Genomic DNA, 50,680 nt, shown 5'->3' on the forward strand with positions numbered 1-50,680 from the left:
CGACAGGGGGCAACAGTCATGCCGGGCCCGGAGGCCAGCGGCCCTCTTGCAGGACCGCGAAGAACATAACGGGGGGGGGGGGGGGCGGAGGTCCGGGAGACCGCTGCCCACACCGTCTTGCCGCCCGGGGGGAACGGGACGACGCCCCACCGGTCGGCGATCCCGTTCACCAGCAGAAGCCCCCGGCCGCCCTCACCGTCCGGCGCTCCCTCCGGCAGCGCCGGCAGGCGGTCGCCCCGCGCGTCGGTGACCTCGATGTGAAGGGCGCGGGGTGTGCCGCCGAGCGGGAGCCGCGGTCGGAACCCGCGCCCCGGCACCCGCCCGTGCAGTACGGCGTTCGCGGCGAGCTCGGCGACGATCTGCTCGGCACGCTTGGTGACGTCCGCCGGAACGTTCCAGGTACGGAGCTCCGCCCCCGCGAACAGCCGGGCGAGCCGGGCGCCCCTGCGGGTGCCGGAGAGCAGCTGGCTGAACATGCGCTCAGTGGCCGGAGCTTGAGTCGTTGTGCGGTTCATGGTGACCACGGTGGTGGTCGCGAGGGGGCGTACGCGAGAGAGGAGCCTCGTACGCGCGGTCAGCGTACGGGCACACTGGGTGGACAGTGCGAAACGTCGGCCGTCACTCTGGGTGAATCCATCGCGGGGGAGGGCTCGCGGGGTGCGCACGTGGAGGCGGCTGTACATGGCGGTGCACGGCGGCGACGGTGAGCGGGAGCCGGACCCCTCCGACAGTCTGCGGACGTTCGGAGCGGTCGTCCAGGCCCTGAGGGAACACGCGGGCCTATGCCGGACCGAGTTCGGCACGCTGATCCGGTTCTCCAAACACACCGTCGAGTCGGTGGAGCTGGGCCGTCGCATGCCGGACGAGGTGTTCGTGGAGCGGGGGGAGGTCGCTACCGGCAACATGGGTGCGCTGAGGAAGGCGGCGCAGCACCTGTCGCGCGGCGAGCCGGGGTTGGCGGCGTGGTTCAGGCGGTGGGCGCGGCTGGAGCGGGTGGCGGTGAGCCTGTGTACGTATGAGTGCAGGGCTGGTGCCGGGGTTGTTGCAGTCGGAGCCGTACGCGCGGGCGGTCTTCGAGGGCACCATTCCGCTGGTGCCGGACGAGCAGGTGGAGGTGCTCGTCGCCGCCCGGCTTGAGCGCCAGAAGATGCTGCGTGAGCGGCCGACCGTCCCGTTCAGCTTCATCGTGGAGGAGCACGTCTTCCGGCGCCGGTTCTGCGACGTGGGGAGGGTGCGGGAGCTGCTCGACTACGTGCTTGAGCAGACCGCTCTGCGTAACGTGACGCTCCAGATTGTGCCGCAGGAAGCCGGGTTGCACGCCTGTCTGGACGGGCCAGTTCAGCTCATGGAAACACCGGAGCGGAGGCGCCTCGCGTACTTCGAGGGGCAGCAGAACGGGCGGTTGATAGGCGACCCGAAAGAGGTGGGCCTGCTCCAGCAGCGCTATGACACACTGCGCTCGCAGGCCCTGAACCCCAAGGAATCGAGGGGTCTGCTGGAGCGACTGCGAGGAGAGCTATGACTACGACGGATCTCGTCTGGGTCAAGTCCAGCTACAGCGGCACCCAGGGTGACAGCTGCGTGGAGGTGGCCGTCACTGAAGCGGCCATCCACGTACGTGACTCCAAGGACCTGGCGCGCCCCGATTTCTCCGTCGGCCGCGACGGTTGGACGCAGTTCGTCCGGTACGCCGGGCGCGGCTGAGCCCCCGTCTGGTGGGCTCAGCCGCGCTGCGGCGACGGCTCAGCCGGCCTCGGGCCGGGCCTCGTGCCGAGGCCCCTGGCCCGGGGGTGGGGTGAGGGTAGACGTGTAGTTTTTTCCGTCGATCAGAGGTGTCTCCATGGTGAGACCGGCCTCGGTCATGCGGTCGTACTCGGCGAGGACGAGGCGCTTGGTGCGGTACTCGCTGTACTTACCGATCTCGTTGTTCTTGAGCCCGCCGTTCTCGGTCTGGAAGGACTCCAGGATGTAGTCGGCGTCCTCGCGGGAGACCCCGTAGAGGTGGAGGAAGTACGCGTCGAGCTCGGCGCGGAGCTGGGTGCGGCGGTCTTCGTTCCAAATGAATGGCGCGCCGGTGTCGCTGAGGTCAACGGCAAGAGGCTCCATCTCCCACGAGCTAAAGACGAGTTCGAGTACGCGCGGGGTGATGAAGGCGGTGTGAGGGATCAGTTCGTCCGGGCGTGGGACGGGAAGCTGCTTCCAGATGAACAGCATCACGCTCACAGCACCGACCTTTTGGCGGCACACGTAGTCGAACACGAGTGAGCTCTGGCCAGCGATCAGTGCAGCCACGAGATTGGTTGCGACGCGCGGGAGCATCAGAGGGAACTTCTCCACGGCTGCGGACTTCGGTACGAACGCAGGGATGGCCGTTCGTTCATCGGTTGACCTAGCTACGTTGCGCCAGCCCAGCAGCCATTCGTGTTCCCATTCGAGCTCCGCCAGTCGCATAGCGACGCCCGGGACGCTTACCTGCTCGTTCCTACGGCGTGTGGGAACGCGCCCCTCATCCTGGACCCAGTAGCGGGGTTCGGTCACGCCATACGGGTCCTTCTTTGTCTCCGTCGGGACACGCTCGAAATCGTTGTTGCCAGTGCCGCGATATCGATTCCAGCGGTGATCGAAGTGGTGGATCATCTTGCCGTCGTACTGCGGCAGCATCCGCTCCGCATCGCGCACGAAGACGTTCCCGTCAAGGGCCCAGCCGCTCGATTCCAGCTGATGACGGGTGCGGAACAGGTCTGAGTCATCGGTCGTGTTGAAGTGGTTCTTGAATGCGATATTCCAGGGATTGCCCTCCTTGTGTCCCTCCCTCACCAGAATCGGAACCCGCCGCTGAATCGCCGCCGTGAGATCCGCGTCCCTCCGCGTCCGAAACACCGGCAGCGTCCCCGTGTTCGGGTTGATGAGCGCGATTTCCTCAGGCGAAAGGGCGAACACAGCCCCGCCGTCGGCCAGCTCGTCCGGGTGCCCCAGGAAGAACGCGAACTGTGCCGCCTCCTCCCGCGTACCGCGACCCGTCAACGAGATCAGGGCGAACTGGTAGCTGGCGTGAACCGCCGGGAACAGCCTCTCCCGCTTGCCGTTCTCGAAGTCGTACAGGTGCTTCACCGCACCCCGTCGCGTCAGGTCCTGGAACAGGAACTGCGCACCCGCGCCCGTGGCGATCTGCGTCGGTACGACCGTCCCGCACCGCCCTTCCGGTGCCGTCACCGACACGAACCGCTCCGTGAACAGCTGATCCGTCTGCAGCGAGTTGACGCCCTTGACCGACAACCCCTTCCGCAACTGCGGATACGCCCCCGACGACCCCAGGAACAGGAACGACGACTTCACCCGCCGCCGCGCCGCCGCGTACCGTTCCCCCTCCTCCGGGTTCTCCGCCGCCCACTCGGCGATCGCCGTGCGCCGCGCCGTGCCCGAGATATCCGCCAGAGTCGGCTCGACCACGCTGAAGTACTTTTTATCCTCGAAGTCGACCTTGTCCCACGGCGGGTTCCCCAGCACACAACTGAAGCCCCCCGCCCACCCCGTCACCGGATCGACCCCCTCCGGCGCCGGGTCCTCCGGCACGTTGAAGATCTCTGGGAACTCCAGGTGCCAGTGGAAGAAGCGGTACTCCTGGCTCAGCCGGACGATCTCGTGATGTGTCTCCTCCGGTGCGCCCGCTTCCTTGTCCTCATGAGACTGAAGCGCCTTGAAGATGCCCTGCGTCACCGGCACCGGAGCGGTGTCGGTCTTCTCCCACATGAACGCGGCGCACCACGCGTTCGCGATGTGAAGCGCATCGCGGTACGCGGGGGACTGCTCCCACGCGTGGTAGCGCTCAGCCAGCGCCCGGACCTGTCCCAGCTTGTCCGTGGGGGAGCTGTCTACGAGCGTCCGCAGCTCCGAGGCGAACTTTGCGTTCGTCACGCTCACCATGGCGGCTTCCGTGGCGTCCAGTGTGAAGACGCCCTTGTGCTGCTCCTTGTTCTCCCGCTGCCACCTGCGAGCGACGGCGGCGTCGTCACCTTCCACCGCCTTGAATGCCTCCTCGGGGATCCCGCCCCGCAGCAGCGCCGGCGTCGCCCCGATGAGCCCGTTTCCCAGCTTGACGTGCGCGTCGAGGAAGCCCAGCGCCTTGCCCGGTTCCAGGGCCTCCATCCACAACGACACCTTGGCCAGTTCCACGGCCATCGGGTTGAGGTCGACGCCGTACACGCACTTCGCCACGACCTCGTGGAGGGCGTGCCGCACGCTCTCCGGCGTGGGCTCCGGCGTGTTGTGGCGTACCGCCGCCACCCGCTTGGCGATACGCCGTGCCGCGGCGACGAGGAAGTGGCCCGAGCCGCAGGCCGGGTCGCAGACGGTCAGGGTCAGCAGCTCGGCGATGATCGTCTCGGCCGCTTCGGTTCCCGTCTGACCGGCCTCGGCCGCCCGCAGCTCGCCGCGCTCCTGGGCCTTGTCGATCACCGGGTCGAGCGTCGAGTCGAGGAGGACGTCGACGAGGGAGCTCGGCGTGTAGTAAGAGCCGGTCTTCTTGCGCTCGTTGCCCGCCCGTACGACCAGTTCGAAGGAGCGGTTCTGGGCGCTGTACTTGGGTACGAGAGCGAGCAGCGATTCGTAGATCGCGCCCAGTTCCTCGGCGTCGAGGGTGCGGTAGTCGACCTTCCGCCAGCGGCCGGCCTCCGTGTCCCGTACGACGGAGAGATGCCGTACCGCGGCGAGCAGATGCTCGTTGGAGAGGCTCATGCCACGCAGCGGGGCGTCCGCGTCCGTCACGTCGAAGAGGCCGCCGAGGCCCGGCAGGCCGAGCTCCGGACGTCCCGCCTCGTCGCCGAGGGCGTCCAGGACCAGAGTCAGCGCCTGGTACCGGTCCGTGTGGGAGGTGCCACGGCGACGGCGGGAGTGGTCACGCAGCCGGGAGGTGGAGAAGTACGCCGCGTAGCGCTGTCGAGCGTCCGGGGCCGTCTCCTCCGGGTGCAGGGCGTCGCGGTCCTCGGCGACGAATACGAAGAGGAGGCGATAGACGAGCCGCAGCAGGGCCGCGTGGTAGGCGTCGGCCTTGAGCCCTTCCCGCAGGGCGGTGTTGGCCGGGTGCTTCAGGAACCCCGTACCGAGCTCCTTGAGTGCCTGCCGTACGCCTTCGCTTATGTCGTCCAGGAAGCGTGCGCCGAGGCGGATCGCCGCGTCCCGCCAGACTTCCAGCCAGCAGTTCCACTGCGTCGCGGCGCCGTCCGGGGAGCCGAACCGGGAGGCGTGCAGCAGCCGGTACAACAGGACGAACTCGCTGAACAGTTCGCCGTCGAAGATCGCCTCCAGGTCGAACTCGACGTACGACGTGGTGGCGAGCGCGTTGGAGTCGCGCAGCAGCCGGAGCTTGCGGCCGTTCGTCAGCAGGGCCCAGATGTGCGGGTCCGTGCGGTTCAGGGCCTCCTGGAGGAGCGACTGCGGAGCCGCCACTCCGGCACCCTGGCGCTTGTCGAACTTGGTGTCCCAGGCGGTGATGTGCACGAGCGTGTTGTCCCGGCGGTGGCTGACCGCCCACGTCCTGCTGCCGTCGGAGGCGACGATGCCGTCCGGCCCGACCGGGCTGAGGCGACCGAACCCGAGGGCCTCGAAAAGGGGCTCCACCCAGTTGGCGCGGGCGTAGCCGGTGCTGTCGGGGCGTACCGACGCCTCCGGTTCGGCGGGGAGCTTCTCGCGCAGCTCGCGCCACAGCGACTTGAGGTTGTCCCAGTGGCGCTCGGCCTCGTCACGGACGGACCGGGAGCCGGCGATGCGGTAGTCGGCGGGGGCGAGACCCCGCAGGTCCTTGGAGGACTTGGCCTCGGAGATGCGGACCAGCATGTCGGCCGGCAGCAGTGCGCCGACCGTGTGGACGGCGGTGAACACCTGGTTGCGGTTCGTGGAGGACATCAGGCGGACACTCCGGCGGAAGCGGCCGCGGCGGCGGCGGGAGCAGCGGGCAGGTAGACGTACGTGCCGAGGATGTCGGCGGGCTTCTGGGCCGTGACCGTCAGGCCACGGACGATCTCGCCCGACGCGGCGCGGACCCGGCGGTGCGAGGCGTCGAGTTCGGCGGCCAGCTCGTCGCCGTACGCCGCCACATGGTCGGCCACGTCCGGGAGCTGGCCGAGGATGCGGGTCATGGTGCGCTCACCGAAGTGCGGGTCGGTGTTCTCCGTCGCCGAGGCGTCGAGGAGCTCGACGGCTTCCTCCTGCCCCAGCCACACCGCGTTCTTCGGGGCACCCTGGAAGGCCAGGAGGCGGGTGTCCTCTGCGATGAGCTGCTTCTCGCCGTTGCGGGAGGGCAGCGTGAGGTGGAAGCGGTAGCGGACGAGGAGGAGCGTCGTCCGCGTGGCCACCGCGTCCGTGGTGATGACGCCGCAGCGGCGGGCCGGGCGGGCGCCGTCCGCCTCCGGGTCGAGGGCGGTGTTCAGGACGTGCGCGGCGAGCGCGCCGACCACCGGGTCGGTGCGGACCAGAGCCGCCTCGCCGCGTCCTACGGCCGGGTCGGCGCGGAAGGGGATGGGCCGGTCGTTGTCGACCGTGTCCACGCCTACGAGCGGCGCGAGCGCGTCCCGCAGACCGGCGGGTGTGCCGCCGACCTGCGCGGTGAAGTCCTCGCCGCTGTCGCGCAGGACCGCGTTGAGGGCCTGGAGGGAGTGACGTACGAAGGTGCGGATCTCGCCCGCGCCGCCCAGGGCCTCACGGATCGCGACGACCTCCCGGGCCACCTCCTCGGGGTGGATGGAGCGCTGGGCGAACCGCGAGCGGGACTCCTTCTCCCGTTCGGCGGCCGAGTTCCAGTCGCTCTCGAGCCGCTCCGTGCTCACCTTGAACGCGTCCGCGCCGAACAGCGCGTCCTGGTCCTCCCGTCCGCGCATGAGCAGCCACTCGACGATCGCGTCCGTCACGCCCGTGGACATCTCGTCGGGGACGGACACGGAGATGCCCAGGTCCTTCTTGATCTGCCGGTGCTTCTTGATCAGCACCTCCAGGACCTTGCCGTCGATCCCGTTGTCCGCGCCGTACAGGGTGATGACGCGGACCTCGTCCCGCCGCTGGCCGTAACGGTCGACGCGACCCTCGCGCTGGTCGTGGCGGGTCGGGTTCCAGGCGAGGTCGTAGTGGACGACGGCGTCGAAGTAGTGCTGGAGGTTGACGCCCTCGGAGAGGCAGTCGGTGGCGACCAGGACACGGCGGGCGGCGGGGTCGTCGCCCGCCTGCTCGGCCAGCTTCTCGATCCGCTCGATGCGCTGCTGGGGCGAGAGCGTGCCGGTGACGGCCTCGACGGTGGCCTTGACGCCGCCCTTGTCCCTGAGCTTCTCGGCCACGTACTCGGCCGTGGGAATGTAGCGACAGAAGACGATCGGGTGGTAACCGTCGGCGAGCAGTGCCTTGAGGTGCTTGATCAGCGCCTTGAGCTTGAGGTCCTGTTCCGTTCCCTCCAGCTCGGCAGCCCGGTCGGCGAGCTCCTGCAGGCGGGCGCCGGCCTCGTCGGTCTCCGCGCCGGGGGCCACGTCCATGCCCTCCAGGCTGTCGCTGTCGGAGGCGTCACTGTTGAGGGGGGAGCCGAGCCGGTCGGCCTCCTCGGCGGACGCGGCCACCGCCGCGGCCGAGCGCGTGCGCAGGGTCTGGGATGCCGCCCGGGGCGATGACACGAGGGAACGCAGCAGGGCGATCGCCGACCACCAGGCGATCCGGGCCTCCCGCTTGCCCCGGGCGCCCGCCGCTTCGACCCGGTCGCTCGCGTAGGCGATGGCGTCGTCGAGCAGGGCCCGGTAGGCGGGGGACAGCTTGTACGTCTCGTCCTTGAAGTAGCGGTCCGAGGGGAACGCGGTCCGCTCGGCCAGGCTGTCGTCGCCGAGCCCGTCCTCCTTGGTGAGGTACTGGCGTACGTCGGCCCGTTTGCGGGCCACGAAGTGCGGTGCGAGGAGCTTCCGTCCTGCTTCCGACTCCAGGTTCACCTGGGCGAGCTCCGGCTTGACCAGGCCGAGGAGGTTGCGGAACGCGGACTCCTTGCCGCTGTGCGGCGTGGCCGTCACCAGGACCAGGTGGCGGTTCTCGTCCTCCGCGACGCGGCGCAGCAGCTCGTAACGGAGCTGGTTCTGCGCCCCGGCCGACACGTCGTCGGCGGCCACACAGGTGTGGGCCTCGTCCACGATCACCAGGTCGGGGCAGTGTCGGACGAAGTCGTCACGGTGACGCGGGGACTTGATGAAGTCGGTCGACACGATCACGTTCGGATGCCGGTCGAAGAGCGACTGACCCAGGTCCAGATCGCGTTCGAGGCGGGAGACCGTGGAGGCCAGGACGAGCTCCGCGTCGATCCCGAACTTGGACCGCAGCTCCTGCTGCCACTGCTCGGCGAGCGCGGGCGAGCAGAGCACGGCCAGGCCCGTGGCCTCACCCTGGGCGAGGAGTTCACTCGCGATCAGACCCGCCTCGACGGTCTTGCCGATGCCGACGTCGTCCGAGATCAGCATCCGGACCGTCTTGTGCCGAAGCGCCATGAGGAGGGGCACGAGCTGGTACGCGCGAGGCTCCACCGCGATGCCGGCGAGCGAGCGGAACGGGCCCGCCCCGGACCGGAAGCCGATCCGCAGGGCGGTACGAAGAAGCCCGGCCGCGCGCTGGTCGCCGAGGTCGTCGGCCTCGGGCGCCGCGAACTCGGCCCCCTTGACCTCCTCCAACGCCGGGAACACCGCGGCGATGTCGTCGTCGGAGCCGCCCAGTGGGCGCAGCACCAGCAGATCGGGCGCGCTCTCGGGGAGCACCACCCACTCGCGGCCGCGGGCCGTCACCAGGGATCCGGCCGTGTACGTGAATGTCATGTGGATCGTCGAGTCCTCGTGGTGAACGGTCAGTTGGCGGACGGGGTGCCGAAGTAGCGGGCGTGCGGGGCCACGATCTCGTCCCAGTCCGCGTCGTGCGGGAAGCGGACGAAGTCCCAGCAGGCGTCCAGGAGCCGCTCCTGCGCGTCCTCGTCGCGCAGCGCGGTCGTCTCCGTGTCGGGGCCGTCGACGAAGACGGCGAGGTTCACCCCGGGAAGCCGGTACACGTAGTCGGCGAGGACGTTGGCCTCCGTGATCAGGGTCTCCTTCTCATCAGGGAGTCGGAGCCCGCGCGCGCTCAGCCAGGTCACCAGGTTCTCCTGCGCGATGGCCTCGGCCACCGCGGTCTCGGCCACGGTCGGCTCCTCCGGTGTCCGGTCGAGCAGTCGCCGGAACTGCTCGGAGCGTGACTCGCCCCGCGCGTCCTTCGTGGTCTTCGCCGACGCCAGACGGACCAGGGCGTCCCGCACCGTGTGTCGGTTGATCAGAGAATGGTTGAGCTGGTTGCCGTACGTCAGCAGGCATTCGTAGCAGCCGAGCGCGCACGGCCGGTCCGGGTGCGGACCACCCTGGTCCGTACCGTCCTCGCCGAAGTGGCAGATGGCCAGCGCGTGCCGGGCCGCCTTGGCCAGCGCGTCCTTCTCGGCCTGGAGGCGGCGCAGCACGCCCGCACCGCCCTCCGCGGCCTCGGTGAACAGGATGCGGCGCCGCGGACCGTCGTCGGGGGGCAGCAGCTCGCTGTTGAGCTCCGCGTCCTCCAGCTCGAACGCCGCCTCGATGCCCCGCTCCAGCGCGTACATGAGGGACAGGGCGATCGGTTCGGGCAGGGCCTCGTCGAGGGTGAGGACGAGGATGTTGCGGCGGTCCTCGACGTACGGGATGACACGCTTCTTGCGGCGCCGCTCGTTGCCGTCCGCGTCGATCACCGGCAGCTCGCTGGAGTCGCCGGACGCGTCCGCCGCGTCGCGGTCGTTCATCCAGCGGCCGTCGGCCAGGTCCAGCCAGTAGCCCGGCGGCTCGTCGTTCTTGGCGCGGACCCGGCCGGTGTTGGTGATCCGCACCGTCGCCGAATCCCCGTACGTGAGTTCGGCGACCGGAGCACCCGAGGCGTCGGCGACCGAGGCGTTGAGCCGGCCCTTGCGGGTACCGCGGTCGTGGAAGCGGTACGACGTCTCCAGCCGGAAGCCGGCGCGGCGGCGCTCCTCCTCGTCGGAGGAGATCCGCTCCCGGCGGGTCGTGTACACGGTGTGCAGCTGGAGCAGGCCGTACGTCGCCGAGCCCAGCGGCTCCTCGCACATCTCACAGCGGTCGGCCCGGAGTTCCGGGTCGTGGTGGTAGCCGCAGTATGAGCACCGGCGGGCCTCGCTGGTGGCCAGGTCGCCCGAGGAGTCCGGCGGGAGCTGGATCCGCGTCACCTGGTAGCGGGCGCCCTCGTGGTAGATCAGGGCGCCAGGCCCGAACTCGCGGATGGCGAGGAAACGGGGCCGCTGGAGGTAGTCACCGTCGCCGCGCCTGCGGCCGACCGTCGGGATGTACGCGGCGAGGGGGAGCCGCGGGAAGCTGTACCCGGGCAGGAAGCCCTCGGACGCCAAATACCGGTACGGGTTGAAGTCCGAGAGGACCGACTTGCTGTCGGCGCTCTCGTTCATCAGCAGATTGAGCTGGGTCTCCGCCTCGCGGCGCCGGGCGTTGGCCCGGATCCGGTCGCCCTCGGTCAGGCTGTAGTCGAGACGGCGCCTGTTCTGGATGTACTGGTCGTCGAGCGCGGCCCGGAAGAGCTTGCGCCAGCGGTCGAAGGCCTCGTCGAAGCGCCCCGCCACCGTCCGTACCCGGTCCTGGATCCACTCGTCGTACCACCAGGTCGTCTCCGAGAAGTCCCGCAGCAGCGGGCCGAGGACGCGCTGCGCGGAATCGACCGTACGGTCCTGGGCCGCCCGGTCGAGAGAGGCGGCGAGGATCTCGGGGTGGAGTCCCAGGGCGGGCGAAGGACGCTCGCCGGTGTCCGGGTAGGACACGTCGAGCACCTCCGGGATGGCACGACCCAGCTTCAGGCCGGCCTCCGCGATCCAGATCCCCTGGAGGTGTGACAGGACCAGGTCCTCGTTGGCGAGATCCAGGCGGGGCGGTGCGACCGTGCCCGCCACCATCCGCTCCGAACGACGGAAGTAGTACTGGTCGTGGCTGTTGCCGGTAGCGCAGTACGTGGTGACGAGAGCGGGCTGTCCACTGCGGCCCGCACGACCGGAGCGCTGGGCGTAGTTCGCGGGAGTGGGCGGCACGTTGCGCATCATCACCGCGTTCAGCGACGAGATGTCGACGCCCAGCTCCATCGTCGGCGAGCAGTACAACAGCTTCAGCTCCGCCTTGCGGAACGCCTCCTCGCGCTCCTCCCGCTCCTGCGGCGACACCTGGGCCGTGTGCTCGCGCGCGAACAGGCCGGACAGCGCACCGGCCGCGTCCTTGTACAGATCGCGGAAGAAGGTGTTGACGCGCGGGCCGTCCCCGCTCTGGTACGTCCGCGTCAACGGGTCGTGCGTACCCGTCTCGCCCTTGCCGGCGCGCCAGATCAGGGACTGCGCCGCCACCCGGTAGCCGGTCGGGACGGGCGCGGTGGTGCGGCGGAAGCGGCCCGCTCGCTCGGGGGCGTCCGCGACCTCCTTCACGAGGCCCGCCGCGGTGAGGACCTTGAGGAGGTTCTCGATGACCAGCTGGAGGTCGTCGGTGTCGAGCCTCCTGAACGAGGTGTCCGCCCGGCCGAGGTACTTGCCGAACTTGCCGCGTGCGGAGAGGAAGCGCGCCGAGCGGTCCAGGCCGGGGCGGGAAGGGTGGGGATAGGCGGTGCCGACCTTCGGGCGGTCCGAGGCGGACAGCACCCACGGATCGATGAGACGCTCTTCGCTGGCCCGCTGCAGGGCGTCGAAGTCCTCCCGGAAGTAGGACACGTCGATGGCGAGAGAGCGGCGCATCTCGTTGAGGAGTGCCTTCATGATCTCGGCACGCAGCGCGGGATCGGCTTCGCGCAGCGCCTCGTGCGAGCCGGCCCAGCGGTCTTCCTTGGCGGCCACCCAGTCCAGGTCCTCGTAGTCGATCTCCAGGAGACCGGTCTGCTCCAGGTTGGGCATGGTGATGCGCCAGCCACGTTCCAGATCCAGATAGAGCCGGAAAGCGATCACGTCACGAAGAGTCTTGGCGGCATTACGGGCGAGGGACGGGGCCAGATCGGTCTCACCCGTGTAGTCGACCGGGTCGAGACCGAGCGCGCTGCCCACCAGGGAGGCGAGGTCCTCGTGGTGGATGCCGTCCTCGCCCGCGTCGAGCGCCGCCCGGTACAACGCCCCGCGCAGCTGCGTGATCTGGACGAAGTCGTTGAAGTGACCGGCCTGGAGCGAGGCGTCCTGCCGATTGTCGACGAATGTGAGGAGCTTGCGCGCCTCCTTGTCGAGGGATTCCTCGGGAACCGACTTCAGCGACCGGACCACCGAGGCGGAAATCAGCGACGTCGCCGAGGAACGGCCCTCCTGGTCCAGGGTCGCCAGCTTCGCGAAGTCCTTGCCGCGGGTCTGTTCGTAGGCCACTCCGCAGTGCAGGCAGAACAGGAACGGCGACGGGATGAACGCGGCCCGCAGCTCGCCCTGACCCTCGTGCCCTCGCGGGTCCACGGTGACGGCACGCGGCACCCGGTCGCGGTACGACCTCTTGACCACCTCCTGCCCCCGGTCGTCCAGCTCCAGCCAGGATTCGGGCAGACGGCGGTCGTCCACCGCGTACTGGACGCCCGTGGGCCAGGGGCGGTCGTGGTCGACGTACAGGTAGCCATCGCCCTGCCGACCGCCGGTCGCGGAGGTGTCCCGCCGCGCCTCGTAGCGGACTTCCCCGTCCTTCTCGGTGCGCCAGACCGTCAGGTACTCCTGGCCGCACTCGCGGCAGAACGCCAACGGCATCAGCAACTTGCCGCCGCTGTTGGGCTGTTCGAGCTGGTAGGAGCGGGTGAGGTGGCGGGTGAGCTTCTCCTCCAAGGTGACGTACACGGTGTCGCCCTTGGAGAGGAACTGGTGGAGCCGGAACGCGAACAGCGGCCGCTCGGTCACCGGATGCCGGGCCTCGGACCCGGCCTCCAGGGTGGCGCGGATCGCCGCCACGCACTCCTTGGCGTCGACCTCGGAAGCCTCCGCGAGTTCCTGGGCCGCGACCTCGATCTTCGCGGGCTGTTGGCGTACCAGCCGGCCGGCGTCCACGGCCAGGCCGAAACGGGTCTCGATCCAGCGGGCCAGCGGGTCCCGTACCAGATCCGCATAGGCACGGGGGGCCGCAGGTGCGCGCAGTCGCTCCGCCGCGACGGTGTCCGGCGCCTCGTGGGTGGCCCGGACCAGCGTTTCGACGATGACGTTGCGAGGGTGGACCGGCGTACCGAAGAGCGTGGTGGCGGTGTCGGCGACGACCTTGCGCTGGTCGTCGACGGTGCCCTCGGTGGACATGGTGGCGGAGGTGCCGACGCACTGGAGGCGCTGGGCCTGGCAGGCCTCGCGGACCCGGCGGATCAGCAGAGCGACGTCGGCGCCCTGCCGTCCGCGGTAGGTGTGCAGTTCGTCGAAGACGAGGAAGTCCAGGCCGCGGGCCATGCTGATGAGGCTGGCGCGGTCGGCCGGCCGGGTCAGCATCAGCTCCAGCATCACGTAGTTGGTGAGCAGGATGTCCGGCGGGTTGTCACGGATCTCCTTGCGACGTGCGTCGTCCTCCTGCCCGGTGTAGCGGGCGAAGGTGACCGGTTCGTGGCCACTGCCGTAGCCGTCCCGGAGGTACTTCTCCAGTTCCTTCAGCTGGCTGTTGGCGAGCGCGTTCATGGGGTACACGACGATCGCCCGTACCCGCTTGGCCGCCCGGGGCCCTGCGGCCTCCCGTTCTCGCAGCACCCGGTCGACGATCGGGACGATGTAGGAGAGGGACTTGCCGGAACCGGTGCCGGTGGTCAGGACGTACGAGTCACCGGAGGCGGCGGCGTCGATCGCCTCGCGCTGGTGCTGGTGCAGGGTCAGCGGGCGTCCGTCGCACACCGTGCCGCCGGGGGTCTTGCGGGACTGGAAGATCTGGGCGCACTCGCGGTGCAGCACGCCCTGGCCCGCCAGCTCGACGACCGTGCCGCCGCTCGCGAAGAACGGGTTGAGGGACAGCCAGGGGTCCGGCCACTGGGACTTGGCGTTGAGGTCGTCCTCGACGAAGGCCGCGATCCTGTCGTCCCGGATGACGGTGCCGCCCTCGGTGAAGGAGCGGTAGTCCTCGATGAGCTTGTGGTGTACACCGAAGACGTCCATGCCGGCCCCCGCGGCGGCGATGGCGCGCGGGCGTTCCTCCACGACCGACGTCGCTGTCGTGGTGGTCACGGCTGTGGTCGCCGGGCGGAACGTGCGGACAGGGTCGAGCGCACTCCAGTGGGGGAGCGCCGCAGTCTTGTCAGCAGGGTCCGTACCGTCCGCGGCGCGGGCCTCGTCGAGCAGGGGCAGCAGGGCGTCGCGTACGGCGACCGCGTCGGCGGGCCGCTCGGCCGGGTCCTTCGCAAGAAGTCGGTCCACGAGTCGTACGAGGCCGGAGGGCGTGGCGGGCCGCGCGATCCGGACGGACGGGGGCACCTCTTCCACGTGCTTGCGCCCCAGCTCGTACGCGGAGCCGCTGGTGAAGGGCGGGACGCCGGCCAGCATCTCGTACAGCACGCACCCGAGCGCGTACAGGTCGGCGGCCTGTGTCACCTGGCGGGCTTCGAACTGCTCCGGGGCCATGTACCGGGCGGTGCCGACGCTGACGCCGGTGCTGGTGAGACGCGTTTCCTCCGGGTCGTCGGCGATCCTGCCCATGCCGAAGTCGAGGACCTTCACTGTGCCGCCCGTGACCAGCATGGTGTTCGCGGGCTTCAGATCGCGGTGGACGACGCCCGCCGTGTGTGCGGCGGCGAGGCCGGAAGCGATCTGCGCGCCGATCGCGACGGCCCAGGAGACGGGGAGCTGTCGCTCCTCCTCGATGAGGTCGCGCAGGGTCTCGCCGTCCAGGTACTCCATGACGAGGTAGGGGCGACCGCTGTCGGCCTCGTCTACGCCGCCGTCGATGAGCCGGGTGAGGTTGGGGTGGTCCAGACGACGCATGATCCGGACCTCGCGGGCGAACCGCTGGATGGCCTTGCTCTCAGGGCCGGTGTCGACCAGAGCGCCGGAGCGGCGGCGGAGCACGGTCTTCACGGCGACGGTGCGCCCGGGGTCGCCTTCGGTTCGGTGCAGGTCCTCGGCGCGGTGGACCTCCCCCATGTTCCCCGCCCCGATGACTCCCGTCACACGGAACCGGCCCCCGATCAACCGCTCGCTCACTGCCGCCCCTCTCTTTCGCACGATGCCCCACTGTCATGGTCGCAGAGGCAAGGCATGCCCACGTACGGCTCTCCACCTTTCGGAAAGGTACACACCTAACCCTCTTCTGTTCAACCGTTAACGCGTTGACATTGTCAACGCGTTGCCCCTAGAGTTGTTTCGCAACGAGGGTGAGGGAGGGGTGGCCGTGAGGGAAGGATCTCGGCGCGAGCAGGACGCGGCCGGACTCCGGAACGCGCTTCGCGCGCTCTACGCCGAACTCGCAGCCGTGGCCGTGGGCGGCGTCCTCTCCGGGAGCGTGTTCCACGACCACGTCGGACACCTTGGTCTGACTCAGGTCGAGCGGGAGCGGTTGGAGGACGAGCTGGCCCACCTGGGATTGCACGTCCGACGGGAAGCGGAGCATGCAGACCACGACGAGCGCGACGCGGAAAAGGTTGTAGGCGCGGTGCCGACAGCTCGGATCAGCACCGCCCATGCCCTGCTCGGCAGATACGCGGACGAGTGGGGCCGGGTGCGCGAGGAGACCGTGGAAGGCGTGGCCCGCCTTGCCGGACTGACGCCGGTCGAGACACGCGAGCTCCTGAGCGTGGCCCGACCGACCCGGCCCGCGACGCCGGACTCGGCCGTGGCCCCCTCCCCGGAGCTGGAGCCCGAGTACGAAGCCGACGCCGAGTACGAGGCCGAACCTGAACTCGTCGACTGGGAGGAAGCCGACTCGGCCCCCGACGGAGCTACGTCGCCTCCGGTCGACGTCGCACGTGCGGTGCACGCGGCCCATGGGGTGCTGAACGAGGACCGCTTCAACCGGCGCCCTGAGAAGCGCAGACTAACGGCGGAAGAGGAAGTGGGCCTCGCCGTTCTGGTACGGGGTGGGGCAGACCGGATCGGGGAACGGCCCACCGACGAGGAGATCGCCGCGTTGCCGACCAGCGGCATCCGCGTCAGGGCGCGAGACTGCCTCGTCGTCCACAACCAGGGTCTCGCGCACAGCATGGCTCAGCGCTACGGCGGACAGGGCCTCGACCACGAGGACCTGTTCCAGCAAGGAGCCATCGGGGTCATGAAGGCGGCGGTCAGGTTCGACCCCGCCAGGGGCTACAAGTTCTCCACGTACGCCACCTGGTGGATTCGACAGTCGATCAGCCGGGCCATCGCGGACAAGGGGGCGGCCATCCGCATCCCGGTACACCTCCATGAGCAGATCAGAAAGGTCGCCGCGGCAGAGCGGAAGCTGGAAGCGGAGGGGCGTCCGAGGCGGGCCGCGGACGTCGCCGTGGCCTGCGATCTGACGGTAAACCGTGTGGAGGAGATCCGGCGGGTAAGCCGGCGGACCACGTCGCTGGACCGGGTGATCGGAGACGGCGTGCACCTGGGCGACCTCGTCGCGCTCGATCGCCCGTTGCCCTCTGCGGAACACCTGGCGATGGAGGCAGCGAACCGCGCGTACCTGATGTCGTTGCTGGCCCGTTTCGAACAGCGGGAGGCACGGATCTTGCTGCGCCGTACCGGGCTCGACGGCGGCGAGACGTCGACGCTGGACGAGCTCGGCAAGGAGTTCGGTGTCACCCGCGAACGCATCCGTCAGCTGGAGAAGAAGGCGTTCGGAGTGCTGCGCGAGATGCTGCAGGAGAGCGGGTTCGGCCCAGGGCACGCTGAGCCGCCGGACCCGAAGCCCCACAGGCGCAAGGCCCCGGACCGCCGGACCGTCCGGCGTCGGACGAGCGCCGTCGTACCTGCTCCGCGCACACCCCATGTGCCTGGGGCTGTGACGGTGCCGTCACCGCTCTTCGAGGAGACCGCCCTCGGTCCGGCAGCGGCGGAATCACCCTCGGGCGAGGACGTGATCGGCGCGCCGCCGCATGTATCCGAGGCGCCATGCCAACCAGGCGGACGGGAGCGCGTCCCAGCAGCGGACGAGGAACACGAGCGGCAGCTCGATGAGCTGGAGTCGATCCTGCTCAAGCGTGTCGACAGGGCCCTGTGCCGTCAGGAGCGCTCGCTGCGGCAGGAGGCCGGTGATCGCCTCGCCGCCCATATGGCCCGGATCAGTGCTTTGGAGGAGCGGTTACGCGAGGCGGAGTACGCCCTCGCTCGGCGGGAGGCCGCGCTCCAGGCAACGGAAGCCGAGGCGGCCGCCCAGGTCGAGGCCGTCGAACGATGGGCAGCCCAGCGGATCGCCGAGACCGAAGCCATCGAGCGTGACACCCACCTGCGGCTCGCGGAGCTGGAGAAGCGGCTCGAAGCCCTCGCAGGAGACCCCGGACGCCGGCCGCCGAGCGGCTGGTGACGCCACAGCTCATCCGCGCCTCCTTCAACAGGCCCGTCTGCCGCACTTTTCGAGGAACCACATGGACCCGAGGCAAGAACTCGTCGACTACCTGAACCGCCAGCTCGTCGGCCCCGTCCACGGCGAGGACGAGATCCTCGACTCGCCGCCCGACCGCCGGTACCTCATGGGCACGCTCTATCCCCAGGACGCCGACCTGCAACGCCAACTGACGCTGGCCGCCGAGGACACGGACGGCCCCGGAACCGAAGGAGCCGCCGCCGACACCGACCCCGCGGACGACCCGGTGCCGGAGTCCAACGCCTGGCTGCCCTCCTCCCTCGGCCTCAGCTTCTACACGGACACCAAGACTGTCGAGATCGACTGCGGCGGTGCCCACTACCGCACCCTGCGAGCCAAAGGAGACGAGGGGCGCCGTTGGCAGCGTGTCCCGATGCCGCCGGAGACGCACCACGTCGGCCCCGACCGGGACGTGGTGTCCGTTCTCGGCGGGCGGGCCGAGCTACGGCTACGCCGCCGACCCCTTGGCGCGGGGCAGCTGGTCACGATCGCCCTGGTGAACAGCGCCCGCATCGAACCAGCGCTCGGACGCGCCGCGCAGTGGGACCGCATGCTGTTCCAGGTCGAGCTCGGCGTACGGCCCCGCGAAGGGCGGGTGCTGCGGTATCCGAGCGTCCGGCTCGCCAGCCGGGACCCCGAGGAACAGGAACTGCGGCTCCAGTACCGCCACGTCCGCACCTACGCGGTCGGTCACGGCTGCGCCGTCGAGGAGCAGCGCGACGACGAGGCGGTGGCAGGACTGCGCGCCGTCGTGCTGCCGACGGCCGAGGTACCCGCGACCCGGCCCGCCGGACCCATCGGCACCCCCGTCCTCAACGTGCTGCACCTCGCCGACCCCGACCTGCCCGTTGCGCAGTTGCAGCGGGAACTTGCGGACTTCACGGCCGACTACCGCCGCTGGTACGAGGACCAGTGCGGCATCGAGGTGCCCGTCTGGGGACGGCCGGCCGCCGACCGCGTACTTGAACGCATCGACACCGTCGTCACTCGTATGGAATCCGGAGTACGCACGCTCTGCGACCCGGAGCGTCCCGAACTGCTGGAGGCGTTCCGCGCGGCGAACCTCGCCATGGCCCTCCAGATGAGGCACTCGGCGCCGGACCAGGCGGGCGAGCGGCGCTCCCGCCATGACCCCGTACACCTTGAGCCCGCGCCCGGCCCGTCCGCCACCTGGCGTCCGTTCCAGCTGGCGTTCCTCCTACTGACCCTGGACGGCGTCGCGGACCCGCGCCACCCCGACCGGTCCATGACCGATCTCATCTGGTTCCCCACCGGCGGTGGCAAGACGGAGGCGTACCTCCTGCTCGCCGCCTTCGTGATGGTGCTGCGGCGACGCGGCCCGAAGGGGGGCGGCACTGCCGTACTCAGCCGCTACACCCTCAGTCTGCTGACCACCCAGCAGTTCCAGCGCGCCGCCACGACCGTGTGCGCCCTGGAGACACTGCGCCGTGCCGATCCCGGCCGTTACGGCGACGAACCGTTCTCGATCGGACTGTGGGTCGGTGAGGCGACTTCGCCCAACTCGTACGAAGCCGCGGTGGCAGCCGAACGCGACGTCCGCTCAGCGGCGCGCCCCGAAGACGTCTTCATCCTCGACCGCTGCCCCTGGTGCGGGACCCGCATCCTCCCGGCACACCGCTCCGCCGATCACGCCGACTACGGCATTCGGGCCGCCGCCGACGCCTTCGCGTTCTTCTGCCCCCGCGACGCGTGCACCTTCCACGACGAGCTGCCCGTCGCCGTTGTCGACCAGCAGCTCTACGACAGGCCTCCGACCTTCGTGCTGGGCACCGTCGACAAATTCGCCCGGCTTGCCTGGGAACCTCGCGCCGGACGTCTGTTCGGGACGGGTGCCGGCAGTCTGCCGCCGTCGCTCGTCATCCAGGACGAGCTGCACCTGCTGACCGGGCCGCTCGGCACCACCGTGGGCCTGTACGAGTCGGCCATTCTCGGCCTGTGCGCCACGGCCGATGGCACCGGCCCCAAAGTGGTCGCGTCCACGGCCACGATCCGCCGGTCCGGGGAACAGGTACGCGCCTTGTACGGCTCCGAGGTGCAGCTGTTCCCGCCGGCCGGCCTTGACGCCCGCCACTCCTACTTCGCCGAACCCGACACCTCGCGCCCCGGCCGCCTCTACATCGGCGTCATGGCCCAAGGCCACACCGCCGGCCGGGCCGCTGTCGCCACCGCAGCCGCGATGCTCCAGGGCGCCTGGGAACTGCCCGATGAACATCGCGACGCCTACTGGACGCTCGTTGCCTATCACCACAGCCTGCGAGAGCTCGGCCGTACCGTCACGGCGGCCGCAGACGACATCCCAGCCCAACTGGCCGGACTGCGTGCCGGATCGGGCAGCCGTGGTCTCGCCGACCACCAGGTGCAGGAGCTCACCAGCAACCTGGGCCGGGCCGAACAACCAGTGCTGCTGGACCGGCTCGAGAAGCCCTGGACCCACCCCGAGGCCGTTTCCCTGCTGCCCTGCACCAACATGCTGTCGGTCGGAGTGGACGTCAAACGGCTCGCGCTGATGCTGATGCAGGGGCAGCCCAAGACCACCGCCGAGTACATCCAGGCCACCAGCCGAGTCGGCCGGCACAGCGTGCCCGGGCTCGTCGTCGCGTTCTTCAACGCGACCCGTCCCAGGGACCGCTCGCACTACGAGGCATTCGACCCCTACCACCGTGCTCTCTACCGGCACGTGGAACCCACCAGCGTCACTCCCTGGTCCCTTCCTTCGCGCCGCCGCGCGCTGCACGCCGCGCTCGTGATTCTCGTACGGCACCGACTCGGCTTGAGTGCCGAGAATCAGGCGGGTGAATTGCCGGAACGCATCTGTGAGGCCAGGGAGCTGGCCGAGCTGCTGGCACGGAAGGCCGGCGCGAGCGACCGGCGCGCCGCGCACGCCGTCCGTACCGAACTGGCCGAGCTGCTCGCCGCGTGGGAGGAAGCCGCTCGGAACGCCAGGCGGGAGGGCAAGGAGCTGTACTACCGCAGTCAGGGCAAGGGGCAGCACAACCTGCTGAAGCACTTCGAACAGCACGGAGGGCTCTGGGAGACCCTCCACTCCATGCGCAGCGTCGACCGCGAGTGCCAGGTGACGGTCAAGGGAGCCGACCAGTGAACCGCAAGCTTCGAGTCCGCCAGGCTCAGACCGTACTGCCGTTCGGCGTGGGCGCGGTCTTCGACATCCAGGGCGAGTCCTTCGTCGCGACCGGTATCGGCGACTGGCCGCGTCTCCGCCAGCCCGTCGCATCACCCCGCCTGGCCGCACGACTCGGCGTGAGCGGGTTCTTCGCGGCGCCCGCCACGCTCAACGATCGATTCGACCGGACGGACGCGCCCGGCGCACCCTACATTCGTTTTCCGGCCTGGCTGTTCTGCGGCTCCTGCCGGCGCATGGTGCGCTGGCGCATCGCCGGCGAGAAGCCGGGGGAGCCGCCGAGCTGCCCCTCGTGCTCGCCGAAGCGCAGGTTGTCCCCCATGCGTTTCGTCCAGATCTGTGCCGCGGGACACCTGGGTGACGTCGACTGGTGGTTCTGGGCACATGCCCGGCTCGACGCGGCCCGACGTCAGTCCTGCGGCTCACGTGAACAACTGCGGTTCCGGGTGTCGGAGCGGGCCACGGGCCTGGAGGCACTGTCCGTCTCGTGCGCGGCACCCGGCTGCGGGGCGCACCGGGACCTGCTGGACATTCTCGGCACCCATGGCATGCGGTGCTCCGGCAGGAACCCGTGGCAGAGGGTGTCCGAAGCCGTCGACTGCGCGAAGCCGGTCCAAGTCGTGCAGCGTACCGCGGGTAATCTGTACTACCCGGTTGTCCATTCGGCGCTCTCCCTCCCCGAGGCGGACCTATCGGCCGCGGGCGGAGACGAACTCGCCGGCCGGGTCCGCGACAGCGACTACTGGGTGCCCCTGTGCAAGGCCACTGGAACGCCCCGCGCGGAGATCCTTCGAGAGATGATCAAAGAGGACACGGGAGCTGACGATGCCTTGCTGGATGCCCTCATCTCCGAGGAGACGGGCACCGGAACCCCGGCCCACCCCGCATCCGGTGTCTCCACTGCGTCAGCCGCCGGAACCGATCTGCGCCGCGAGGAATGGGCGGCGCTTACGGCCGCCGAACCACCGGTGACACGCGACTTCTCGGTACGTGGCTCCGGACTCGGCCTCGACAATGAGCCCGCGGAACCCTGGGCCGGTCTGCACCGACGGATCGGCCGCGTCGTCCTTGCCGACCGGCTCAGGGAGGTGCGTGCCCTGTCCGGCTTCAGCCGTGTGTCACCGGACGCCGCCATCGTTCCGGCCGACACATCCCGCAGATTGCGCTGGCTGCCCGCCGTCGAAGTCTTCGGCGAAGGCATCCTGCTCACCCTGGATCCCGCCACACTGACGGCCTGGGAGCGGCAGGACGCCGTCCGGTCCCGGGTGGCCGGTCTCCGTGCCGATCTTGATCGGTCCTTCCAGAGCGACCGCCTGCAGATGCTGACCGGACCGGCTCTTGCACCGCGCTTCGTGCTGCTGCACACCCTTGGCCACCTCCTCGTACGCCAACTGTCGTTCGAATCCGGATACACCACGGCCAGCCTGCGTGAGCGCGTCTACGCCCGGCCCGAGGACGATCAGTACGGCATCCTCGTCTACACCGCGGCGGGCGACGCCGAGGGCACCCTCGGAGGCCTCGTCCAGCAGGGTGAACCGCCCCGGCTCGCCGAGACACTGCTACGGATGGCCGAGGCCGCCGCATGGTGCTCGGCGGACCCCCTGTGTTCGGAACACACCGGGCAGGGTTTCGGCAACCTCAACCGGGCCGCCTGCCATGCTTGCGCACTGCTTCCGGAGACCAGCTGCGAGACCGGCAACACCCTGTTGGACCGGGCCTTGATCGTCGGAGGAAGTGGCGTACCCGGCTTCTTCGAGCCGATGGTGGCCGCGGCCCGTGCCGCCGCCGCCCAGGAATGACGCCTACGATGACACTCACCTACCTCGACCTCACCCCTGCCCAGCGCGAACTGCTCGACGCGCTGCCGTTCGACGGCAATCACCTGGTCGACGGGCCCCCGGGCAGCGGGAAGAGCGTGCTGGCCGCGCAGCGTGTCGTGATGCTCGCTCTCACCGGCACGCCGGCCGTGCTGCTGACCCGCTCCAATCTTCTGCGCCAATCGGTGGCACGGCTGGTGTCGGAGCTGTGCTCCGACGGCGTGGACATCACTGTGGCGACCGCCCACTCCTGGCTCGCAGGATGGTACGGCGGGGATGCCCTCCGCGCCGACGACGGATGGTACGACTGGCCGGCATTCTACGAACGGGCCGCGCTTGCCGACCCCGTCGACCTCGCAAGGCCCCTGACACTGGTCGTGGACGAAGGGCAGGACCTGCCGCCTGCCTTCTACCGGCTGTGCCGGATTCTCGGCGCTCGTACGACGGTCTTCGCCGACGAGTGCCAGCGGCTCACGACCTCCCACTCCACCCTCGCGGAGATCGCCGGAGGCCTGGGCCGATGTCCCGTCCACGTGCTCCACGGCAATCACCGCAACACCCGGCAGACGGCCGAACTCGCGGCCCGATTCCACACCGGCCCACGGCCGCCCGAACTACCAGGTCGCGAAGGCCCCCTGCCCCGGCTGCACGCACTGTCGAACCTGGCCGCGGTCAGCGATCTGCTGCTTGGTCTTGTTGCGAGCCGGCCCGATCGGAGCATCGGAGCAGTGGTGCACTCCACGCAGGCACAGTTCGAACTGCTCACGCGGCTGGAACAGAAGGCCCCGCGACTCCGGGCACAGATGTATGCGTCGCAAGCGACCGGAGGCCGGTACCGGACGCTTGACCTCTCGCGTCCGGGCATTGTCATCGTTCACCGGTCCAGTGCGAAGGGGCTTCAGTTCGACACGGTCGTGGTGCCGGACTCGGAGGCAGACGCAGCGGTGGACCCCACCTCCGCATCCCTCCGCATGGCGTACTACGTGATGGCCACGCGAGCTCGGCACGAACTTCACTTCGCCTATGCGGGCGACAGTGAGCCGGAGCTGCTGAGGGGCATCCCGCCCCGCATTCTGGCCCGAGGATGAGGTTGGGTTCCGGAGTTCCGGGACCCGACCTCAAGACCCGTAGCGGCCCCCACCGTGGGGACCGAAGTGCCGCAGGGGTGGCGGCGGAGGAGGGGACGTACCAGCATGCGCAGGGTTCCGCCGGAGATGTTCCGGTTCACCACGGGGGAGACGGCCGACTTGAACGGCGCCGTGCTCGAGGCTTTCGGGGTGGCCGGCGAGCATCTGGAGACCGCGCTCGGGCTCGACGGCGTACGGGAGCGGCTTCGTGCGGTGGGCTGGGTCTCGGACCTCGAGGACGAGGAACTGCACGAGACGCTGAAACGGCTGGTGAAGTGGGAACTCCTCGACGTGGTTCACAACCACGCTCAGAACTACCGCACGGCCGAGGAGTACGAGCGGCGCAACCTGCACTACTCGCTGACCCGCCGGGGGGAGGCCGCGCTCGCCGGGGTGCGACACGCCCTGGAGGTGCTGGCCTCCACGGGGGCGCTGCAGACCGCGGTGCTGGAGGCGATCGCCGACCGGCTCGACGAGCTGACCGTGCTGTCCGGCGAACCTTCCGCGGCCGACCGACGGATCTTCAGCACCCTGCGGGAGCTGGAGGGCCATCTGGAGGGCTTGGTGGAGAACACCAAGGCCTTCAACGGCCAGTTGCAGAGGCTCCTTCGCGCCGAAGGAGTGGACCTGGACGTGTTCCGTGAGGTGAAGGCCGCCACCGTCGCGTATCTCCAGGAGTTCCTGGTCAACCTCGACCAGCGCGGCGAGACGGTGGCCGCCGCCGTGGCCCGCGTGGAGGAGCGGGGCATCGCGGTGCTGCGTGAGCGGGCCCTGCGTGGTGCCGAGCTGCCTCCGGCCCCGGGAGAGGACCCGGCGGCCGGCTGGCTGGAGAGCCGGCGAGCGCGCTGGGCGGGGCTGAGGGCCTGGTTCCTGCCGGACGACGGGGCGCGCCCCCGGATCGAGCAGCTGCACGACATCGCCCGGCGCGCCATCGTCTCCCTCCTGCAGGTGCTGGAGCGGATCAACGAGTCCCGGCGCCGCCCCTCCAGTGCCGTACAGGACTTCCGGGAGCTCGCGCGCTGGTTCGCTGCGGCTCCCGACGAGGAGGATCTGCACCGGCTGTGGTCGGCCGCCTTCGGCCTCGGCCCGGCCCGCCATGCCCACCTCGCCCACCCGGACCCGGAGCTGATCCCCTCGTCCCACTCCTGGTCCGAGGCGCCGCCGGTAAAGGTGTCGGCCCTGCTGAGGACCAGCGGACGGACCGAACGCTTCACTCGTACGGCCACGGTGCGGGACGTTGCGGCGGTCAGGGCGGAACGCGCCGAGCGGGCCCGGGCGGAGCGAGCGGAGCTGGCACGCGCCTGGCAGGCGCTGGAGACGGACGGCCCGGTACGGCTCTCCTCTTTCAGCACCCTCGACCCCGCGGCCTTCGACCGTCTCCTCGATCTGCTGGGCCGGGCGCTGGCCGCCCGGCCGGACGCGGGTGGCCGGCGACGGGCCACGACCGGCGACGGCCGGGTGGAGGTGGCGCTGTCGCCGCCCCCCGACGGGCGCACCGCCGTACTGCGTACCGTGCAGGGGACGATGGCAGGACCGGACTACGTCATCCACGTCACGGCCGTGGGTGGGGCGATCTCCTTCCCGGCAGTCCGCGCCGCCACGGGGCAGGAGGCCGCAGGATGAGCACCCTCGCCAACCAACTGGCCTCCGCCGAACGGGAGGAGGTCGCCCGTGCCATCCGCCTCCTTCTGGCCCGCCCGCTGCTCACCGAGGCAGCCGACCCGACCGGTTTCGATCTGGTGCGCCGCCGCCGTGACCCGCTGACTCGTTGGTTCGACTACACCTGCGGCTGGAATCTGGTCGTGGAGCCCCGCCGGGGCTACGCCCGCCTCACCAAGGTCCGCGTCAACCCCGACGGCTCCCGCCCCGCTCGCCGGGCGCGTTCCGGCCGGGCCCCGTTCGACCGCCGACGGTACGTCCTGCTGTGCGTGACCGCCGCGGAGCTGCTGTCGATGCCGATGACGACCATCGGCATGCTCGCCGACCGCGTCGTCCAGGCCATGGCGGCCGACCGCGCGCTGGCGGGATTCGACCCGGTCCGCCGGCCGGAGCGCATGGCGTTCGTCGACGTCCTGAAGCTGCTGGAGTCGTACGACGTGCTGCGTGTGGTGGACGGCACGACCGAGACGTACGTCGACTCCGCAGAGGCGAAGGTCCTCTATCGCGTGGACAACACGCTGCTCATGCGGCTGCCCGCCGCACCGGTCGGCGCCTCCCGGCTCGCCGTGCCCCCGGAGGAGGTGCCCGCGCGGTTCGAGGAACTCCTCGCCGACCTTGTCATGGAGCGCCGCTACGGAGGCGCTTCTGCCGACGATACGCACGCCGAGACCGCCGCGACCACGGACGCCCAGCGCAACCTGAGGCTGCGCCATTCGGTGCTGCGCCGCCTCTTCGACGACCCCGTGCTCTACCGGGCCGACCTCGCCGAGGACGAGCTCGCTTACGTCACCTCTTTGACCGGACGGCAGATCCTGCGCCGCTCTGTCGAACAGGCCGGTTTCCTCCTGGAGGAACGGGCGGAGGGCTTTCTACTCGTCGACCCGGACGCCATCGCCACCGACGTCCGCTTCCCCGACGACACCTCCACCGCCCGAGTCGCCGCGCTGCTCCTCCTCGCACCGCTCTGCGCCACGCCCGCGGGCCTGCTGCCCGAGCAGCTGGCCGAGACCGGAGCGGAGCTGCTGCGCCGCTTCCCGGGCTGGGCCAGGGCGTACCAGTCGGAGGAAGGCCCGGCCCGCCTCGCCGATGACGCCGTACGGATCCTGCTCGACGTCGGCCTGGCAGGCAGGGCCCGAGACCGCGTCGTCGCGCGACCGGCCGCGTACCGCTACCGCCTGACGGAGACCACCGGCCCAGCCCCGAAGAACGATCCGCCAGCCGTGACCACCGCCGGCAGCGCCGGAGAAGGAGACAAGCAGTGAGCGTGACGGAACTCCCCCTCCAGCGACGGCCCGAGGAGACCATCGAACCGTCACCCGTTCACGAGGCGGATACCGGCCGCGGACGCTGGCAGCCCCATCGCGCGGGCATCCTCAACGTCTGGCGCTACTACGACGAGACCTTCACCTTCCACCAGGGTCGCCTGCTGCTGCGCGGTCAGAACGGCACCGGCAAGTCCAAGGCCCTGGAACTGCTGCTCCCCTTCCTCTTCGACGCCAGCCTCCGCCCCAACCGCCTCTCCACGTTCGGCGGTTCGGAGCGCACAATGCACTGGAACCTGCTCGGCCAGGGAGCGTCCGGAAAGACCCGTGTTGGGTATGTGTGGATGGAGTTCCGCCGCGTCGGAGACGACGGCACCGAGCACTGGTTCGGCTGCGGAGCCCGCCTGCACGCGAGCGTGCACACCACCACGGCGCACGCCGACTACTTCACCACCACCGCCCGGATTGCCCACCCCAACGGGGTTCACCTCGTCAACGACACCGGACAGCCCCTGACCAAGGCGGCCCTCACCGAAGCCCTGCGCGACCGCGGCGAGGTACATCCGGCAGCCACCGACTACCGCGCCACTGTGCGGCGCGAACTCTTCGCGGGCATGGGCGAGCAGCGGTACGAGTCCCTGCTCTCCGCCTTGCTCCAGCTCCGCCAGCCCAAGCTGTCCGAACGGCTCGACCCCTCCCTCCTGTCCACCCTGCTGTCCCGCGCCCTGCCCCCGCTCGGCGAAGGAGAGATCACCGAGCTCGCCGAGGGCTTCGAGCGCCTGGACCGACAGCGGGACCACCTCGACCGGCTCGACGCCGAGGTGACGGCCGCCGAGAACGTCGCCTCCCGGCAGCGCGCCTACGCCCGTCGGGTCCTGCGGGCCGGCGCGGCAGCGCTGATCTCTGCGACCACCGAGATGGACGACCTCACCCGGAACGCCCGCGTCAGCGCCGAGGAGTACGAGAAGGCGTGCGAGGAGCGCGCCTCCACCCTGGCCCTGCGCGAGGAGCTGGAACTGCGGGCGCACGCCTTGGACGAGATCATCGAAGGGCTTCGGGAGAGCGACGCCTACCAGAAGGGGGAGGAGCTCGACCGGCTCCGCCGCGGCACCGAGGAACAGGTCGCGGCCGCCGCGGAGCTGCGTACCGCCGCCCGGTCCGCCGAGGCCGAGGCGGAGGAGGACCGGAAGCACGCCGACGAGCTCGCGGGCCACGCCCGCTCGCGCGACGAACACGCCCGCGCGACTGCGGACGAGGCACACCGCTCGGCCCGGGCCGCAGGCATGGAGTCCATTCACCACGAGGTGAAGACGATGCTGGACGCGGAAGGGGAGGTGAAGCCCCTCGGCAACGAGTCGGCGAACACCCCGGTCAGGACGGGGAGCAGGCGGTCCGATGCTCCTGGCACCGCCGCCCGCCGACTGCTCCGGGGCGCGGTCACCGCCCGACGGCAGCAGGTCGCCGACATCACCGACGCGATCGACGCCCACGACCGGGCGGTACGCGACCGGGGTACCGCCGAGGGCCTGCTGGACGAGGCCCGAACCCGGCTCGCGGACGCGATCACCCACCGCGACACGACCGCCGCCGCCTGGGACGAAGCCCTGGCAGCCCAGGCGGAGCGGCTGCTCGCCTGGGCCCGGGACTGCACGGAGCTGCGCATCCCCGACCTCGATGAACTGGCCGCCAGGGCGGCCGTCGAGGCAGACGTGCGCGAGCTGGTCGAAACGGTCGCACGACCGCTGGACCAGGAGATCACCACGGAGCGGGCCGGAGTCCGCACGGCGCAACAGGGGTTGGAGCAGGAACGTGACCTGCTCGACGCGCGGAGGCGCAAGCTCAGCGGCGAGACCGATCTCCAGCCCGTCGCTCCACCCACCCGCACCACCGTCCGCACGGTTGCGGCGGGCGCGCCGCTGTGGCGGCTGATCGCCTTCCACGAGGACGTCCCGCTCCCCGTACAGGCCGGGGTGGAAGCGGCACTGGAGGCGTCGGGCCTCCTGGACGCATGGGTGAGCGCATCCGAAGGGCTCACCCTTCCTGGGCACGACACCCGTGTCGAGGTCGGCCTCGCCACGACCGCCCCCGGCTCCAGCCTGCTGGACGTGCTGAGGCCCGAGGAGGACATTCCCGTACCGGCCGGCACGGTGACCCGCATCCTCGCCGGCATCGCGTACGGCACCACCCTGCCCGGCGGTCACCCTGCGGCAGTCTCCTCCGACGGCGCCTGGCGCCTCGCGCCGGCCACGGGTTCCTGGAGCAAGCCGGAGCCCGCCCACATCGGAGCCCTCGCCCGGCAGCGGGCCCAGCAGCGTGAGATCGCCGAACTGACCGAGCTGATCGCCGAGAAGGACGCCTCCCTGGCCACCCTCGCCGACCGGCTGCGGGAACTCGGCGCCCGCGCCGCCCGGCTGGCGGAGGACCGCACCGCCCGGCCCGACCACCGGGAACTCGACGCCTGCCGACGGGACTGGGACCGGGCCGAGGAGAAGGTGGCCGCCCGGGACGACGCCGTGCGTGACGCGACCGAGCATCTGGCCGCACGCGAGGGTGACGTGGCCGGCGCGCTGCGCACGCTGAGCCGCAGGGCCGCCGAACACGGACTGCCCACGGACCGCGACCGGCTGCGCGAACTCGGCCGTGACGTGGAGAGCTTCCGCGACCTCGCCGATGCCTGGACGGACGCTCGCATCGACGCGATCGCGGCCGCTGAAAGGGCTGGTGAGACGGCCGCACGGGCGGACCGGTCACGCCTTCGCGCGGAGAAGCAGACCGCCGACGCGGCCGCTGCGGAAGCGAAGGCGGCTGGTATGACGGCACGCCTGAAGGCGGTGGAGGAGACGGTCGGCGCGGACTACCGGCAGATCGTCGCGCGCGTTGCGGAGACCCGTGCCGAACGGGTCCGCTGCGGCAAGGAAGCGCGCCAGGCAGCCGAGCTCCTCCTGGGCCTGGAAGGCCGCATCGGAGAGCTGCGGGCCACCAGTGGCCAGGACGCCGACCGGCAGGAGAAGGCAGCCGAGGCCCGCGACGGCGCGGCGCGGCGGTTCCGGCACCTGTGCCTGGTGGGTCTGGCCGAGGACGCGGGCGTCGTACCCGAACTCGACGCTGGGGACGGCACCAAGGCCACTCTGGAGGCCGCGCGTGCCATGGCGGCACGGTGGCCCCAGGTCCCGCACGCCCCGCGCCACCTCGGCGACGCCGCCACCCGCCTCTCCGAAGCCGTCCACGAGGCCCGCCGCCACCTCGGCGTCCGCGCCGACCTGGAGCTGGAGCCCGACGACGACATCCAGCTCTTCACTGCCACCCTGGAGGGCGTCCGCGTGGGGGCGACCGGTCTGCTCGCCGCGCTCACCCAGGAGCGAGACCGCAGCCGCGAGGACATCAGCACCGCCGAACGGCGCCTCTTCGACCAGATCCTCACCGGTGACATCCGCCGCCACCTCGCCGCCCGCATCCGCCGGGCCGGCGAACTCGTCGCGCACATGAACGGGCACCTGGAGCGGGTCCGTACCGCCTCCAACGTCGCCGTCCAGCTTGTCTGGGACGTCCGCCCGGACCTCCCCGACAGCACCCGCACCGCCCGCCAGCTGCTCCTGAAGGACCCCGGTCGGGTCACCGAGTCCGACCGGGAGGCCCTGCACGCCTTCTTCCGCGCCCGCATCGAGGAGGCCCAGGGCAGCGATACGGCCGCGAGCTGGGAAGAGCACCTCGGCGAAGTGCTCGACTACACCGCCTGGCACACCTTCACCGTCCGCCTCGACCGGGCGGACGGGAGCGGCTGGCAGCCCCTGACCAAGCGGCTGCACGGCGCGCTCTCCGGCGGGGAGAAAGCCATCGCACTGCACCTGCCCCTGTTCGCCGCCGTCGCCGCCCACTACGAGGACGTGCCCCTGGCCCCCCGCCCGATCCTCCTCGACGAGGTCTTCGTCGGCGTCGACACCGTCAACCGCGGACAGGTCTTCGCCCTGCTCACCGCACTCGACCTGGACCTCATGATCACCTCCGACCACGAGTGGGGAAACTACAGGGAACTGCCCGGCATCGCCGTCCACCAACTCCTGACCGACGGAGACGACGCCGTCACCAGCGCGCGCTTCGTCTGGAACGGCACCGGAATGGAGGAAGGATGACCTTGCGAGATCACCCCGTGTCCGGCGGGACGACCTCTCGGGAGCATCTCGCGTCGGGTGACGCGACCCTTCGCCGCCCCGAACTCCATCTCGTCTGGCAGACGGTCCACGACCGTCTCTCCTCCGGCCGCCCCGTCACACGCGTACGCCTCGGACTGCTGGACGAGACCCAGCGCGAAGCCCTCGCGGACCTCCTCGGCCTGGACCGCCTGCCGGACCCCCGGCCCTCCGTCGCCCTGGCCCGCCTGGAGGAGGCCGTCACCGAGCTCTCCGGCCGCACCGTACGAGAAGTCGTCGCCGAACTCATCGGCCCACTCGGAGACAGAGCCGGTGAACGCCGCCGCCAGGAGGACGAACGCGCCGGTCTGTGGGCCTGGCTGGCTGGTCACGACACGGTACGGGCGCAGCCGGTGCTCGCCGACTGGGCTGCGTCCTGTCGAGCCGCAGGATTGGTCGGCGGCTCGGCGGAACGTACCCGTACGCTCCTCACCGACACGCTCAAGGTGCTCGCCGAACTACCGGGCCAGGCCGAACCCCTGCCCGTCTTCGCCGCCCGAGTCCTGAACGGCCACGCCCACGCTCTCGACGACGGCACACCCGTCTCCACCCTCGTCCTGCGTGCCCTGGCGACTCTGTACGACATTGCTCCGCCGCAGTCCGCAGCGGAACGGCGCGCCCTGTGGTCCCGCGCCGGCGTCGCCGACGACGAGCTGTCCGCCACCGTCATCGCCGGCGGACTGCGCCCTGGCGGCGACGGCCTTCTCGCCCGTGTGGCCCGCCTGTGCACGGAGGCCGGCCAGGCCGCCAGCCTGACCCTCGCCCACGTCAGGAACCCGGGCGAGGTGACCCTGCCCGCCGCCCTTACCCCACCCATCGTCCACGTCGTGGAGAACCCCAGCGTCTTGGCTCTAGCCCTCCGTCGCTTCGGTTCCAACTGCCCACCGCTTGTCTGCACGTCCGGCTGGCCCAACAGCGCAGCTATCCAGCTCCTGCGCCTACTCGCGGACCAAGGCGCTGCTCTCCGCTACCACGGTGACTTCGATGGCGAAGGCATCCGCATTGCCGCATACGTCATGGAGAAAACAGGGGCGCACCCCTGGCGCATGACGGCGGCAGACTACAGATCCGCGATCGTCCGCAACGCGCACGGTCCTCGACCGGGGCGCATCACCGGAGCGCCGTGGGATCCCGAGTTGGCCGAAGCCATGGCGGGACACAACATCGCCGTGGTCGAGGAGTTGGTAGCCGATGCGCTGTTGGAAGATCTCGCTGCTGCGGCTTGCCAGGAGCACCCCGCTGGCTGTCCGTGACGCTCCAAGCGACCGAAGGGGCGCTCAGAGGAGCCGTATACCGGTGCTGACCTGCGGCTATGTCGACTGCCGTTTCGCGTGACATCTTTCCGATAACGCATCATTTGGAGTGCGTGGCGAATTCTGGAGCCTACCGCAAAGGGTGCCTGACCTGAGGCTATGTGGCTCGGGAGGTCGCTCGACCTGGTTTCCTCCTTGCGATGGGCCGAGCAGACGGACTCCGGCAGTCGCCTGACCTGCGAATCACCAGGGAGGCGCTTGTGCGGGCGACGCCTTCAGGGTCCTGCCGGAGACCCTGCGCTCGGATAACGCTCCGAGCGGAGGTCTCACCCTCGGACATCTTCGGCTGCGGCCGTGCGGACGGCCATCGGTACGGGGGAGGGCTCCGGCACGGGCTTCCTCCTGCCCCTCTCTGTATCAGGGGTGGGGCCGAGGGCTGCACAGCTGCCCGCTGCCCCCGCTCGACCCCCGAGCACGTGCAATTCGCCGCCGAGTTGATGAAAGACCGTCAGGGACGGCGCCTTGATCGGTGGATCGAGACGCCATCCCTACCCCCGTACGGTCGCGTCCTGGACGGCACGGTGGCCCGTCAACTGCGCGTGTCCAGGACGCGGCGCGGTGCCGGTGCTGGGTGCCCGAGATCAGCGCTCGTACGGCCGGTTCACGGGGCCTCGGGGGCGAAGGACAGCATGCGGGCTGCGGGCCGCGCGTCGTCGCCGTTCACGAACGACGGCGTGATGACGATCCGGCCGTTCGCGTAGGCCAGGTTCCCGGCGAGCATGCCGTACTCCGAGGCCCGGGCCGATTCGGGATGCCGGAGCACCTGTTTGTCCGTGTCCACGCCACCTGGGCCGAACCGGATGATCCCGCCCGGCCGGCGCGGCGAGGCCGCCTCGTACACGAGCGCGTGCGTGCCGTCCTCCGCGTACAGGGGGTGAAGGGTGCTGTCATCGGACTTCACGCCCCAGACGAACTTTCCGGTGGTGAGGTCGTACGCGCCGACCTGGCCGGTGCCCCCCAGATGCACGGTGTCCTTGCCGACGGCGGTGCCGTCGCAGTTCTGGATGCCCTCGCCCGCGTCCCCATGTCGGCGCAGTACTTGAAGCCCTTCTGCCTCGCGTCGATGGTGGTGCGGACCCTTCCGCCGGGCCCCAGGGAGACGATCCGCCAGTTGTCGGTGCGTTCCTCGGCGTGGAGCGTCGTGAAGACGACAGGGGCGACGGAGAGCACCTTGCCGGCCTTCCAGCCCGGCTGGGTCCTGAAGCGCCAGAGAACCTTGCCGGTGCGCGGGTCGATTTCGCGGAGTTGGCTGTAGGCCTTGCTGCGGTCGAAACTGATCGCGCAGTCGGAGCTCACCAGGAGCCGGGAGCCGCCCGCCACGTCGTCGGGGTAGCACTTCCCAGGGTTTTCCATCGGGATGTCGTAGAGCTTGGCGCCGTCGCCGACCCCGTACGCGGCGGCAGTCATGTCCTGTACGACCGCGAGGGTGCCCCCGCTGATGGCGGTGTGCACGACGATCGTGTCGTCCCCGGAGCCGGTCTCGGTGAGCTCCTTGTGCCACCCGGCCTTCCCGGTCCGCAGGTCGATCATCTGGAGCTGGTTGCACCGGTTCCCGTTCCGGGCCTGGCTGTTCTTGTACACCAGGACGACCTTGCCGTCGGGGGTCGGGTTGACCGGTGTCTCGCAGACGGGAGCGGGCAACGGCACGCTCCACAGCTCGGCACCGTCCGAGAGCCGGTGGGCGGTGACCTTCCTGTACACGGCCTGGACGACGGTGTCGCCGACGATCCACAGATCGTTGAGATGAATGTTCCGACCGGGCAGATCGGTCCGGTCGTCGACTATCCACGCTGTGGCATCCCCCGGCTCGCGCGCGGCGTTGATCTCCTCCGACGTCGGGATCCGCTTCGGTTCGGGTGTACGGACCGCAGGGGTACGGGGAGCGGTCGGCGTCCCGGAGGGACGGGCTGCCTTCTCCGGGGCGGGCGCGGTGGAGCCGCCCCACCCGCCGCCGGAGACGGCGTACACCGCTCCACCCGCCACCAGGAGCAGAAGAACGACGGCCGCGGCGATCGCCGGCATCGTGCCGAAGCGCCTGCGGCGGCCCGGCGGGGCCGGAGGGCCGTAGCCATCCGTGGCGTACGGGTTGCCCGGCACCGGTCGCTGCTCCGGGGGTGGCATGTCCCAGGGCTGTGGCGAGTGAGGCATCAGTCTTCGCCCCGTCGCACTCGGAACGTCACGATCTTCTCTCCTCTTGGCGTACTGGCATGTTGATGGTGGGCGGGCAGGGGCGGCGGCCCCCCAGGGCTGTCCCGCAGTTCCCGGCGGGCGCGCGACGACAGCTACGGCGCACCCCCGGACTTCGTCCGGGGGTGCCCCCGCGCCGCGTTGTCGGAACGTCCGCATACCCCCAGGCTTCGCCCGGGAGGTGCCCTCTTATGTATGCGGACGCCTCTCCGCCTTGCGATGCACCGCATCTGACGCCGCGCGCTGATCCGCCGGGAATCGCGGGACAGCCCTTCAGCCTGCCGCGCGTTCACCGGACGGATCGGCGACCACGATCTCGACGTGCGGCGGGGCGTACTTACGTGCCTTCCGTGCCATCTTCGCCAGATCGAACTTGGTACGCGGAACGGCGACATGGATCGGTGCGGGCATGGCCGGGTTCTGCGACGGGCCGACGGCACCCGCCGGCAAGGTCGCGCCGGGACGCAGGCGTGCGCCGATCAGCGCGTACTGGTCGTCGGGCGGAGTGGCCACGACGAACTGGGTGACGTCCGTCCACGGCAGCAGCACGTGCTCGAACCGGGCGCCGGCTGCGTCGAACTGGAACGCGGTGCGTCGCTTTTCGAACCAGGTGATGATGAAGGGGACCGCCGCGACGATGACCACACCGCCCTTCATGTCGAGTGCCCAGCCGAGCAGGACGGCCAGTGCTACGACGCCCAGGATCAAGCCCCACAGGCCTGCCTGGTCCTGGGCGGAGAACGGGTGGGCGACCCGGTAGCGTTCCCATCGCCCACCGCGGCGGGTGGGCTGTGTGCCGGGGGTGCGATTGATATGCGACATGGTGTTCTTTCTCTCCTGATGTTGTGCCGGCCGGGCGTTGCCGTCCGCAACCCCGCACACGGGAGGGCCTGCTGGCTGCCCCTTCCGTCGATGCCCGACCGCTCGGCCGCTCGTGGGGCAGCTCACCCCCCGTCCGGGCGCCGGCTCCGGGGCAACCTGGCAAACTCTTTCGCGACGCGCTGAAATGCCGGTGAAATCCTGCTGATGCAGGGACTTGAGAGCTGCCCCGGCACGGGGACGTGGGGAATTCGAAGTGGGCGTGGACGCAGTGGATTCGGGCGCGAGTCCGGTCGATTCGAGGGGGCACCTGCGGATCGACCTGCTCGGGCCGGTCAGGGCCCGACGCGGCGATTCACCACTCGCACTCGGACCGGTACGACGGCAGGCGGTTCTCGCCGCGTTGATTCTGCGCGCACCGGCCTTCGTGACATACCGACAACTCCTGGACGACGTATGGGGAACCGAGCCCCCGGCGACGGGCCACCGGGTCCTGTCGAGCTACGTCTATGCGCTTCGCAAGACGCTGAACGGGGCGAGTGCCGGGCCGGTCAACTCGGTGATCCACAGTGGGCGCGGCGGCTACCGCTTCGTGCCCGGCGGAGCCCGGACCGACCTCGAAGACCTCGTCGAACTGGTCGCCCGTACCCGAGGCGCCAAAGCTGACGGTGACTTCGACGCGGCGCTCGACCACGGCGGCCGTGCCCTTGACCTGCTCCGCAGCGAGCCGCTGCCGGGCTTGCCCGGGCCGCTCGCCGACACGGAGCGGCAGCGGCTGGCACGGCAGCTACGCACGTTGCACCAGGACCGGGCGGAGTGTCTGGTGCTGCTCGGGCGCTACCCGGAAGCCCTGGACGCGCTCATGGCAGCGCCCCTGGCCCGTCCGCACGACGAGCCGCTCGCCGCCCTGCGGATGCGCGCGCTGTACGGCATCGGCCGGCAGGCTGAGGCACTGGCCGTCTACCAGGAGACGCGCCGCCGGCTCCTCGGCGAGCTGGGCATGGAACCCGGAGATGAACTGCGCCGAGTGCACCAGGCAGTCCTGCGCCGGGACCACCAGCTGCTGCCCACCCGATCGGCGGGGTCGCCCGCGTCCGGCACCCCGACTCCCCGCGACACGCAACCCGAGGAACCCCCGCCCGAGCAACGCCTCCCCGACGCGTCCGATCACCCGAGCGGTCCCCGCCCCCGCCGAAACGACCTTCCCGGTGACACAGCCTGTCTGGTCGGCCGCGAAAGGGAACTCGCCCTGCTCACCGCACCGGTGTCCGCAGATGGTGTGTCCGTCGTGACGGTCGATGGCACGGCGGGCGTCGGCAAGACCGCCCTGGTTGTCCGCGCCGCCTGGGCCCTCGACGACGCCTACCCCGACGGCTGCCTGTTCGTGGACCTGCACACGCACGGCGCCGCCCACGAGAGCGTCGGCCCGCAGCGGGCCCTTCGGCGGCTGCTGCGCGCGGTCCGCGCCGGCGGCGACGAGATCCCGGACGACCTGGATGACGTGGTGGACCTGGTGGACCTTGTCACGGCCTGGCGTGCGGCCACCAGCGCACTACGGCTGCTGCTGGTCGTCGACGATGCCCACAGCGCCGAGCAGGTGCGTCCGCTCCTCCCCGCCGGGCCGGGGAGCCGGGTTCTGGTGGCAGGCCGGCAACACCTGCCCGGCCTCGACGCCGATCTGCGGCTCACCGTCGAGCCACTCGGCACGGACGAGGCCGTCGGCCTGCTCCGAGAGCTCATCGGGGAGTCCCGCGCGGACCACGAGCCCCAGGCAGCACTCGAGCTTGCCCGGCGTTGCGGCGGCCTCCCCCTGGCGCTGCGCATCGCGAGCGCTCGCCTGCAGAACCGCCCGTCCTGGACTCTGGCCTTCCTGACCGGCCGGATGTCCGACGACGCACGCAGCCTCGGCGAGCTGCGTGCCGAGGACCGCAGCGTGGAAGCCGCCTTCAGGATGTCGTACGACCAGCTCACGCCCGAACAGCGGCGCGGATTCCGCGCACTGGGCCTGGCGCCGACCGCACGCTTCGACGTGCTCACCCTCGCCGCCATGCTGAGCAACTCCCTTGAGGACGCCGAGAACATCCTGGAAGACCTGGTCGACGCGAGCTTGCTGCAGCAGCCGCATCCCGGCCGCTACAGGCTGCACGATCTCGTACGGGCACTGGCGCGGCGACTCGCCACCGAAGCGCCCGAGGAGGCGGCCGCAGACCGCGCCGCTGTGCTGCACCTCTATACGGCCGCAGGCCGCATCGCCAGCGACTGGGGCCCCGAAGGCTTCTCAACCGGCTCCGACGGCACGGGTGGGTCCCCGTTCCCGACTTGGCGGGAAGCCTCGGCATGGCTGAAGGCGGCGGGCGGAGAACTGGTCGACGTGGTGGCCTACGCGGCCGCCGCCGGGCAGTTCGACCACTCCTGCCGGATCGCCGAAGCCCTGGTCGACCACCTGGTCCGCGAGGGCCGGTTCCACGAGTGCCGCGCAGCGCTGGAGCTTGCGCTGCCGTGCGCGGAGATGGCCGCCGACCGGCGGATGTCTTCCTCGCTGCGTAACTGCATGGGAATGGTCGACATCTACCAGGGGCGGTTCCGGCAGGCGCACACCTGGTTCACCGAGGCGCGGCACCACGGCTGCGGCCACGACGATCTGCGGAACCAGGCTCGGACCGTCGCCGGTATGGGGGCCGCGGAGTGGATGCTGGGCCGCATCGAGGACGCGGTTGCTCACCTGAGTGAGGCGGTGGAGCTGGCGGCGCGGCTCGGCGACGGCTGGCTGACCGGGATCGCGCTCTGCAATCTGGGCGCGATCCGATCCCAGCAAGGGCGGCACGAACAGGCGCTCGAGCACTACACCGTCGCCGTCGCCATCGCCCAAAGGAACGGCCGACCCAGAACGATCAGCAACGCCCTGTGCTTCGCCGCCGATGCCAACCTGGCTCTAGGCCGGCACACGGAGGCCACCGACCTGTTGCGGCGGGCGGTCGAACTGGCCCGCGAGGCCGAAGACCTGCCACTGCACGCGGCGAGCCTGTCCCGTCTCGCCACCGCGGAACATGTCCGGGGCAGTCTGCACTCTGCCGTCGACATCCACCATGAAGCCCTGTCCACCCTCACACGGAGCGCGAGCACATGGCTGGAGATGGAGGTCCGCATCCGTCTCGGTAACACGTACGCGGCGGCAGGACGTCGCGCGGAGGCGCGGCATGAATTCCGGACCGCCCTCTCTCTCCCCGGAGCCGGTGACCACCCCCGGCAGAACCGCATGGCACGCGACGGGCTGAGAGGCGACGACGTGCAACTGCCCGCCTGAAGGGAACATCTCATTCGCGGCCGCCGACCTCGAATTCCACAAGGTCCTGCTGGACGCCGCGGACAACCCGCTGGTCCTGGGCATCTACGAGCTGATGAACGGGGCTCTGCGGCGGGTCCGCGAGCAGACCACCCGCCGCACGATCGGCGATGCCTCGGCGGTCGGCGTGCGCCGCGACGTCTACGCCGCGGCCGCGTCCGGGGATGCCTCCGCTGCGGTGGAGGCGATGAACCGCCACTTCGACAACACCGACCGGTACGTCTCAGAGGTCATCGGCCTGATGACCTCCGCGCCCCGTGCGGGCGAGTCGACCGCAGGCGCCTGAACGGCGCAGGGCCGGTCAGCCGGGCAAGGCAGCCACGCAAGAACCACCCGCCGGAGTCCAAGAGGGCAGCCGCTGGCTCCTTGCGGGACAGCTCGTGAGGTCCGCCGAGCGGTGCGCTCCGTTTCGGCTCGTGAGTTCGCCCTGCCCTTCGTATGGTGGGGACAGGCAGGTGAGTGCTGGAGGCGGGCGGTCGTGCTGTTGCGTTCGTTGAGGACATTCGTGGCCGCACCTGCCGTGCTACCGCTGGCGGTCATGGGGATCGTCCTGATCGTGGACATCGCCACGGGTGCGCAGTTCAACCTGCTGCCGGTCTACGCGGCCGGCCCTGCTCTCGCCGCCGCGCGTGGACCCGTGCGTCTCGTCCCGGCTATGGGTGGTGTCGGGATGGCCCTCTGCGTCGCAGTCGCGGCGAGTTCGGGTCGTCTTGGCTTCGCACGGATGTATGTCGCGCTGATCGCGATCCTGTACGTCACTCTGGCCGCTTCCTACGCGGCGTGGGTGAGGATCCGGGCCGAGCGGCGCCTCGTGGACGTGCAGGAAGTGGCCAGCACTCTGGAGGACGTGCTCTTCGCCCCCGTCGCACCGACGATCGGCCCTGTCCGCCTCACTGCCTCGTATGTCTCGGCGAGTCGGGCCACCCGGGTCGGAGGGGACCTGTACGAGGCGGTGGCCTCTCCTCGGGGCGTCCGCGTGGTCATCGCCGACGTCCAGGGCAAGGGGCTGGGAACCGTACGCTGTGCGGCGGTGGTGCTGGCCTCGTTCCGGGAAGCCGCTCCCGACGCGGTGGAGCTGGCGGAGATCGCCCGCCGCATCGAGACCGCCCTGGACCGCAGCACCGACGGCGAACGGTTCGTGACCGGCCTCCTTGCTCAGGTCAGCGATGCCGGACACCTCGTCGTGCTCAATCAAGGGCATCCCGCTCCGCTGCTGGTGACGACCGACGGGAGGGCCGAGTTGCTCGAACCGCTGGTGCCGGATGCCCCCTTCGGACTCACCGTCCTGACGGGACCGGGCTCCCGGCAGGAAGGCGTCGCGCGGTCGGCCCTCCAGGCGGGGGACCGGGTGCTCCTGTACACCGACGGGCTCAGCGAGGCCAGGGACGGCATCGGCCGCTTCTACCCTGTGGTCGAGCGGGCGGGGCCACTGCTCCGCGAAGGCCGCCTCGAAGCAGCCCTGAGCCGGCTGCGCGCGGACGTGACCGCGTTCACCGGGACCGCCCCTGACGACGACTCCGCGCTGCTCCTCATGGAATTCGCCCCGGGAACCTCCTCTGGTGGGAACCCGGAGCGGGACGATTGAACGGCCCTGCGGTCCCGCCCGGCGGAATGCCGGACGGGACCGCTGCGGCCGATGTGCCGGGCTGACCTGACTCAGCTCGTCAGGTCCGGCCGCTGGGTGACCCGGATCGAGTTCACCAGTGACTTGCCGTGTATGGCCGACAGCCGGACGTTGAGCTGACCGTCGGTGACCTCCACCGTGATCGTCCTGTCCAGGGCTGTGTACGTGCCCTTCTCCAGAGCGACGTCGAGGTTGGGGACGAACTCCTTGCCCTCGGCGAGCACGTCGAAGACCCTGGCCCCGGGCTTGGTGCCGCTGATCTCGGCGAATCCCAGTTCGACGCGGTAGACGCCGTCGGGGACGTTGTCGAAGCGGTACTCCAGCGCGCCCTTGCGGGCGGTGCGGTACAGATCCTGCTCGCTGGTGCCGGCGACGGTCTTCGTCGTGCTGATCGTGCCCGATTTCCCGATGAAGCCGTACGCACCGGCCTCGTACGCCCGGTCGGGGCTCCAGGTGTCACCGAGCAGGTCCGTCACCGAACCGGTGGCGCCGGTGTCGAGCGCCGTCTGGTAGGCGGGGACGACGATCTTCAGAGGAACCTTGATGACGGGTGTCCTGCCGCTCTCCGACGAGACGAGCAGGGTGTCGGTGAGAACCGAGCCCGGGGTCGCACCCTTGGTGTCGAAGACCAGGTTCAGCTTCTGTTCGGCGCCGGTGGGCAGCTCGCCGGAGGTGGACGTCACGGTCACCCAGGCGGCGCCGCCCTCCTTCTTCACCGTGTACGCGGTGGCGGTGCCCGCGTTGCTCAGGGTCAGCGCACGGGTGCGCTTCTGGTCCGCCGGGACGACCAGTCCGTAGTCCGCCGCGGAGGTCTTGACCAGGCCCGTCCTCAGTGCGGCGTCGGCCACCGTGATGTCCTTGGCAGTCAGCTCGCGCGTTGCCGTGGCACCTGCGTAGTGGTCCGCGGAGACCGCGATGTCGTAGCCGGACTTCGTGGTGCCCGCCGGGACCTGGACGAGATAGGCGCCGTCGGCTCCCGTGGAGCCGGTGGCGATGTCCTTGCCATCCTGGCTGATCTGCACGGTGGCGTCCGCGACGGGCTTGCCGTCGTTGTCGTCCGTGACCGTGCCGGAGATGACCGCGCTCCTGCCGGCTCTGAAGGAGACGCTCAGACCGTCAGTGACGGACGCCTCGTTGTACGAGTACATCAGGGCGTCCGTGCCGGTGTCGCTCTCGACACCGATCGTGGCGCTGGAGCCGTTCTCGTAGGTTCCGTCGCCGATGTCCTTGTAGTGGTAGGAGACGGTGCCGTCCTCGTTGATGACCGCGGAGAAGGTGATCCGCTGGGCAAGGGCCGAGATGAACTGCACGTTCCGCCACTCGACGACCACCGAGCGGTGCGGCGCGGTGCCGCGGGACGCCCAGTAGACGCCGGAGGCACCGGAGGAGGTGTCGATCTGCAGGTTGTCCCAGAAGGGGTAGAGAGCGCCGTTGGGAACGCTCGTGGACGGCAGGCTGATGTTCGCCGAGGTGATGCTGGAGGTGCCGAACGCGACCACGCCCTTGACGGTGGCGGTGGCAGATCGGTACGTCTTTCCGTACAGCGCGACCGGGAACGGCAGATCGAGGGGGGCCGAGCCGGCCACGGGGCTGTTGACGGCCAGTTTCGTGTCGCCGGTCGGGAAGGCGCCCGTGCCGACCTGGCAGGTCGTGCCGAAGGCGTCCGCCCGGCTGTCCAGGTAGAAGTCCTTGTCTGCCGCGGCGGTCAGTTGCACTCTGGCGACCGTCCCTGTGGCACAGAGGCTGACCGGCGTGACGGCGAGGTTGTACGTACCGACCGGCAGGGTCACCGTGTACGTGCCGTCGGCGGCCGAGACCGCCTTCACCGGGGTGCCCTGGACCACGATGTTCGCGCCGGCCTCGGCGCCGGCCTCGGTCTTCACCGTGCCGCTGAGCGTGGCGCTGGGCGCCTGCTCCAGGGTGAAGTCCTTGGTCGTCGTCTCGTCCGCGACGATCGTGAGAGTGGACTCGGTTGTGTGGAATCCGAACTTGGAGATGGCGATCTTGTAGTCGCCGACCAGCACCTTGGGCAGGGCGTAGGAACCGTCCGCGCCGGTGGTGAGGGTGGACTTCATCGGCCCGTCCAGCGTCACGGTGGCGCCGGCGACGCCCGCGGCACCGGAGACGACCTTGCCGCCGAGCGCGCCGAGCGCACCGCGCGGGGTGGCGCTGACCGCGGCGTACGCGTCCAGGCGGCCCTCGCCCCAGACGTTGTTGTTGGCCGCGGTGCCACCGCAGCTGGTGTCGTCGGTGTCGATCGCGGTCTCGTTGAGGATCTTCTCGGTCTCCGCGACGTCGCCGCGGAGCGAGGGCGAGGCCGCCCACATCAGCGCCACGGTGGCGGCGGTGTGCGGCGAGGCCATCGACGTACCGGACTTGACGGTGTAACCGCCGCCGGGCGCGGCCGAGCGGATGTCGACACCCGGTGCGGCGATGTTCGGCTTGATGGTGCCGGCCTCACCGCTGCCGCGAGAGGAGAAGCCCGCGATGACGTTGTCGCTGTCGAAGGCGCCCGAGGCGTAGGTGTTGGTGTACGCGCCGGGCGGCCCCGCGGTGTTGCAGCCGGCGCTTCCGTTGTTGCCGTTGGAGAACGCCGGGAATATGCCCGCGTCGCGCCACGACTGGACGGTGTCCTTGTACCAGGTGTCGAGGACGTCGCCCCCCCACGAGTTGTTGATGACGTCCGGCGCGAGGTCCGGGCGCGGGTTGGCGCCGGAGGAATCGGTGGGGGCGACGATCCACTGGCCCGCCGCCAGCAGCGACGCCTGCGAGCAGGAGCCGGTTCCGCAGCCCTTGGCCGCGATCCACCGGGCACCGGGCGCGACGCCGATCTGGTTGCCGTCGCCGTCGTCGCCGACCATGGTGCCCGTCGTGTGGGTGCCGTGGCCGTGGTTGTCGCAGGGCGCGGAGCTCGGGCACGTACCCGTGAAATCGGCCCAGTTGTACGCGTGGTCGTACGTGCCGTCCACCTTCAGGCCCCGGTACTTGGACGCGAGGGCCGGGTGGTCGTACTGGACGCCGGTGTCGATGCTGCCCACGACGATGCCCTCACCGCGGATACCCAGGTCGTTCCAGACCTTGGGGGCGTTGATCCGGTCGACGCCCCACTCGACGGAGTCGACCCGGGGCTCCCTGGCGCCGGGCAGCGGGGCGGGAAGCTCGACCGGGTCGTCGGCCTCGATGGTGGCCACGTCCGAGCGGGCCGCGATCTTCTCGGCGAGCGCCTTGTCACCGGTGACCTGAACAGTGTTCGAGATCCAGAACGACTTGTACTTCGCTCCGGCTTCCTCGGCCAGCGCGATGACACCGGCCTGGGACTTCTTGGCGAACGCGGTCTTCGTCCGGTAGACGGCACGGGCCTTCGCCGTCTTGCCCTTCGCCGCACGGGCGGACGCGTCGTCCGCTTCCCGCGTGAAGGCGACCCAGAAGGTCACCTTCTTCCTGGCGGCGAACTGCTTGAGCACCTTGCCCTCGGATTTCGCCTGGTAGGCGGAGTACGGGGCAGGGTCCGTCTGCGCCATGGCCGGGAGGGTTCCGGCCACCAGGGGTACCGCGGTCATCGCGGCGGTGACGACGGCTGCGGAGGACCGCCGTCTGAGACGCGTGAAACGTCTGAACACAAGCTCTCCTTGAACAGTGGGTGGGGGGGGGTCTCCCCCGTGGGGGTGTGCGGAGTACCTGCGCGCGCCGCTCCCCGCCGAAATGGGTGTGGGGTGCAGCAGTTGGGCTTGCGGGGGCGATCCTCAGGTACGGGGGACGGTGATGCAAGGGCTCCCTGAGGGCCGCCGAGCCCGTGACGGCCGCTGTCGCCCGCGCGATCGTGGTGGCAGCACCGCTTGCCGTCGGTGGCCTGTTTTCCCCGTTGCCTTCGCCTGTCCGTCTCGGCGCCGAGGCCGCCCGAATCCGTCTCTTCCAGGTGCTGACCAGGCAGCCGTCCACGCCGGGCATGCCGTGCGGGTCCTGGGCCGGCCGGTTCCGGAGTGGTACCGGTACTGGCCGGCACTCACCGTTCGTCACGGTGGGCGGCAGCGCCCGTGTGCGTCCTGCCGGTGCCGGACAGAGCCGGCTGGCGGTGAGTGGCCAGGCGGCTTGCCGCCACCGTGCGACGGCCGATCGGCCGCCCGGCAGGGCGGAGGATGCTCCCTATGACCTCCGAAACCCAACATTCCGGTTACCCCCGGGCGACGCGCAGATGGCGAGGCCGGCTGGCGGCACTCACGTGTGCCACAGCCATGGGTGGCGGCCTCCTCATACCCCTGCAGGCAGCAGCCCGGCCCGCCTCCTCCGCCGGACCGGCCCCGGCGCACGACACCCGCTCCTACGACGTCACCCTGATCACCGGTGACGTCGTCCACTACGTGGACGGGCCGGGCACCCGCGACACCCTCACCGTCGACCGCGTGGACGGCTCCGAGGGCGGCGTCGAGGTGCAGCAACTCGGGGACGACTATTACGTCGTCCCCGACGAGGCCGCCTCGCTGATCGCCGCGGGCACGCTGGACCGCCGCCTGTTCGACGTCACCGGTCTGATCGACATGGGCTATGACGACGCCCACACCGACGGCCTCCCCGTGATCGCCACCTACGGGGCCACGACGCGTTCCGCGCCCACCGCCCCCAAGGGGAGCACCCTGACCCGTCGTCTGGACAGCATCCACGGGTCCGCGCTGACGGTGAAGCGTTCGGGGCAGGGGACGTTCTGGGACGCCGTCGACGCACCGGGTGCGAACCGTACGCTCTCCGCCGGAGTGAAGAAGCTGTGGCTCGACGCCCGGGTCGAGGGCGCGCTGAAGGATTCGGTGCCCCAGATCGGCGCACCCGCGGCCTGGGCCGAGGGCTACGACGGCAAGGGTGTCAAGGTCGCGGTGCTCGACAGCGGCATCGACGCCGACCACCCCGACGTGAAGGACCGGATCGTCGGCTCCAAGAGTTTCGTACCCGGTGAGGAGGTGCTGGACAGGAACGGTCACGGCACCCATGTCGCCTCGACCGTGGCCGGCTCCGGCGCCGCCTCGGGCGGCGCTTACAAGGGCGTCGCACCCGCCGCCGACCTGCTCGTCGGCAAGGTCCTCGGCGATGCCGGCTACGGACAGAACTCCGGCATCATCGAGGCCATGGAGTGGGCCAAGGACCAGGGCGCCGCGGTCGTCTCCATGAGCCTGGGCGACACCACGCCCGACGACGGCACCGACCCGATGGCCCAGGCCGTGAACGCGCTGTCCGCCGACGGCGGACCGCTGTTCGTGATCGCGGCCGGCAATGCCTACGACCCCGGCGCGATCGCCGCTCCCGGCTCCGCCGAGAAGGCCCTGACCGTCGCCGCCGTGGACGCGGACGACGAGCGGGCGCCCTTCTCCAGCCAGGGTCCGCTGATCGGGACGTCCGGCCTCAAGCCGGACATCTCCGCTCCCGGTGTGAACATCACCGCCGCCGCCTCGCAGGCGATTCCGGGCGTCACCGGCATGTACCGCACCCTGTCCGGAACCTCGATGGCCACGCCGCACGTCGCCGGAGCGGCCGCGATCCTCAAGCAGCGGCACCCGGACTGGACCGGCCAGCAGCTCAAGGACGCGCTGATGAGCACGTCCAAGCAACTGCCGGACTACACGCCGTACGAGATGGGCACCGGCCGCGTGGACGTGGCCACGGTCGTCGACGCGCCGGTCACCGCCACGGGTTCGGTCGCCGCGGCCTCGTACACCTGGCCCCACAGCGCCGACGACCCCGTCGCCGAGCGCACCTTGACCTACCGCAACCAGGGCGACGTCCCCGTCACCCTGGACCTCTCCACCGGCACCTCGGACGCCGCGTACACCCTGTCCACCGACCAGGTCACCGTCCCGGCCGGCGGCAGCGCCGAAGCGGTCCTCTCGCTCGACCCCGCGAAGGTCGCCGCAGGGACCACCTTCTCCGGGCAGGTGACCGCAGAGGACCGCGCCGCCGGAAAGGTCGTGGCCCACACCGGGTTCGCGCTGGCCAAGGAGAGCGAGCGCTACGACCTCACCATCGATGTGCGCGGACAGGACGGGAAGCCCGCGACCAGCATGGTCAACGTGGCCGAACTCGGATCCGGCACGGCCGACACGTATCAGGTGACGGGCACCAAGACCCTGCGCATGCCGCCGGGCAACTACGTCGTGTGGTCCCTGCTCGACGTCCCCGGCGACGGCAAGCACACGGCGGCCAAGGCGTTCCTGGTCGACCCGGAGACCAAGCTGACGCAGGACGCCACGGCCACCCTGGACGCCTCGAAGGCGCGGCGGGTCAGCGCCACGACACCGAAGCGGACCGAAGCGCGCGAGACCCGGTACGAGATGGTGCGCACCGCGCAGGACGGCACCGTCACACGGAGCGTGGTCACCCTGCCGATCGCGGTCGACCAGCTGTGGGCCACCCCCACCGAGAAGGTGAGCGACGGCGACTTCGAGTTCCTCACCCGCTGGAACCTCCAGGAACCCCGGTTCACCTACCGGGCCGGCGACGGCTCGCTGCCGGCCTTCTCGCAGGGCGGCAGCGCGTCCGTCACCGGACGGCTGCGACTGCACACCGCGTACGTCCGCACGGGCGCCGAAGCCGACTACGCGGACGCCGGCGTCAAGGGCAAGGCCGTCATCGTGGACCGCAGCGACGCGGTGCCGCCGAGCGTCCGGGTGGCCAACGCCGAGGCAGCCGGCGCCAAGGCGCTCGTCGTCCTGAGCGACCGTCCGGGCAGACTGTACGAGGTCTACTCGAACACGCAGACCGGTATCCCGGTGCTCTCGGTCCGCCGGTCCCAGGCGGCCGACCTGCTCGACCGGGACGCTCACGGCAAGGAACTCGTCATCGACGCGCAGGGTTCCCCCCGCTACACGTACGACCTGGTGTCCCGCCACACCGACCGGATTCCGGACCGCGCGCTGAACTACGCGCCCGACCCGGACCGCGACCTGGCGCGCGTCGACAGCAGGTTCCACTCGGACCGCGCCACCGCCGGGTACGGCTACCGCTACGACGTCCCCACCTACGGCGCGGCGGTCGGCCTCAACCTGGAGGAGCACTACCCGATGGTCCGCACCGACTGGGTGGACCACCTGGAGAACGGCGCCACCTGGCTCGAGGACCACACCGTTGCGGACACGCGGGGACGGCAGGAGATCACCGGTGGGCAGGTGAGCTACGCGGCAGGCAAGCGCTACACCACCAGCTGGTTCTCGCCGGTCCAGCATCCCACGGTCGGGAGCGCATACGCGGGTCCCAGCCGTGACAGCAACAACAACCTCTTCCTGGCCCTCACCCCGTACTCCGACGGCGGCGCCGTCGACCGGTCGGGCCTGCAGGACACCGGCACCAGCAAGATGGCGCTCTACCAGGGCGACACCCTCATCGCGCAGTCCTCGAGCCGCTCGGTGCGCGCGCTGCGCCGGCCCGCCGACGTACTGCCGTACCGGCTGGTGATGGACAACGCACGGAACGCGGACGACTGGCACACCTCCGTGCGCAGCCACTCCGAATGGGGCTTCACCTCCGGGGCGATCACCTCGGACGGAGGGAAGGAACCGCTGCGGCTGCTTCAGCCGCACTTCGAGGTGGACACCGACCTGTCGGGCGACGTCGCCTCGGGTCACCGCGTCGACCTCACCCTGTCCGTCTCGACGCAGCAATGGCTGGACTCGGTCACCTACGCGGACTCGGCGACCCTGTCGGTGTCGTACGACGACGGTGCCACCTGGCAGGCGGCCGAACTGCACCGGACCGGGCGAGGCGCCTGGACGGCGAAGCTGAAGCTCGCGAAGAAGCCGGGCGGATTCGTGTCGCTCAAGGCCACTGCCGAGGCCGCGAACGGACTGACCGTCGAGCAGGAGGTGATCCGGGCCTTCGGCCTGAAGTGACCCGCTGACACACGTCGGCCGCCGCTCCGTACCCACGGGGCGGCGGCCGACGGCGTTGTACGGGTGGCCCGGGCCGTACTCGCCCGGCACCCCAGCGGCCCGCCGCGCGCCGGACGAGAAGCCGGGACGAACGGGCCGGGGAACGTCTGCCGGTGCGTCGCAACCGGCGCGGCCGGCGGTCACACGACAAGGGGTGTGTGCCCGCCGGCCGCGCCCTGCGCGGATCAGCCGGGCAGTCCGGCCACGACGACCTTCGTCGAACCCCCGTCCTTCAGGTCGGTGGCGTAGAACGCCACCTCGCCCCTGTTGTTGACGCCGATGCCCTCGACCGGGTCCCAGTGGGAGGAGTCGACCATCGCGCCCAGGTCGAACATGCGGCCCTGCGGGTCCCACACCACGGATGTGGTCACGTCGGGCTCGGTCTCGGCCGTACCGATGATCCAGCCCGCGTCGTTCACCTGCAGCGCCTCGGCGTCGAAGCCGAAGTCGGGCAGCCGGGTCATCGTGCCGCCCGGGGCGAGGACGAAGGCGTCGTCCCCGCTGGTGCCGACGACCGTGCCCGCGGAGTTGACCGACTCGGCGTGGCTGTCGGTCATGCCCGGGAGCGTGCCCAGGTCGGTGATCCTGCCGTCGGCGTCCCAGCGCACCGCGCGGCGCTGGCCGTCCTTGGAGGAGTGGCCGACCACCACTCCGGCGTCGTTGACGGCGATCGGCTCGGTCAGTGAGCGGTTGTCGGTCAGGTGCGCGAGCCTGCGGTATCCCTTCTGCGTGTCCCAGACGAACGGGTCGTTCACCTGCTGGTCGCGCCCCGTCGCCGGGTTCTTGATGTACCCCGTGGCGTTACCGGTCACGGTGCCCCCGTCGTTGACGGCGAAGCCGCGGGCGAAGGTGTACGTCTCCCACTCGGGCAGCGGAAGTGTGGTGAGCTTTCCTTCCGCGTTCCAGAGTGCCGCGCGCGTCTCCTTGCCGACGGTCAACTGACCGGTGGCGTAACCGCTCGAAGCACTCTGGGCGAAGGCGTATCCGATGCCGCTTCCGGCATTGTCCAGCAGCGTGACACCGCTGTCGGGCGACCAGCGGACTGGCCGGGTCACGTTGGACACCTGCTTGGCACCCGAGACCCGTCCCTCGTCGTCCAGGCTGAACCCCATCGCCGGGCCGAACGAGCCGGTGACGTCCGCCTGCGGCTGCGTCACCCTGCCGAGCAGCACGTCCGAGCTGCCCAGCGTGGTGCCCCCGTCCGTCGCCAGCGAGAAGCGTCCCACCAGCCGCCGTCCGGCCGGCGGCGCGGTGTCCGCGACCAGGCGGCCGCGGATCTGTGTCGACTTTCCGTGGGCGAGGCGGACGGGATCCGCATCGTCCACGGTCACCGAGCCGAGCGACTTCGAGAACAGGGTGTCCTGGACGTCGAACGTGGTGCTGCCGGAGGGAATGTCCGTGCCGGCGATGTAGATCCCGTAGAAGCCGGGTGCCGGGTCCTTCAGGGCCACTGACTCGCGACCGCCTCCGTTGGTGGAGGAGGCGATCAGCGCGCCGGACGGGCCGATCAGGTACAGATCCAGGTCGGCGTCCTCGTCGGAGGCGTTTCCGATGCTCACCTCGAGGCGGGTCGCGTCACGCGGTACCGCGATCCGCTTGCCCGTCATCTGCTGGTCGGCCAGGGTCGGGTGCGCCTCGGAGAGACCGCCGAGCGAGCCGCCCGACGCGTGCGCCGTCACCGGGGCGAACCGGTTGACGGCCTTGAAGGTCCGCTCCACCGGGGAGTGCAGCGCGGCTTCGTCGATGACCGAGGACGCCGGGTCCAGCGTCGCCCCCAGCACCGTCGCGTTCAGCCGGTACGGGTTCTCCAGGACCGGTGAGGTGCGCCGCGCGTCCACCTCGAACTCCCAGACGCCCGGCATCGGCTGCTCGTAGGTGCGGGCGTCGGACGCGCAGTCCTTCGGGTCCGAGTGGTTCGTGTAGCAGCGGCTGACCGCGGTGTCCTCGACCGGCATGCCCTGCGGGTCGATCGCCAGGAAGCGGGTCTGGCTGCCTTCGGCGGTGCCGGACAGGTCCAGCTCGAGCGCTGCCGCGCCGTCCGGGACCGCGACGAACAGGGACCGTGTGGCGTTGCGGTCCACCGTGCCCTTGGCGGACACCGCGTACGAGGGCTTCGCCGGATCGGCCGCCACCACGACGGTGACCGGTACGAGACGGTCGACGCCGGGTGTGGCCGGGTCGTCGACGCGCAGCAGCGCCGAGTGCGCACCCGAGGACTTCGCCTGGGCGCGGATACCGATGGTGGTGGCCCTTCCCCCGTCGAGCCTCACCGAGCGCGGGGCGCTGAACGTGCCATCGTTGCCCAGCCATGACAGCTCGGCCGTGCGGCTGCCGGAGTTGGTACGGGTGAGCTCGACCGCGTAGGTCCGGGGGCGGTGCAGCTCCTGCCCGCCGTCGCCCGGTGCGCAGCGGTTGTATACGCCCGCGCCCGACTTCGGCGTTGGGAGGAGACCGGCGAGCACACCGCACACCGGTGCCTTCACGTCGTACGCGGTCGGCTCGGCGTTCTTCGCCAGCAGCTTCCAGGCGGCGGGGACGGAGATCAGTCCGGCACCCTGTGCGTAGGCCGGCTGGTCGTCGAGGAACTCGGCCGAGCTGGTCAGGGCGGTGCGCAGCCGTTGCGGCGAGACCTTCGTGCCGTTCTGGGCGGCGGCGGAGAGCAGCAGCGCGACGGCGCCGGCGGCCTGCGGGGAGGCCATCGAGGTGCCGTTGAACATGCCGTATCCGGGCGGGAGTTCGTATCCGGTGTCGGG

22 protein-coding genes and 1 pseudogene are annotated in these 50,680 nt (G+C 70.5%); 14 read left to right on the forward strand and 9 right to left on the reverse strand.

Features of this window, described 5'->3' with window-relative positions; genetic code table 11:
- Positions 1 to 515, reverse strand: a 515-nt coding sequence (locus tag ACGFNN_RS34545) for an ATP-binding protein (RefSeq protein ID WP_393561888.1), incomplete at its 3' end; no start/stop codon positions are given.
- A 166-nt stretch (positions 516 to 681) separates the two neighbouring features.
- Between ACGFNN_RS34545 and ACGFNN_RS34550 the strand changes: the two are divergent.
- Together ACGFNN_RS34550 and ACGFNN_RS34555 are read left to right on the forward strand one after the other, a co-directional pair.
- Positions 682 to 1,522, forward strand: a pseudogene (locus tag ACGFNN_RS34550) (DUF5753 domain-containing protein).
- Positions 1,519 to 1,704, forward strand: a complete 186-nt coding sequence (locus ACGFNN_RS34555; RefSeq protein ID WP_393561889.1) for a DUF397 domain-containing protein — start codon at positions 1,519 to 1,521, stop codon at positions 1,702 to 1,704. Before ACGFNN_RS34550 ends, ACGFNN_RS34555 begins: the two are co-directional and overlap by 4 nt.
- A 39-nt stretch (positions 1,705 to 1,743) precedes the next feature.
- Here ACGFNN_RS34555 and ACGFNN_RS34560 read toward each other — a convergent pair whose 3' ends face one another.
- The 3 genes from ACGFNN_RS34560 to ACGFNN_RS34570 are packed head-to-tail and all read right to left on the reverse strand — an operon-like array spanning position 1,744 to position 15,112.
- The gene (locus tag ACGFNN_RS34560) at positions 1,744 to 5,901 is read right to left on the reverse strand and encodes an Eco57I restriction-modification methylase domain-containing protein (protein ID WP_393561890.1); all 4,158 of its coding nucleotides are present in this window, start codon (positions 5,899 to 5,901) and stop codon (positions 1,744 to 1,746) included.
- On the reverse strand, positions 5,901 to 8,822 hold the full coding sequence (locus ACGFNN_RS34565; protein WP_393561891.1) for a DEAD/DEAH box helicase: 2,922 nt from the start codon (positions 8,820 to 8,822) through the stop codon (positions 5,901 to 5,903). The genes ACGFNN_RS34560 and ACGFNN_RS34565 overlap by 1 nt, the downstream gene beginning before the upstream one ends.
- A gap of 29 nt (positions 8,823 to 8,851) precedes the next feature.
- Positions 8,852 to 15,112 (reverse strand): protein kinase, encoded by a 6,261-nt coding sequence (locus tag ACGFNN_RS34570; RefSeq protein ID WP_393561908.1) that lies wholly within the window; start codon positions 15,110 to 15,112, stop codon positions 8,852 to 8,854.
- A gap of 247 nt (positions 15,113 to 15,359) precedes the next feature.
- Here ACGFNN_RS34570 and ACGFNN_RS34575 point away from each other — a divergent pair, with 247 nt between their 5' ends.
- The 8 genes from ACGFNN_RS34575 to ACGFNN_RS34610 all read left to right on the forward strand — a co-directional run bounded on the left by ACGFNN_RS34575 (position 15,360) and on the right by ACGFNN_RS34610 (position 31,987).
- Positions 15,360 to 17,462: an RNA polymerase sigma factor RpoD/SigA gene (locus tag ACGFNN_RS34575; RefSeq protein ID WP_393561892.1), complete on the forward strand. Its 2,103-nt coding sequence runs from the start codon at positions 15,360 to 15,362 to the stop codon at positions 17,460 to 17,462.
- A gap of 61 nt (positions 17,463 to 17,523) precedes the next feature.
- Positions 17,524 to 20,643, forward strand: coding sequence for a helicase-related protein (locus ACGFNN_RS34580; RefSeq protein WP_393561893.1), 3,120 nt, complete (start codon positions 17,524 to 17,526; stop codon positions 20,641 to 20,643).
- Complete coding sequence (drmB, locus tag ACGFNN_RS34585) at positions 20,640 to 22,481, forward strand: DrmB family protein (protein WP_393561894.1); 1,842 nt, start codon at positions 20,640 to 20,642, stop codon at positions 22,479 to 22,481. Before ACGFNN_RS34580 ends, drmB begins: the two co-directional genes overlap by 4 nt.
- A gap of 8 nt (positions 22,482 to 22,489) precedes the next feature.
- The gene (locus tag ACGFNN_RS34590) at positions 22,490 to 23,587 is read left to right on the forward strand and encodes a DNA helicase (RefSeq protein WP_393561895.1); all 1,098 of its coding nucleotides are present in this window, start codon (positions 22,490 to 22,492) and stop codon (positions 23,585 to 23,587) included.
- Between the two features lie 105 nt (positions 23,588 to 23,692).
- Entirely contained in the window at positions 23,693 to 25,249 is a 1,557-nt protein-coding gene (locus ACGFNN_RS34595) for a TIGR02677 family protein (RefSeq protein ID WP_393561896.1), read from the forward strand.
- Complete coding sequence (locus ACGFNN_RS34600) at positions 25,246 to 26,547, forward strand: TIGR02678 family protein (protein ID WP_393561897.1); 1,302 nt, start codon at positions 25,246 to 25,248, stop codon at positions 26,545 to 26,547. The genes ACGFNN_RS34595 and ACGFNN_RS34600 overlap by 4 nt, the downstream gene beginning before the upstream one ends.
- Positions 26,544 to 30,677, forward strand: coding sequence for a TIGR02680 family protein (locus ACGFNN_RS34605; RefSeq protein ID WP_393561898.1), 4,134 nt, complete (start codon positions 26,544 to 26,546; stop codon positions 30,675 to 30,677). Before ACGFNN_RS34600 ends, ACGFNN_RS34605 begins: the two co-directional genes overlap by 4 nt.
- A complete protein-coding gene (locus tag ACGFNN_RS34610; protein WP_393561899.1) occupies positions 30,674 to 31,987 on the forward strand; it encodes a TIGR02679 family protein in 1,314 nt (437 codons plus the stop codon). The genes ACGFNN_RS34605 and ACGFNN_RS34610 overlap by 4 nt, the downstream gene beginning before the upstream one ends.
- Positions 31,988 to 32,648: 661 nt before the next feature.
- Here ACGFNN_RS34610 and ACGFNN_RS34615 read toward each other — a convergent pair.
- The 3 genes from ACGFNN_RS34615 to ACGFNN_RS34625 form a co-directional block, all read right to left on the reverse strand.
- The gene (locus tag ACGFNN_RS34615; protein ID WP_393561900.1) at positions 32,649 to 33,014 is read right to left on the reverse strand and encodes a hypothetical protein; all 366 of its coding nucleotides are present in this window, start codon (positions 33,012 to 33,014) and stop codon (positions 32,649 to 32,651) included.
- Entirely contained in the window at positions 32,945 to 34,195 is a 1,251-nt protein-coding gene (locus ACGFNN_RS34620; RefSeq protein WP_393561901.1) for a PQQ-binding-like beta-propeller repeat protein, read from the reverse strand. The genes ACGFNN_RS34615 and ACGFNN_RS34620 overlap by 70 nt, the downstream gene beginning before the upstream one ends.
- Positions 34,196 to 34,507: 312 nt before the next feature.
- Positions 34,508 to 35,056, reverse strand: coding sequence for a hypothetical protein (locus tag ACGFNN_RS34625; RefSeq protein WP_393561902.1), 549 nt, complete (start codon positions 35,054 to 35,056; stop codon positions 34,508 to 34,510).
- A gap of 259 nt (positions 35,057 to 35,315) precedes the next feature.
- Between ACGFNN_RS34625 and ACGFNN_RS34630 the strand changes: the two genes are divergently transcribed.
- The 3 genes from ACGFNN_RS34630 to ACGFNN_RS34640 all read left to right on the forward strand — a co-directional run bounded on the left by ACGFNN_RS34630 (position 35,316) and on the right by ACGFNN_RS34640 (position 39,981).
- A complete protein-coding gene (locus tag ACGFNN_RS34630) occupies positions 35,316 to 38,357 on the forward strand; it encodes a BTAD domain-containing putative transcriptional regulator (protein WP_393561903.1) in 3,042 nt (1,013 codons plus the stop codon).
- A gap of 7 nt (positions 38,358 to 38,364) precedes the next feature.
- Entirely contained in the window at positions 38,365 to 38,682 is a 318-nt protein-coding gene (locus ACGFNN_RS34635; protein WP_393561909.1) for an FCD domain-containing protein, read from the forward strand.
- 219 nt (positions 38,683 to 38,901) lie between these two features.
- Positions 38,902 to 39,981 carry a PP2C family protein-serine/threonine phosphatase gene (locus tag ACGFNN_RS34640; protein ID WP_393561904.1) on the forward strand — a complete coding sequence of 360 codons (1,080 nt, stop codon included), beginning with the start codon at positions 38,902 to 38,904 and terminating at the stop codon, positions 39,979 to 39,981.
- A gap of 71 nt (positions 39,982 to 40,052) precedes the next feature.
- Here ACGFNN_RS34640 and ACGFNN_RS34645 read toward each other — a convergent pair whose 3' ends face one another.
- A complete protein-coding gene (locus ACGFNN_RS34645; protein ID WP_393561905.1) occupies positions 40,053 to 43,640 on the reverse strand; it encodes a S8 family serine peptidase in 3,588 nt (1,195 codons plus the stop codon).
- A 525-nt stretch (positions 43,641 to 44,165) separates the two neighbouring features.
- Here ACGFNN_RS34645 and ACGFNN_RS34650 point away from each other — a divergent pair.
- Positions 44,166 to 47,888, forward strand: coding sequence for a S8 family serine peptidase (locus ACGFNN_RS34650; RefSeq protein ID WP_393561906.1), 3,723 nt, complete (start codon positions 44,166 to 44,168; stop codon positions 47,886 to 47,888).
- 224 nt (positions 47,889 to 48,112) lie between these two features.
- Here ACGFNN_RS34650 and ACGFNN_RS34655 read toward each other — a convergent pair.
- Positions 48,113 to 50,680 (reverse strand): S8 family serine peptidase (locus tag ACGFNN_RS34655; protein WP_393561907.1); only part of this gene is annotated, 2,568 nt, incomplete at its 5' end.

The organism is Streptomyces sp. NPDC048590, assembly GCF_043199535.1.
Taxonomy (GTDB): Bacteria; Actinomycetota; Actinomycetes; order Streptomycetales; family Streptomycetaceae; genus Streptomyces.

Excerpts from the sequence above, each read along its gene's own strand:
- ACGFNN_RS34555 (WP_393561889.1), top strand. The coding sequence starts at position 1,519 with ATGACTACGACGGATCTCGTCTGGGTCAAGTCCAGCTACAGCGGCACC.
- ACGFNN_RS34560 (WP_393561890.1), bottom strand. The coding sequence starts at position 5,901 with ATGTCCTCCACGAACCGCAACCAGGTGTTCACCGCCGTCCACACGGTC.
- ACGFNN_RS34565 (WP_393561891.1), bottom strand. The coding sequence starts at position 8,822 with ATGACATTCACGTACACGGCCGGATCCCTGGTGACGGCCCGCGGCCGC.
- ACGFNN_RS34570 (WP_393561908.1), bottom strand. The coding sequence starts at position 15,112 with ATGGGGGAGGTCCACCGCGCCGAGGACCTGCACCGAACCGAAGGCGAC.
- ACGFNN_RS34580 (WP_393561893.1), top strand. The coding sequence starts at position 17,524 with ATGGACCCGAGGCAAGAACTCGTCGACTACCTGAACCGCCAGCTCGTC.
- ACGFNN_RS34590 (WP_393561895.1), top strand. The coding sequence starts at position 22,490 with ATGACACTCACCTACCTCGACCTCACCCCTGCCCAGCGCGAACTGCTC.
- ACGFNN_RS34595 (WP_393561896.1), top strand. The coding sequence starts at position 23,693 with ATGCGCAGGGTTCCGCCGGAGATGTTCCGGTTCACCACGGGGGAGACG.
- ACGFNN_RS34600 (WP_393561897.1), top strand. The coding sequence starts at position 25,246 with ATGAGCACCCTCGCCAACCAACTGGCCTCCGCCGAACGGGAGGAGGTC.
- ACGFNN_RS34610 (WP_393561899.1), top strand. The coding sequence starts at position 30,674 with ATGACCTTGCGAGATCACCCCGTGTCCGGCGGGACGACCTCTCGGGAG.
- ACGFNN_RS34620 (WP_393561901.1), bottom strand. The coding sequence starts at position 34,195 with ATGCCTCACTCGCCACAGCCCTGGGACATGCCACCCCCGGAGCAGCGA.
- ACGFNN_RS34625 (WP_393561902.1), bottom strand. The coding sequence starts at position 35,056 with ATGTCGCATATCAATCGCACCCCCGGCACACAGCCCACCCGCCGCGGT.
- ACGFNN_RS34650 (WP_393561906.1), top strand. The coding sequence starts at position 44,166 with ATGACCTCCGAAACCCAACATTCCGGTTACCCCCGGGCGACGCGCAGA.